At 62.8% G+C, this 57,005-nt stretch carries 55 protein-coding genes (1 of these 55 running past the window's edge); 38 read left to right on the forward strand and 17 right to left on the reverse strand.

The features are described 5' to 3' along the window. Window positions 1–181 precede the first annotated feature (181 nt). The 17 genes from QX051_RS17800 to QX051_RS17880 all read left to right on the forward strand — a co-directional run bounded on the left by QX051_RS17800 (window position 182) and on the right by QX051_RS17880 (window position 14,227). Entirely contained in the window at window positions 182–379 is a 198-nt protein-coding gene (locus tag QX051_RS17800; RefSeq protein ID WP_315777028.1) for a hypothetical protein, read from the forward strand. 891 nt (window positions 380–1,270) lie between these two features. Continuing rightward, window positions 1,271–2,233 (forward strand): DUF5309 domain-containing protein, encoded by a 963-nt coding sequence (locus tag QX051_RS17805; protein ID WP_315777029.1) that lies wholly within the window; start codon window positions 1,271–1,273, stop codon window positions 2,231–2,233. A gap of 67 nt (window positions 2,234–2,300) precedes the next feature. Next, complete coding sequence (locus QX051_RS17810; RefSeq protein ID WP_315777030.1) at window positions 2,301–2,663, forward strand: hypothetical protein; 363 nt, start codon at window positions 2,301–2,303, stop codon at window positions 2,661–2,663. Between the two features lies 1 nt (window position 2,664). After that, a complete protein-coding gene (locus QX051_RS17815) occupies window positions 2,665–2,976 on the forward strand; it encodes a hypothetical protein (protein ID WP_315739068.1) in 312 nt (103 codons plus the stop codon). Then, window positions 2,976–3,308, forward strand: coding sequence for a hypothetical protein (locus QX051_RS17820; protein WP_315777031.1), 333 nt, complete (start codon window positions 2,976–2,978; stop codon window positions 3,306–3,308). Before QX051_RS17815 ends, QX051_RS17820 begins: the two co-directional genes overlap by 1 nt. Next, window positions 3,305–3,958 carry a hypothetical protein gene (locus QX051_RS17825; protein ID WP_315777032.1) on the forward strand — a complete coding sequence of 218 codons (654 nt, stop codon included), beginning with the start codon at window positions 3,305–3,307 and terminating at the stop codon, window positions 3,956–3,958. The genes QX051_RS17820 and QX051_RS17825 overlap by 4 nt, the downstream gene beginning before the upstream one ends. Window positions 3,959–3,983: 25 nt before the next feature. Further along, a complete protein-coding gene (locus QX051_RS17830; RefSeq protein WP_315777033.1) occupies window positions 3,984–4,415 on the forward strand; it encodes a hypothetical protein in 432 nt (143 codons plus the stop codon). A 1-nt stretch (window position 4,416) separates the two neighbouring features. Beyond that, window positions 4,417–5,433, forward strand: a complete 1,017-nt coding sequence (locus QX051_RS17835) for a hypothetical protein (protein WP_315777034.1) — start codon at window positions 4,417–4,419, stop codon at window positions 5,431–5,433. Then, window positions 5,433–6,044 (forward strand): hypothetical protein, encoded by a 612-nt coding sequence (locus QX051_RS17840; RefSeq protein WP_315777035.1) that lies wholly within the window; start codon window positions 5,433–5,435, stop codon window positions 6,042–6,044. The genes QX051_RS17835 and QX051_RS17840 overlap by 1 nt, the downstream gene beginning before the upstream one ends. Before the next feature lie 143 nt (window positions 6,045–6,187). Continuing rightward, complete coding sequence (locus QX051_RS17845; protein ID WP_315777036.1) at window positions 6,188–7,660, forward strand: hypothetical protein; 1,473 nt, start codon at window positions 6,188–6,190, stop codon at window positions 7,658–7,660. Continuing rightward, window positions 7,657–7,971, forward strand: coding sequence for a hypothetical protein (locus QX051_RS17850; protein WP_315777037.1), 315 nt, complete (start codon window positions 7,657–7,659; stop codon window positions 7,969–7,971). The genes QX051_RS17845 and QX051_RS17850 overlap by 4 nt, the downstream gene beginning before the upstream one ends. Continuing rightward, window positions 7,955–8,380: a hypothetical protein gene (locus QX051_RS17855; RefSeq protein WP_315777038.1), complete on the forward strand. Its 426-nt coding sequence runs from the start codon at window positions 7,955–7,957 to the stop codon at window positions 8,378–8,380. The genes QX051_RS17850 and QX051_RS17855 overlap by 17 nt, the downstream gene beginning before the upstream one ends. A 198-nt stretch (window positions 8,381–8,578) precedes the next feature. After that, the gene (locus QX051_RS17860; protein WP_315777039.1) at window positions 8,579–9,448 is read left to right on the forward strand and encodes a hypothetical protein; all 870 of its coding nucleotides are present in this window, start codon (window positions 8,579–8,581) and stop codon (window positions 9,446–9,448) included. Between the two features lie 1,002 nt (window positions 9,449–10,450). Next, a complete protein-coding gene (locus QX051_RS17865) occupies window positions 10,451–11,248 on the forward strand; it encodes a tail fiber domain-containing protein (protein WP_315777040.1) in 798 nt (265 codons plus the stop codon). 101 nt (window positions 11,249–11,349) lie between these two features. Next, a complete protein-coding gene (locus QX051_RS17870) occupies window positions 11,350–12,435 on the forward strand; it encodes a hypothetical protein (RefSeq protein WP_315777041.1) in 1,086 nt (361 codons plus the stop codon). 9 nt (window positions 12,436–12,444) lie between these two features. Further along, window positions 12,445–12,966 (forward strand): hypothetical protein, encoded by a 522-nt coding sequence (locus tag QX051_RS17875; protein WP_315739055.1) that lies wholly within the window; start codon window positions 12,445–12,447, stop codon window positions 12,964–12,966. Window positions 12,967–13,222: 256 nt separating this feature from the next. Further along, entirely contained in the window at window positions 13,223–14,227 is a 1,005-nt protein-coding gene (locus QX051_RS17880) for a phage tail protein (protein ID WP_315739054.1), read from the forward strand. On the opposite strand, the gene QX051_RS17885 is transcribed toward QX051_RS17880, so the two are convergent. After that, on the reverse strand, window positions 14,220–15,002 hold the full coding sequence (locus tag QX051_RS17885; RefSeq protein WP_315777042.1) for an NAD-dependent epimerase/dehydratase family protein: 783 nt from the start codon (window positions 15,000–15,002) through the stop codon (window positions 14,220–14,222). The genes QX051_RS17880 and QX051_RS17885 overlap by 8 nt on opposite strands. Window positions 15,003–15,410: 408 nt before the next feature. On the opposite strand from QX051_RS17885, the gene QX051_RS17890 reads away from it, so the two are divergent. From QX051_RS17890 to QX051_RS17915, 6 genes are all read left to right on the forward strand, one after another. Continuing rightward, entirely contained in the window at window positions 15,411–16,100 is a 690-nt protein-coding gene (locus QX051_RS17890; RefSeq protein WP_315739051.1) for a hypothetical protein, read from the forward strand. Between the two features lie 137 nt (window positions 16,101–16,237). After that, window positions 16,238–16,480, forward strand: coding sequence for a hypothetical protein (locus QX051_RS17895; RefSeq protein ID WP_315777043.1), 243 nt, complete (start codon window positions 16,238–16,240; stop codon window positions 16,478–16,480). Window position 16,481: 1 nt separating this feature from the next. Continuing rightward, window positions 16,482–16,865 carry a hypothetical protein gene (locus QX051_RS17900; protein WP_315739049.1) on the forward strand — a complete coding sequence of 128 codons (384 nt, stop codon included), beginning with the start codon at window positions 16,482–16,484 and terminating at the stop codon, window positions 16,863–16,865. Next, the gene (locus QX051_RS17905; RefSeq protein WP_315739047.1) at window positions 16,862–17,161 is read left to right on the forward strand and encodes a hypothetical protein; all 300 of its coding nucleotides are present in this window, start codon (window positions 16,862–16,864) and stop codon (window positions 17,159–17,161) included. Before QX051_RS17900 ends, QX051_RS17905 begins: the two co-directional genes overlap by 4 nt. Window positions 17,162–17,165: 4 nt before the next feature. Beyond that, a complete protein-coding gene (locus tag QX051_RS17910) occupies window positions 17,166–17,627 on the forward strand; it encodes a GNAT family N-acetyltransferase (RefSeq protein WP_315777044.1) in 462 nt (153 codons plus the stop codon). 193 nt (window positions 17,628–17,820) lie between these two features. Continuing rightward, on the forward strand, window positions 17,821–19,083 hold the full coding sequence (locus tag QX051_RS17915; RefSeq protein ID WP_315777045.1) for a CoA transferase: 1,263 nt from the start codon (window positions 17,821–17,823) through the stop codon (window positions 19,081–19,083). Between the two features lie 58 nt (window positions 19,084–19,141). Here QX051_RS17915 and QX051_RS17920 read toward each other — a convergent pair whose 3' ends face one another. Then, window positions 19,142–19,870, reverse strand: coding sequence for a CBS domain-containing protein (locus QX051_RS17920; protein ID WP_315777046.1), 729 nt, complete (start codon window positions 19,868–19,870; stop codon window positions 19,142–19,144). A gap of 161 nt (window positions 19,871–20,031) precedes the next feature. Between QX051_RS17920 and QX051_RS17925 the strand changes: the two genes are divergently transcribed. Then, window positions 20,032–20,394: a hypothetical protein gene (locus QX051_RS17925; RefSeq protein WP_315739043.1), complete on the forward strand. Its 363-nt coding sequence runs from the start codon at window positions 20,032–20,034 to the stop codon at window positions 20,392–20,394. Between the two features lie 209 nt (window positions 20,395–20,603). Beyond that, window positions 20,604–22,277, forward strand: coding sequence for a PHA/PHB synthase family protein (locus tag QX051_RS17930; protein ID WP_409998113.1), 1,674 nt, complete (start codon window positions 20,604–20,606; stop codon window positions 22,275–22,277). 38 nt (window positions 22,278–22,315) lie between these two features. On the opposite strand, the gene QX051_RS17935 is transcribed toward QX051_RS17930, so the two are convergent. Both QX051_RS17935 and QX051_RS17940 read right to left on the reverse strand, forming a co-directional pair. Next, entirely contained in the window at window positions 22,316–23,860 is a 1,545-nt protein-coding gene (locus QX051_RS17935) for an AAA family ATPase (protein WP_315777047.1), read from the reverse strand. A gap of 22 nt (window positions 23,861–23,882) precedes the next feature. Beyond that, on the reverse strand, window positions 23,883–24,872 hold the full coding sequence (locus QX051_RS17940; protein WP_315777048.1) for a zinc-dependent alcohol dehydrogenase family protein: 990 nt from the start codon (window positions 24,870–24,872) through the stop codon (window positions 23,883–23,885). Between the two features lie 250 nt (window positions 24,873–25,122). Between QX051_RS17940 and QX051_RS17945 the strand changes: the two genes are divergently transcribed. Beyond that, the gene (locus tag QX051_RS17945; protein ID WP_315777049.1) at window positions 25,123–27,816 is read left to right on the forward strand and encodes a bifunctional acetate--CoA ligase family protein/GNAT family N-acetyltransferase; all 2,694 of its coding nucleotides are present in this window, start codon (window positions 25,123–25,125) and stop codon (window positions 27,814–27,816) included. A gap of 43 nt (window positions 27,817–27,859) precedes the next feature. Here QX051_RS17945 and QX051_RS17950 read toward each other — a convergent pair whose 3' ends face one another. Together QX051_RS17950 and QX051_RS17955 are read right to left on the reverse strand one after the other, a co-directional pair. After that, a complete protein-coding gene (locus tag QX051_RS17950) occupies window positions 27,860–28,363 on the reverse strand; it encodes a phage holin family protein (RefSeq protein WP_315777050.1) in 504 nt (167 codons plus the stop codon). Next, a complete protein-coding gene (locus tag QX051_RS17955) occupies window positions 28,364–28,696 on the reverse strand; it encodes a hypothetical protein (protein ID WP_315777051.1) in 333 nt (110 codons plus the stop codon). 98 nt (window positions 28,697–28,794) lie between these two features. On the opposite strand from QX051_RS17955, the gene QX051_RS17960 reads away from it, so the two are divergent. From QX051_RS17960 to QX051_RS17970, 3 genes are read left to right on the forward strand one after another with little or no spacing between them, the layout of a single operon-like run. Beyond that, a complete protein-coding gene (locus QX051_RS17960; RefSeq protein WP_315739036.1) occupies window positions 28,795–29,931 on the forward strand; it encodes an MlaE family lipid ABC transporter permease subunit in 1,137 nt (378 codons plus the stop codon). A gap of 2 nt (window positions 29,932–29,933) precedes the next feature. Beyond that, window positions 29,934–30,713, forward strand: a complete 780-nt coding sequence (locus QX051_RS17965; protein ID WP_315739035.1) for an ABC transporter ATP-binding protein — start codon at window positions 29,934–29,936, stop codon at window positions 30,711–30,713. A gap of 3 nt (window positions 30,714–30,716) precedes the next feature. Continuing rightward, window positions 30,717–31,817, forward strand: a complete 1,101-nt coding sequence (locus tag QX051_RS17970) for an ABC-type transport auxiliary lipoprotein family protein (protein ID WP_315739034.1) — start codon at window positions 30,717–30,719, stop codon at window positions 31,815–31,817. Between the two features lie 10 nt (window positions 31,818–31,827). Here the strand turns inward: QX051_RS17970 and QX051_RS17975 are convergent, their stop codons facing one another. After that, window positions 31,828–32,145, reverse strand: coding sequence for a cytochrome c (locus QX051_RS17975; RefSeq protein WP_315739033.1), 318 nt, complete (start codon window positions 32,143–32,145; stop codon window positions 31,828–31,830). Window positions 32,146–32,286: 141 nt separating this feature from the next. Between QX051_RS17975 and QX051_RS17980 the strand changes: the two genes are divergently transcribed. Together QX051_RS17980 and QX051_RS17985 are read left to right on the forward strand one after the other, a co-directional pair. Further along, a complete protein-coding gene (locus QX051_RS17980) occupies window positions 32,287–33,000 on the forward strand; it encodes a helix-turn-helix domain-containing protein (protein WP_315739032.1) in 714 nt (237 codons plus the stop codon). 571 nt (window positions 33,001–33,571) lie between these two features. Then, complete coding sequence (locus QX051_RS17985; protein WP_315739031.1) at window positions 33,572–34,303, forward strand: Crp/Fnr family transcriptional regulator; 732 nt, start codon at window positions 33,572–33,574, stop codon at window positions 34,301–34,303. Window positions 34,304–34,494: 191 nt separating this feature from the next. Here the strand turns inward: QX051_RS17985 and QX051_RS17990 are convergent, their stop codons facing one another. The 3 genes from QX051_RS17990 to QX051_RS18000 are packed head-to-tail and all read right to left on the reverse strand — an operon-like array spanning window position 34,495 to window position 36,412. Continuing rightward, window positions 34,495–34,635 (reverse strand): hypothetical protein, encoded by a 141-nt coding sequence (locus QX051_RS17990; protein WP_315739030.1) that lies wholly within the window; start codon window positions 34,633–34,635, stop codon window positions 34,495–34,497. A 36-nt stretch (window positions 34,636–34,671) separates the two neighbouring features. Next, window positions 34,672–35,670, reverse strand: coding sequence for a TRAP transporter substrate-binding protein (locus tag QX051_RS17995; RefSeq protein ID WP_315777052.1), 999 nt, complete (start codon window positions 35,668–35,670; stop codon window positions 34,672–34,674). Between the two features lie 55 nt (window positions 35,671–35,725). After that, window positions 35,726–36,412 carry a GntR family transcriptional regulator gene (locus tag QX051_RS18000; RefSeq protein WP_315756124.1) on the reverse strand — a complete coding sequence of 229 codons (687 nt, stop codon included), beginning with the start codon at window positions 36,410–36,412 and terminating at the stop codon, window positions 35,726–35,728. Window positions 36,413–36,789: 377 nt separating this feature from the next. Between QX051_RS18000 and QX051_RS18005 the strand changes: the two genes are divergently transcribed. Further along, entirely contained in the window at window positions 36,790–38,877 is a 2,088-nt protein-coding gene (locus QX051_RS18005) for a molybdopterin oxidoreductase family protein (protein WP_315777053.1), read from the forward strand. Window positions 38,878–38,893: 16 nt separating this feature from the next. Here the strand turns inward: QX051_RS18005 and QX051_RS18010 are convergent, their stop codons facing one another. Continuing rightward, window positions 38,894–39,379, reverse strand: coding sequence for a hypothetical protein (locus QX051_RS18010; protein WP_315777054.1), 486 nt, complete (start codon window positions 39,377–39,379; stop codon window positions 38,894–38,896). Window positions 39,380–39,605: 226 nt separating this feature from the next. Here QX051_RS18010 and QX051_RS18015 point away from each other — a divergent pair, with 226 nt between their 5' ends. From QX051_RS18015 to QX051_RS18025, 3 genes are all read left to right on the forward strand, one after another. Continuing rightward, entirely contained in the window at window positions 39,606–43,031 is a 3,426-nt protein-coding gene (locus QX051_RS18015) for an acyl-[ACP]--phospholipid O-acyltransferase (RefSeq protein ID WP_315777055.1), read from the forward strand. Beyond that, window positions 43,031–43,768: an esterase/lipase family protein gene (locus QX051_RS18020; protein ID WP_315777188.1), complete on the forward strand. Its 738-nt coding sequence runs from the start codon at window positions 43,031–43,033 to the stop codon at window positions 43,766–43,768. Before QX051_RS18015 ends, QX051_RS18020 begins: the two co-directional genes overlap by 1 nt. Before the next feature lie 72 nt (window positions 43,769–43,840). Next, a complete protein-coding gene (locus QX051_RS18025; RefSeq protein ID WP_315777056.1) occupies window positions 43,841–44,620 on the forward strand; it encodes an enoyl-CoA hydratase/isomerase family protein in 780 nt (259 codons plus the stop codon). A gap of 97 nt (window positions 44,621–44,717) precedes the next feature. On the opposite strand, the gene QX051_RS18030 is transcribed toward QX051_RS18025, so the two are convergent. After that, window positions 44,718–45,926, reverse strand: coding sequence for a TIGR03032 family protein (locus QX051_RS18030; RefSeq protein WP_315777057.1), 1,209 nt, complete (start codon window positions 45,924–45,926; stop codon window positions 44,718–44,720). Window positions 45,927–46,111: 185 nt separating this feature from the next. Between QX051_RS18030 and QX051_RS18035 the strand changes: the two genes are divergently transcribed. Next, window positions 46,112–49,438 carry an autotransporter domain-containing protein gene (locus QX051_RS18035; RefSeq protein ID WP_315777058.1) on the forward strand — a complete coding sequence of 1,109 codons (3,327 nt, stop codon included), beginning with the start codon at window positions 46,112–46,114 and terminating at the stop codon, window positions 49,436–49,438. A 258-nt stretch (window positions 49,439–49,696) separates the two neighbouring features. After that, entirely contained in the window at window positions 49,697–50,572 is an 876-nt protein-coding gene (locus QX051_RS18040; RefSeq protein ID WP_315777059.1) for a GNAT family N-acetyltransferase, read from the forward strand. Window position 50,573: 1 nt separating this feature from the next. Here the strand turns inward: QX051_RS18040 and QX051_RS18045 are convergent, their stop codons facing one another. The 5 genes from QX051_RS18045 to QX051_RS18065 form a co-directional block, all read right to left on the reverse strand. After that, window positions 50,574–50,936 (reverse strand): VOC family protein, encoded by a 363-nt coding sequence (locus QX051_RS18045; RefSeq protein WP_315756116.1) that lies wholly within the window; start codon window positions 50,934–50,936, stop codon window positions 50,574–50,576. 86 nt (window positions 50,937–51,022) lie between these two features. Further along, window positions 51,023–52,027, reverse strand: a complete 1,005-nt coding sequence (locus QX051_RS18050) for an SDR family oxidoreductase (RefSeq protein ID WP_315739019.1) — start codon at window positions 52,025–52,027, stop codon at window positions 51,023–51,025. Window positions 52,028–52,235: 208 nt separating this feature from the next. After that, window positions 52,236–52,664 (reverse strand): GlcG/HbpS family heme-binding protein, encoded by a 429-nt coding sequence (locus tag QX051_RS18055; RefSeq protein ID WP_315777060.1) that lies wholly within the window; start codon window positions 52,662–52,664, stop codon window positions 52,236–52,238. 165 nt (window positions 52,665–52,829) lie between these two features. Continuing rightward, complete coding sequence (locus QX051_RS18060; protein ID WP_315777061.1) at window positions 52,830–55,784, reverse strand: FAD-binding and (Fe-S)-binding domain-containing protein; 2,955 nt, start codon at window positions 55,782–55,784, stop codon at window positions 52,830–52,832. 112 nt (window positions 55,785–55,896) lie between these two features. Beyond that, entirely contained in the window at window positions 55,897–56,655 is a 759-nt protein-coding gene (locus QX051_RS18065) for a GntR family transcriptional regulator (protein ID WP_315739015.1), read from the reverse strand. Between the two features lie 128 nt (window positions 56,656–56,783). On the opposite strand from QX051_RS18065, the gene QX051_RS18070 reads away from it, so the two are divergent. Then, window positions 56,784–57,005, forward strand: partial view of an alanine--glyoxylate aminotransferase family protein gene (locus QX051_RS18070; RefSeq protein ID WP_315777062.1) — the start only. Its footprint extends 984 nt past the window's final position; the window shows 222 of its 1,206 coding nt (coding positions 1–222); the start codon lies at window positions 56,784–56,786; its stop codon lies beyond the right edge, outside the window.

The raw sequence follows: 57,005 nt of genomic DNA on the forward strand, positions 1-57,005 counted from the left end.
GCGGCTGCGCTTCATGCTCTGGTCCTCGTTGGGCCAGAACGAACTTCAAACTGGATTAAGCCCCAGGGGCAAGGTCAGGGTGATCCATGATCCGTGATCGGATCAGGCGGCTATCAACTGATCAACAAGAATACGGAAGCGCGGCCTCAAGCCTATCGTTGCTTACTTGTGGAGTCACGAAATGAAGGACCTGTTTGAGATTCCAAAGATGATGCCGTCGGTTCGTGGTTTGACTTCCATCGAAAATGGCCCGGCCATCAATGGGCTCGGAGAGATTCCAGCGATCAATCAATTTACGGACGGTGACAAGTCAGGGCTTCCATCGTGGTTTCCGTTCGCTCCCCTTGGCCCGCTGCCAGCCGGGCGCGATCCGTTTTGACCGATACCGCATGCGCCAAACAACCAGGGGCAGCCGACTAACATTGAGCCGCTGATGGTTCCCGATCAGCCGGGGCTTCCGCAATGGATGCCGTCCGGCCCGATGGCCGCTTCCAGCCGGACCCAAACCCTTCGGGCCGGTCCCCGACAGACCACGCATCGAGCGGCGGCCAATCGATGTAGATCCTCCGTCTCGTCCTCCCGAATGGATGTTCGGTCCACCTGAGCTTGCCGAAGCGCTGACACAGTCAGCTTTGCGTCATGCGGCAAGACATGGTGATGTGTTCAATTATCCTGATCCACGCTCGAAGGCCGTCGAGGCGCTCTCATCAGAACTCGCGGCACGTCGACAAGCCGTCCCTACGAGGCGACTTGTCAGTCGTCTGGCAAAGTAGCGCTGCTTGCGGGCAGGAAACGTGACGCCCAGGGACATCGTGAACGTATCGACGCGGGCAGCGCCGGAGTCCGATTTCGATTGAGCTCGCAACAATCGTCATTGACACGTCGGGCAAATCAACTCCATAAAGGCAACATCGCAAGACTTGCACGAGCCCGCGCCGGACACACCGTCGCGGGTTTTTTCGTGAGCCGTGACTTGGTCCGGCTCACGGCCAATGTGCCGTGCTGTTGGACGTCACCGCGCCAAACAAGGTGCGGTCGTGACAGGCGGTTCTGCCGACCCCGTTCATCACGGGCGCCACGGCATCGACGTCTCGCAGAAGCCGAACCGGGAGTGATCTCTCGCGCCAACGCGCCAGCGGGACCTGAAAGTGTCAGACCATCTCCAGATCTGCGCAGCGTCGATCGGCGCAACGCGCGGTCGTGACCTCCAAGCGGCGGCACGATCGCGGCGAACGCCGCGTGCCGTGCAAGCCAACATCAAGGATCATCGATGACCACACCCACGTCCACTTTCGTCACCTACCAGGCGGTCGGCAACCGCGAAGATCTCAGCGACATGATCTATCGCATCGATCCGGTCGACACGCCGTTCATGAGCGGCGTCGACAAGGAGAAGGCGACGGCCGTCAATCACGAATGGCAGACCCAGGCGCTGGCGCCCGCCGACGGCACCAATGCCCAGCTCGAAGGCGACGACCCCAACACCAACGTGACCACGCCGACCGTTCGTCTCGGCAACCAGTGCCAGATCTCCTACAAGGTCGCCCGCGTCTCCGGCACCCAGCAGGCGGTCGACCATGCCGGCCGCGACAATGAGCTCGCCTATCAGGAAATGCTGAAGGGCCTCGAGCTGAAGCGCGATCTCGAGACCATTCTTTGCGGTACCAACCAGGCCAAGCTGATCGGCAATACGACGACGCCGCGCAAGACGGCTTCGATCCTGTCATGGATCGTCTCCAACACGTCGAAGGGCAGCGCCGGCGGCGCGGCCGATCCGGCCGCGGCCGACGGCTCGGGCACGCGCACCGACGGCACCCAGATCGCCTTCACCGAGGCGCGGCTGAAGACGGTGCTGTCGTCGATCTGGATCAACGGCGGCAAGCCGGGCACGATCCTGACCGGTGCGTTCAACAAGCAGGTGTTCTCGACCTTCACCGGTCGCTCGACCGCGATCGAAGAGGCCAAATCGAAGAAGATCGTCGCCTCGGTCGATGCCTACGAATCCGATTTCGGCAAGCTCAAGGTGGTCGCCAGCCGCTTCCAGCGGCCGCGTGACGTGCTCGTGCTCGAAATGGACAAGTGGGCCGTGGCCTATCTCAACGGCCGCAACATGATCTCCATCCCGCTCGCCAAGACCGGCGATTCCGACCGGCGCCAGATCCTCGCCGAATACGCGCTGGTCGCGCGCAACGAGAAGGCCAGCGGCGGCATCTTCGACAACACCACCGCATAGCCCGATCTTTCATCACCCTGATCTGCAGGCGGCTCTCGGGCCGCCTGTTTCTTTTGGAGGTTCATTCATGCCGCTTCCCGACAATCGCCCACTGAACACGGCCGATCTGACGGCCTACACGCCTTCCTGCGGCGCGAATCCTGTCGCCGCCTATGTCCGCGCGCCGTTCCGCGGTCGGCTGCTCAAGGTGGCCGGTATCCTCGGCGGCGCCATCACCACGGCCGACGGCACCGTCGCCGTCACGGTGAACGCCGCGCCGGTCGCAAGCTTCACTGTGCCGCAATCAGGCTCCGCGGCGGGGCAGCTGTTCTCAGTCGTGCCGGCCTCGCCGGTCTACCTCAACGAGGACGATGTCGTCGCACTGACACCCTCCGGCGCGTCGGGAACCTCAGTGCCGATGCATTTTTCGCTTGCAGTTAGGGGAGCCTGAGATGTCGTTCTTTCCCAAACAGCCATCATCCCGGATCGGCAGCACGCAGACCATCGCCTATGACGGCAGCGTCGGGGCCACCAACAAGTTCGGTCCGGGCACGTTCCAGCTTCGGCTCGCCGCGAGTTCGGCCTGCTGCTACCGGATCGGCGACGGCGCCCAGGCCGCGACCACGGCCGACGTCTTTCTCCCCGCCAACACGGTCGAATACGTCACCGTGACACCCGGACAGAACATCGCGGCCATCAAGGCCGCCAGCAACGGCCTGGTCACGGCGACGGCCGGCACGCTGTGGATCACGGAGCTGTCGTGATGGATGGGCTGACCTTTCGCCCGCATCTCGATCGTGATGGCTCCGGTCTCGTGATCGAGCATCTCCAGGATGTCGCGCCCATCCTGGAGTGGAACAGCGAAGCGCGCCGCGACGAGCAGCACAGCGACTGGGGCCGCCACGTCGCGCGCATTCCGAACGTCATCTACGTCAAATGGCTGAACGAGGAATATGCCAGGGGGAACACCCGGCTTCGCCTGTTCACGCCCGAGTTCGACGCGATCGTGCAAGAGAAGCTCAATGATCCGGATTGGGCCTATCTGCGCACCGACAAGCCGGCTCTGCAGAGCGGATGGAAGGCGGGACCATCATGACCCTGATCTCGAACTATTCATCGCTGCAGGCTGCCGTGTCCGAGTATCTAGCGCGCGACCAGGACACCACGCTGGTGGCTCGGATACCGAGCTTCATCCAGCTCGCGGAAGCCAAGTTCAACCGGCAGCTGTTCGTAAGGCAGATGGAGCAACGGGCGATCGCGGTGGTCGATGTCGGCTCGTCCGAGCCGGAGTTCATCGCGCTGCCGTCCGACTTCCAATCGATGCGGCGGATCCGACTGACGAGCGTGCGCGGCCAGCCTGCGCTGGAGTTCAGGTCCGGAGTGCAACTCGACGAGTATCGCTCTCGTGTCTCGGACGTCGCGGGCCAGCCGCGTTACTTCTCGGTTTTCGGCGACCAGATCGAGCTCGCGCCGCGGCCTGACGCGGCCTACACGATCGAGATGGTCTACCGACGGACCGTTCCGCCGCTAGCATCGAACGATTCAAACTGGCTGCTCACGCTGGCACCCGATCTCTATCTCTACGGCGCTCTGCTCGAGTCGGCTCCGTATCTCAAAGAGGACGGGCGGATTCAGACCTGGGGTCTCGGCTTCACCAGCGCTCTCGCCGATCTCAATGCTCTTGGCCTGACGTCGACCTTCAACGCCGGTCCGATGACGATGCGGCTCTCCGGCCAGGTCGTCTGAGACGCTGTCCAACACAGAGGATCACATGGCTGCCTTCAACAAATTCAATTGTTTCGTTCAGGATGTCGCACATGCCCTGCACGACATGCTCACCGGGACATCGCATGTCTACAAGATCTATCTCACCAGCACGGCGCCGGTCGCAACCAATACGGTCTACAACACGCCGGCCGACCTGGCGACGGGGAATGGCTACACGGCAGGTGGCGTCTCGATCGGCGCGATCACCGGCGGGCAGACCTCCGGCACCTTCCGCTTCATCGGCGGCAGCGATCCGTCGTGGACCGCGGCCGGTGGCTCGATCGGGCCTTTTCAGTACGCCGTGCTCTACAACGCGACATCGGCGACCAAGCCACTGATCGGCTGGTGGGATTACGGCACCTCCGTCACCCTGACCAACGGCAACACGTTCACGGTCGACCTCGACCAGGTGAACGGCATCCTGACGATCACCTGACATGGCAGCTTTTCTCGACATCTGCAGGTTCCTGCCCACAGCCGGCGGCACGACGGACTGGACCTATGCCGCGGCCGTCCAGGGCTATCAGAGCCCGGCCGCGGCCGGCGCGGTCAATGGCCGGCTGTACAAATACAGAGCCGAGAGTGCCGACCTGACGCAATGGGAAGTTGGCGAGGGCGCCTACGCCTCTTCGACCGGCACATTGGCTCGGACGACGATCCTGTTCACCTCGGCCGGCACGACGGCGAAGGTCAATTTTTCCGCTGCGCCGCAAGTCGCGATCGTCGCGCTGAAGGAGGATCTCATTTCGATCGAGGAGGCCAACGCCTTCACCAGCACGCAGCAGGCGCAGGCGCGGAGCAATATCGCCGCGGCTGCAGGCCCCGGCAATTGGACGCGCTCCGTCCTGACTTCAGGATCTGGCACCTACACCCTCAAAGCCGGATGCAAGGCGCTGCTGGTCCGCATGGTCGGCGGCGGAGGCGGTGGGGGTGGCGGCGGCACGACGGGAGCGACATTTGGTGGTGTCGGCGGTGACACAACGTTCGGCTCGTCGTTTCTGACCGCCTCGGGAGGAGCAAACGGCGGCCCGTACGGCAACGCTTACGCGAGTGGTGGTGGTGCGGCGGGCGGTGACCTCAATATCAGAGGTAGTCACAGCACGCCGACCGATGGTGCGGGCGGTTCGACAGGCGCGGTGCTTCAAGGAAGGAATGGCGCTAACTCTGCATTCGGCGGCTGTGGAGCAGGCGGATGGATTGGCTCTGCAGGAAGTGCCGCGGCGCCAAATAGCGGCAGCGGCGGCGGAGGAGGCGGAGGCACTGACGGCGGTTCGGGCGGGCGCGGTGCTGCCGGCGGCGGCGCCGGAGGATACGTGGAGAAGTACATTGCTGCTCCGGCCGCGACATACGCGTATTCGGTCGGCGCAGCGGGCAGCGGCGGTTCCGCGGGGTCGAACGGCACTGCTGGCGGCTCTGGTGGCTCCGGCATCATCATCATCGACGAGTACTACTGATGTCACTGCTCGGATTCGACGCCGTCGGTAGTCTGGCGATCGCGCAACTCCCGCGCGGCTCCGCAACGAATACGATCTTCCTCGCGAGTCCGGCCGCCGTCACGCTTGCAGGTCGTGCAACCAGCTTCCAGTCTGCGCTCACTCAGATCACCGCGTCGCTCGTCTATGCCGGCGGCTCGGCGGCTGCGCGCATCGGTCTTCTCAGTGCGCAGAACGGCTGGCTGACGGCGGGCACCACGGTCCTGTATTCGTTCGGTGCTTTCGCCGCCCCCGGCGATTTCGTCGCGGCGGGGAACTCCATCACGACGGTCGGCAAGATGCAGGCCGCGGGGCGGACTCATATCGTCAGCGGCCAATCATCGGCCTTCGTTGGCGCAATGACCGGTGAGAAGACCTCATATCAGCTCGTCGGATACGACGTCGGCTACGGGCGCGGCTTCGAGGCCTGGTATCCTCTCGGCACGGGGACAATCGGTTGGAGCGGCAGCAACGCTCCTGAGCAGTCCTGGTCGCCGAAGCCAAGTATGGCCGACCATTGGCTGGGTGTCCCGGCATTGTCATTTTCGTGGAATGCGTTGTCTCCTCCGACGCCGCGCTGGACGAGCGATTGATGTCCTCGTCGTGGCCATCATCTGTTCGAGCCTGATGCGCGCGGCCGTTTGAAGGCTCGGGCCCCATCGACGTTGTCGATCTTTTCTGTTTCCTCTTGACCGCGGCGGAAGTCCGCCGGCGGCAATCGATGATTGGAGGTAACATGCCTCTTCTTGCCTTTGGCGAATATCGGCCCGACGTGAGCGACTACGAAGGTCAGGCTACCCGGAACATTCAGAACGTCGTTCCGCGTGGCGATGGCTATGGCCCCTTTCCAGCCTTCTCGGCCTACACATCGGCTCTGCCGGAGCCGTGTCGCGGTGCGTTCTACGCCCTGAAATCGGACGGCACCGTCGTGACCTTCGCCGCGACCGCGACCAAGCTCTACCGCCTCAACAACACGGACTTCACTTGGCTGGATGTCTCGAAGGGCGGCGCCAGCTATTCGCAGCTCTCCGCGGCAGCACAGTGGCAGTTCGCACAGACCGGCAATCTCGTGTTCGCCACGCAGGCCAATGCGCTGCTGCAGGTGTTCGATCTGACGTCGTCGACCGCGTTCGACAATGCCCTGGGCTCGCCGCCGCAGGCCGCCTATATCAGCGTCGTCGGACGCTTCCTGGTGCTCTCCGGCCTGCTGTCGACGCCCTATCGCATCCAATGGTCGGGTCTCAACAACTTCAATTCGGCGACGTCCTGGGATGGCCTGACGGCGGGGTCCGATCATCAGGACTTTCCGGACGGCGGCATCGTCCGCGGCGTTGCCGGCGGGGAAGCCGGGATCATCTTCCAGGATCAGGCGATCCGGCGCATGTCCTACGTCCCGGGATCGCCGATCATCTTCCAGATCGATCGCATCACCCAGGACAAGGGTCTCTACGCGCCATACTCGATCATCCGTGCCGGCGAGCGGATCTTCTTCTATGCCGGTCAGGGCTTTCACAAGATCGAGCCGGGCGGCCTGCCGCAGCCGATCGGCCGCGAGAAGGTCGACCGCACTTTCCTTGCCGATCTCGACAAGGGCAATCTGCAATTGCTGATCGGGGCGGCCGATCCGCGCTCGACGCGGGTGTACTGGTCCTACAGGTCGATCTCCGGCGCGATCGGCACCTACGACAAGCTGCTGGGCTATGATTTCCTGCTCGACCGCTTCTTTTCGATCGCGGCAACCGGCGTGTATCTGCTCGGCATGTCGCAGACGGGCCTCACGCTCGAGAATCTCGACAGCATCTCGTCGTCGATCGACGCAATGACCTTGAGCCTCGACGCCTACGCGACGGCCGTCCAGCCCGAGATCGCGCAGTTCTCCGCAAATCACGTGCTGGGCTTCTTCCGTGGCAACAATCTCGAGGCGACGATGGAGAGCGCAGAGCAGGGCACCGACGACAACCGGATCATGATCCGTGGCTTTCGGCCGGTCACCGACGCGACGACGCTGTTCGGATCGGTCTCCTCACGCGACAGGCCATCGGCCGCCGCTGTCGCGGGGGTAGAGGTGTCGGTCAACACGCGCACGGGCCGCTGCGACCTGCGCAAGGACACGCGCTATGCCCGCTTCAAAGTCCGGATTCCGGCCGACGCGTCATGGAGCTTCTGTGCAGGCGTCGTGCCTGACCTCACCGTGAGCGGCACGCTATGACGGCCTATGTCCCCGGCATCACCGAAACCGATCTCAAGAAGGTCATCCTGGCGCTGCAGCAGCTCGCCGCCGGCCGCTCCAACGCCGTCGGCAGTGTGACGCTGGCGCCGGGAGCGTCGACCACCGTGGTGGCCGACAAGAACTGCTCGGCCGGCTCGACGCCGATCCTGACCGCGACGACACCGAGCGCCTCGGCCGAGCTCGGCAACGGCACGATCTATGTGAGCGCGGTCGCCAACGGCGCGTTCACGCTGACGCATGCCAATAGTACTGCAGCCGCGCGGACGTTCCTCTATGCGCTGCTCGGCTGAGCTCGCCTGCGTCGATCCCCGCCAGGTCGGACAGGTCTGGCCGCACGTCGCGCCGCGCTTGCGGCGGGCGATCCGCCGCACTGGCCTGTCCGCCTTCGCAGATATCGAGCGAGACGTGCTCGCGGGACGGGCGCTGCTATGGCTTGCACTGAGTGGCGCCTCCGGTGCCGCCACGATCGATGCCGTTGCGGCGACCAGGCTGGAGCTGACCGAGACAGGCATGGTGTGCGTCATTACGGCCTGCGAAGGCCAGACCATGGCACGTTGGCTGCCGCTCATCTCGGGCATCGAAACCTACGCCAAGGCAGAGGGCTGCCGCGGCATGCGCATCTACGGCCGCAAAGGCTGGCTTCGCGCGCTCGATGGTTATCGGCAGACGCATGTGATTATCCAGAAGGAGTTGAGGTGACGCTCAGCTCTGATGATGTCGCCAGGGGTCTTTCATATGCTGATCATGCAAAGGGATCTGACAACTGGATAGATTAGCTCTGCCGCCAGTTGCGGCACGCGCAGAGGGGAACGTTGCGCTTGACAGGTATGTTCTTGATATGTTCCAGTCACGCGGGCGGCATTATTTCCCAAATCGCGTGGTTGCCGGGCAAAACGCATGTTCTATCAGACAAGTGCAGATCGCACCGAAACAGCAGGAGTCTCAGCGCGCCGTGTGCCGTGGGGAGCAAAAGCCGCTCTCGTGGCGCTGGCCCTCACGATGAGGATGAACGCTCCTCGTGCCGAGGAGATCGACTTCGGCCCTTATCGCGCTGCTGCACAATACTGCGCTGGCGAATTCCCGCTACGGCTGGCGCTTTCGCCGGATCGGCGGATTCTCTGCTTCGACGGCCTTGTTCATCGCGATCAGGATCTGTCGCTCGTCAACCGGCTGCAACCCGGTGGACTCTTTGTTGTCCGCAGTCAAGGTGGTGACGACGTTGCAATGATGAGGCTTGCCGATCGCTTGAGTGATCTCGATGCAACTGTCGTAGTTCGTGGCTACTGCTTGATCGGGTGCGCCAATTATCTCGTGTTTGCTTCCCGAAAAACCATCGTACTACGAGATGGGTTGGTTGCATGGCGACCTCGAATGGTAGACGGATTTTGCTTAGGTTTTCGGACGGCAAGGGACGGAGGTTTGCCGCGCTTTGACATCGGACACTGTCGCTCCACCTCCCCGGCGGAATCGCTTTCTCAGGAGCTTGACACAATCTATGCAACGAGACGCAAGTTCATGAGCCTGCGGGTCGTCAATCGTCAATTCGAGGAACCGCCGGAGAGCATCTATATCAGGAGAACTCTAAGCAACATCAACCGGTCAAACCCCAACGGATTAGCGGGTTTGATGTGGACATGGCATCCTCGCTATCACCAAAGCTCGGTCGCGACAGAAATCGTTTACGAACGTTATCCCGAGAGCCAGGAGGAAGTTGCGGCTCTTGCCCAGCAATTGCCGTTCGATGTACGGGTTATCTACGATCCATGAGGGCTCCCTTCGTAATGTAAGTTGAGCTGCTCTTGATATCCGAAATTTTGATCGTTGACGGCGCGCCGACTTGGCGCGCCTTTTTTTTGTCTTGGGGGAGTGAAGATATGGTGGGAAATTCAAGGGATGAATCGAGTGATTGGCCAAATATCTTGCGTGAAGGGATCGTGCCAGATTGGAGAAGGTATCTTGATGGCAGAGATTATGCCAAGCCTTTCCCAGACATTCCGCTACCAGGGTCGAGGACACCAGGATTGCCGTCATGGTTCAAAGATCCAGCACAGCCGGGCTTGCCGCGATCGTTAAAATACCCGTCCCCCGGCAACAATAGCCCGAGTTTTCCTCCCATTCCGGCACCTGTCCCTGGACCGTCAACTACTCCCAAAGGCCAGATCCGCAGAGGCATTCCGCGACCAGGGTCGGGGACACCAAGATTGCCGTCATGGTTCGAAGATCCATCACAGCCGGGCTTGCCGCCATCGCTACAATACCCATCGCCCATTCCGGCACCTGCACCCGAACCATCAACTATCCCGCAAAGCCAGATCCGCCAGTGGCTGCTTGACTATCTGCTCGGAGACAATCTCCAGGACCAACGGCAGCTTCAGCAGACGTCGCAGTCGGTCCTGAGAAAACAGGCCGGTCGCGATGTACTTGATCCGGGCATGAGACTCGTTGCCTCACAGCAGGCCGAGCAGGGTTATCCGACCTGGGCATCGCAAACGGGTTCAAACGACGAACCATCGGAGACTCGGATGCGCTTCTTGCGATCGCGCGTTGAGGAACGTTAATCGGAACGGGATGTGATTGAACTCTCCGTGTGCTGCTGCCTCCGAACGGAGCGAAGGCATGCTCACAGGGCTGCCTTTTTCGAGGACTGCGAGCTTGCAGTTGCGCCAACTCTTAACATTGTCAGATCAAGGAACGTGCCCAATGGGCGGACAATCATCCAGCACCCAGACTCAACAATCCCAGACGCAGCCGTGGCAGCCGGCACAGCCGATGCTGCAGGGTATTCTGTCTCAGGTCGGCAATGGGCTGAACAATACCGGGCTGACCAGCGCCGAGGGCGGCGCGCTCGATACGCTCAGGCAGAATGCGGCGCAGGGCAATCCCTACGCCGGCGGCATCGGCTCCTACGCGCAGTCGCTGCTCAACGGCGGCAATGCGCTGGCGCAGGCGCCCAACGTGCAGTCCAACCTGCAGACGCTGCAGGGGCAGCTGTCGCCCTACGCCAATGGCAGCATGATCGGCAACAATCCGGCGCTCGCGGCGCAATTGGCGCAGATCCAGAACGATGTCGGCACGTCGATCAACGGCCAGTTCGCGGCTGCTGGGCGCGACTTCAGCGGCGCCAACCAGATGGCGTATGGCCGCGGCGTGGCGGCGGCGGAAGCGCCTGTGATCGCGGCCCAGTACAATCAGGACGTCCAGAACCAGCTGAGCGCGGCCAATGCGTTGTACGGTGCCGGCAACACGACGGCCAACATGCTGGGCGGCATGCAGCAGCAGTACCTCACCAACCAGGGGCAGGGGCTGACGGCGTCACAGGCCGCGCTCGATGCGCAGAACTATGGAGCCAATGCCACGTTGGCGGAGGAGGCGCAGCGTCGCGGCATTCCGGTGCAGGCGCTTGGACTACTGGCGCAGATCGGGACGCCGATCGCACAGCTCGGTCAGCAGACCAACGGCACCATGACGGGAACACAGGAGCTGTCCGGTGCCGACCAGTTTGCGAAGATCGCCGGCGGCATTGGCAGTCTTCTCCAGCCGTTCAGCGGCGCGTTTGGCAAGAAGTAGTTCGGTGCAGCGTCTCGAGGGAGCGGTCGTGAATGTCAGATGAATCAGAGCATCTCGTAACGGGTGCAGCATTCGAGCTGGAGAATGCCGGCTATCGGCCGATGCCGGATCCGGAGGAGCGGCCGGAGCGCGAGGCGCTCGGCGGCGACGTTGCGTCGCTGCGCGACGCTGCCGAGCAGCGCACCGATCCCCGTCCGCCGGTGATGGTCCGGGAGTATGTCGACGAAGCCGGCAACGCAGTCGATCGCGGCGAGTCGGTCACGCTCGAACGCGCGGCGCGTGATCACGCGCGCGTTCGGGCCGCTGAGGTGGGTGAGGCATCTCGCGGGACGCCGGATTCCGATTCGAGCGACCACTTGGGTTCGCCGGCAAATGGTGAGCCCGACGGTTTCGAGTCGGCTTCGGGCGAAGCCGAGTCCACTGCCGAGACCGGCTCGACGCAGCACGATGCTTCGTCGCGGCTTGCGCCGGAGTTGGAGAAAGCCCTGCAGCATCCGCAGGTGCTGCAGGCGATCGAGGAGAAGATCGGAGAAGCAGAGCAGGCCCGCCAATCCTACCGAGAAGGCCTGGCATCGGCCGTCCAGATTGCCCAGGCGAGCTTCCTCAGCCAGTTTCCTGAATTTGCCGGCATGCCTGCCGGGCAAGTCGCGGCCGCGCTCGAACGGATGTCGCGCGAGGATCCCGGAAGGTTCGGGCGCATCCAGGCGGCTGTCGCGATGTCGGATCAGTTGCTGGCACAGCAGGCCGAGGCGCAGCGCCAGCACGCCGAAGTGGCTCAGCGGAGCTTCCAGTCCTTCGCGCAGGAGCAGGACGACCGGCTCGAGGGCATGCTGAAGAGCGAGCCGCGCGCCGTGCGCCAGGCCGTTGCCGCAGAGATCGTGGCGTCGGCAAAGGAGAGCGGGATCCCGGCGTCCGAGCTCAACCGGCTGTTCCAGACCGAGCCGCTGATGCGCCATGCCACGTTCCAGCGGATGATGTACGACGCCGCGCGATATCGACTGATGATGCGGGCAAAGGATGCCGCGGTGACGAAGGCCGTCCCGCCCGTGGTTCGGCCAGGCGTGTCGGTCTCGTCGGGGGAGCGGGGACGGACGGATCTGCGCGCGCTCAACGCCCGCCTGACATCGTCGGGTGATCTCAAGGACGCGGTCGCCCTCTATCAGGCCCGCATGTCCAGGCGGCCGTGAGGCCGGTCGATGACAAACCCCGTTCTGGCTGCGCTTGCCGAGGCGCGCAGGCAGCGCGCTCCGCTGTTCGCACGCTGGTGTGAGCGGGAGCACGAGACGTTCTGCCCGGCCTCGCCGGCGGCGGTCGCCCGCTTCGCCCGCGAGCACGCCGGCATGGGTGCCGAGCAGGTCTGGGAGGCGATTCTCGACATCTCCAGAACTCACGCCTCGTTGGGGCTGGCTGATCCCACAGCGGCAGAGCCGGTCGCGATCGTCCTCGACGACATCGCGAACCTATCGCCCCCGCAATCCTGGCCGGGTCCCTGGAAGGAGCGCTTCAGGCTTTTGCCGCACGATCTGAAGCGCTTCATCGCGGACCACGAGACGAGGCGCGAGAAGAGCTTGAGACGCACGCAGCACGCCCTCGCGCATGCAAACAAGATACTCGCACGGCTCCGATCCGCGGAGCGTACGATGAAGGAGGATCAGACCGATGAAGCAGAATCGCAGCAATCCGACCATCGAAGACAGGATTCAGGAGCTTCGGGGTGAGATCGAGCGCGTCGTGCAGACTCGTGTCGACGCGATCGCAAGAGAGAGCCCCGGAGTGCCCAAGGGGGTGATCCGCAATCTGCTGATCGCCAGGGCGCCGTCCTGTGCCTGTGAGCAATATCTGACGCTACGGCGAGAGACCTAGTCATGTACGCGTGATCGATCATCGGGCCAGTGCCGCGATGCGTCGGCATCGAGCAGCCAGAAACAGGTCCCCGGCAGCCTGGGTGGCTGCCTTCTTCATGTGAGGAACAGAATGACACTCTATCGATGGTCGCAGACCGCATCGGCCGATGCCACGGCCGATCCAACGATCAACTGGTCCGAAGGACAGGTCCCGTCGAGCATCAACGACTCCGCTCGGGCCATGATGGCCGCGACCGCAAAATATCGCGACGACATCGCGGGGGCGATCGCGACGAGTGGCACGAGCACCGCCTACGCCGTGATCAGCAACCAGCAGTTCGACACGTTCTCGCATCTCAACGGCCAGATCATCGCGTTTACGCCGCACGTCACCAATGGCGCACCGGTGACGCTCAACGTCGATTCTCTGGGCCCGAAGCCATTGCGCAGCGCGCCCAATGCGGACCTACCAGCTGGAACGATGGTCCAGGGCACGCCCTATGTAGCGGTCTATAACAATAACGATGGGGCATTTTATCTGCACGGATTCTACGGCAATCCGTACTGTATTCCGATCGCCGGGGGTATCGACTATTGGGCGCCGACTGCGCCGAACAGTTCGTTCGCATTTCCGTTCGGCCAGGCGATCAGCCGGACAGCCTATGCCCCGCTGTTCGCCTTGGTCGGCACCACCTATGGGGTGGGGGACGGAACGACCACGTTCAATCTGCCTGACCTTCGCGGGCGCGTGACTGCGCGCCCCGACAATATGGGCGGCACGACAGCGAACAGGCTTGTAGCCGGCGCGTTGGCAAGTGTGCGGCATAGCGTCGGTGGAGCGGGTGGCGAGGACGCGCATACCCTAACGGTCAACGAAATGCCATCGCACGCCCATGCTGGTACTACCGGTAACGATACGCCGGACCACACTCACAGCTACAACGTTGCGAATGTCTCTGCCAACCAGCTCGGAGGAGGAAGTTTTCCCGCGGCGACAAGTACCGGCGGGTCCTCGACGGGCGGCGCAAGTAGTCGCCATGTGCATCCGTTCACGACAGATGCATCCGGTGGCGGCGGCGTACACAACAACGTTCAGCCAACCATCCTTTGCAACTACATTATGCGTATCATCTGAACGACGGCGCAAATGACCGCGACTGCCATCCGAAATCTGCGGTTGCCTCGGAGGAATCGAAGGCCAAGTCCTTGACCATGCGCTTGCCCATGGCCGGGGTAACGCCAGGATAAAGCGGCCGCGCGATAGCGAAGGCCGCATTCCACGCCAACGGAGGCAACGACACGAAGCGTCGGCGCATCGCGAGCGCGTCAAAGATGCGGCCTACCATTTCCCGATATGTGATCGTCTCGCCTGTTGTTGAATAGGCGCGGTTCGCTGCTGCGGGGCTGATTGCAGCGGCTATAGCGCCGCGTCCGAGGTCCTCGGCGTGCACCGGTTGGCGCAGGCCGTTCCCGCGCCCATAGAGCGGCATGAAACGCAGTTTGCGGACGATGCGCGCAATCTGCGTCACGTTCTGGTCGCGGCCTTCGCTGTAGATCAGGCTGGGCCGCAGTATGGTCCACTCCACACCGGCCCTCTCGCATGCGCGCATGATGCGGTCTTCCGCAGCTCGAAGACTCGTCATGTCTGCGCGCTCGCGCGCATCCTCGGAGTGCAACTTGGAGAAAACACTCGTTGACGTGATGACAACGATGCGACGCGGTTTACGCCGGAGCACTTCAGGCATAACCGTTGAAAACGCTACGGGGCTTGTGGCGCAAAAAATGACTTCCGCTTCGGGAAGGTTGATCGTTTCCCGGCGCCCAAGGTCAGCAACTACCCATCCTGGTCTCGGTTGCCGCGAAACGCAAATAGCCCCGGGTAAGCCTTGGGCGATGCGGCTTCCGACCATCCCACCCGCCCCGAAAATCAAACTTGCCACAGTTGTCAGTCCGAACGGTCTAAATCTGTAAGTGAATAGGAGACCACACTTAGGCACCGTTTGCAATATCTGGAGACGTCTTGCGATTTATTCCCGTATTCCGGTCATTTCTCAATGCCGCGCTGCGCCTCCGGGAGTCTGCGACCAGCAACGTCCCTGAGGATATTTCATCAGGGCGCGCGATGAAGACGAGGCACAAGCTTGCTATCGGAGCCGCCGCGGTGATTGCGGTGGCCGTGCCTCTCACGGGCCGGCCAGTTTTTGGGGGCGAGCGAGTGACCGACAACGAGGCAATCGAGCGGCAATACAGTCGCGCAAGTTCTGAACTGAGTAAGACGCACGCTGCCAGCCATGGCGGCTTTTTTGTTTGGAGTCATGATGGACCTGAAACGGCTCACGAACGCCAACGGCCGACGCTGGGCGCAGGCGAGGCTCACCCGATCGTTTGATCTGGCCGCCGGGCGCTTGATGGCCGCAAGATCGCGCTATCAGGCCGTGACCAAGCGTACCGGCGTCCCCTGGCCGATCATCGCCGTCATCCACGAGCGCGAATCGTCGCAGAGCTGGGCCCGGTCGCTGGCGCAGGGGGATCCCTGGGACCGAGTGTCCGTCCACGTGCCTGCGGGACGAGGACCGTTCGCCTCGTGGGAGGACGCCGCAGTCGACGCGCTCGTCAATTGCGCGCCGCATGCGGCGCGGTGGCGGGACTGGTCGATTGGCGGCGCGTTGACGCTTCTCGAGCAGTATAATGGGCTGGGCTACGCGCGCCGGGGCGTGCCGTCTCCCTATGTCTGGGCCGGGACCGATCAATATCGTGCCGGCAAGTATGTCCGTGACGGAGTCTACGATCCCCAGGCGGTCGACCGGCAGCCGGGTTGCGCCGGGCTGCTCAAGACCATGATGCAGATCGATGCGACCATCAGCTTCCCGACCGGCCTTGTGGAGACGGAGCGGCCGCCCGACACCTGGCCTCCGGCGCCGACTCCCGCATCCATCAGGCATCCGGCAAAGGGCTCCATTGGGGCCCTTTTTGCTGCCCTGGTGAAACGCCTTCTGGGCAACCGCTGACCGGCGCAGCCTCGTGCTCCTGGCCGGCGTACCGACGGACGGTCGATCTCGGCCAAGACACAACGATCTGCGGGGCACCGAGCGCGGCTCGCGAGAGCCGGCGGCGCGTCTGCGCAATTTTTTGGAAAGGATTCATCATGTGGACGAAAGTCAAGGCTGCGTGTCGTCATTCGCTGACGATCGCCTGGGGTTACGTGCTGGCGGTCGTCGGGTTTCTGCTGTCGATCGTCGACAACGTCAGCGACGCTCTCGGGGACCCGAGCCTGAAGGATCAGATCAGCGCCGCCGTCGGCGATACCCGTGCCGTCGGCCGGATCTTTCTCGCGATCTCGCTGATCACGATTCTCGCACGGCTGCGCTCGCTCAAGAGGGCATCGTGACATGTGGATGAGCATTCTGGGCTTTCTGGGCGGGCCCGTGATCAAGGGGCTGATCGACGCCTACCAGGCGAAGCTGAGGGCGGGCAACGCGGATGCCAAGATCGCGGCAGACCTCGCGGCGACGGAGATCGCCGCGCAGGTCTCCGAAAGCGACGCGCAGCTTCGGCTGCGTGCGGCGGAAATCGGCTGCTGGTACGAGCCGGACAAGCTCATCGGCTACTGCGTCTCGATCTACTTTGCCAAGCTGCTGGTGTGGGACAAAGTGCTCGGGCTCGGCTCGACGGATCCGCTCGCGGGCTTCGCGTCGACGACCGCGAATCTCGTCATCTCCTTCTATTTTGCCAAACGCGGCTTCGAAAATGTAGCGAGGATCATCAGGCGATGAACATCAGCCATGACGAAATCACGGCCGTCGTCGCCGAGACCCTGGCCAAGCAGAGCCAGCTTCAGCGCGACGAGATCGATGCCGTCGTGATGAGAGCGATCGCGACCATTCTCACCTCGTTCGGCATCGAGGAGGAGGATCGGAAGGAGCTGAGAGCCGATTTCCAGCACCTGCGGCGCTGGCGCAAGAGCGTGGAGCAGGCCCAGAGCTATACGTTCAAGGCCGTCATCACGGTCATCGCGACCGGTCTGATCGGTGCGATCTGGCTCGGCATCAAAGTCGTGCTCGGAAGGTGATGCCGTGCCAGCCTGGATCTCGCGGCGAGGCCGCCACTTCCGCATCAGAGAGGTCGACGCTTGCGAGCCTGACGTCCTCGACACCTTGAAGGAGCTCCATGCGCGCACATTCCTCGATTGCGCACCTCTGCCCGATTTCGAGAGCGGACAATGGTGGATATCGACCGAGCTCGGACGGCCCGTCGCCTTTGCCGGAATGATGCCGTCATCCCTCGGCAAGGGCATAGCCTATCTTTCGAGGGTTGGCGTTCTCCAAGAGCGGTGTGGTTACGGCCTGCAGCGACGGCTGATGCGTGTGATCGAGCAGCGCGCGCGTCGCTCGGGCCTGGATTGCATTGTTTCGGATACGACTTGCAACATCGTATCCGCGAACAATTTCATTCGGTGTGGATATGTGCTGTTCCAACCGGTCCGGCCCTGGGCCTGGGTGAACTCGCTCTATTGGCGCAAGATGATCGGGCGGTGAGCTGTCGATCGATGCCTCATGCAGATTGCATTGCGCTGCAGCAGAATTGGGCCGGCTCGACAGCTCCGACCCGGGCTTTTTTTGCGGCTGCCGTTGAGCTAACCATGCATTGTCGGACGTTGGAGACAATGCCACGCCGGGCAGTCAATGGAAGATCGCTTCAGACGATCAAAGCAGCGGGAAGGACTCTGGGATGCCGGCCGAGGTCACCCTGCCAGAGCGTGCGCCACGGCCGCCTGACGCGCCAACCGCGCTGGCTGGTCTGCTGGTGATCGATTTCACGCGGGTCGTCGCAGGGCCGGCGTGCACACAGACGCTGGCCGATTTCGGCGCCGAGGTGATCAAGATCGAACAGCCGCTCACGGGAGACGATACCCGCGCATACGAGCACGCCGAGCTCGGCGGAGAGAGCGCAGCGTTCCTCAGTCTCAATCGGAACAAGCGCGGCATGGTGTTGGATCTCACGATACCGCAGGCCAGAGACGTCGCGCGGGCGCTGATCGCCAAGGCCGACATCGTCGTGGAGAATTTCTCGTCGTCCGTCATGGAGAGGTTCGGGCTGGACTATCAGACACTGTCCAGCACCAATCCCGGGCTGATCTATTGCTCGATCTCGGCCTACGGACGCTCCGGTCCATTCGCGTGGCGATCAGGGTTCGATCCAATCACCCAGGCGGAAAGCGGGTTCATGTCCCTCAACGGTTTCGCCGATGGTCCGCCGGTGCGGACCGGTCCTCCGATCGTTGATCTGGCCACCGGCATGTCCGCCTGCAATGCCATCCTATTGGCACTCGCCGCCCGGCAGCGGCTCGGTCGCGGGCAGCACGTCGAGGTGGCGCTGTTTGACATCGCCTTGGCGATGACCGGCTTCTCCGGAATGGCGTATTTGATGAACGGCGTGAACCCCACGCGGACGGGCAATTCGCCGAACGACTCTCCGACGGTCGGCGTCTTTGAAGCGTCAGATGGTCCGCTCTACATCGCATGTGCCAACGATCGGATCTACCGCCGGCTGGCTACGGAGGTGCTTGGTCGTCCGGATCTCCTGAGCGATCCCCGCTTCGCCACGCGAAGGGCGAGATGGGTCAACCGTGCGCAGCTGCGCGGCCTCATCGCCGACATCCTCGCCACGGAACGGATGGATGTCTGGACCTCTCGGATGAACCAGGCTGGAGTTCCGGTTGGACACGTTCGTACGGTCGAGCAGGCGTTCAACGCGGCCGAGGTCCGGATGCGCGACCGCACCTGTCGTATTCCGCACCCGACGGCAGGCTCGATACCCAACATCGAGCCGGCAATCGCCATGGAGCTCACGCCGACCGTCGAGCCGACGGCGGCGCCGCGGCTCGGTGAGCACACGACCGCGATCCTGCGCCACAGGCTTGGGTACACTGAGCAGGAGATCGAAGCCCTGCGTTGGGCGGGGGCGTTCGGACGCAACAATCCGGGAACCTAAGGCATCGTCACTGGTGCCGGACACGAGGCAGGAAGAGCGGCAGCGTCCTCAGCAGCCATCAGCCGGCTTTGGCCATCTCGTCGTCTTCCGGTGAGTTCAGGTACATGCCCGACATGGTGTCAACCCAGCACAGATGATCATGCACCTTCTTGACACCAGAGATGTTCTCGGTGGCAACGATTGCCGCCTGCCGCGAGCGCTCTTCGGTAATGACGCCGCTCAGATGAACGATGCCGTCCTTGACGATGACGGACAATCCGAACGGGCACCAGTCGTTCTTCTCGAGAGCGTCGATCACACGGTTGCGGATGTGATCGTCATCCGCCGTCGGATCCGGGACCTGCCGCCCGAGCGCGGCGACCGCTTGCAGCAGGTTCGCCCGTGACACGATGCCGATGACCCGGTCTCCCTTGACCACGGGCAACCGCTTCACGTGGTTCTTTTCCATCAGTTCCACGATCTCCGCCAGCGCGGCGTCTTCGGTGATCGTTAGGGGAGACTTGGTCATTACCTCTGACACTTTGCGACCGTGCTCGTGGACGAAGTCGGCGGCCGACTTCCCGGGCCCGAGAATGAAGCGCAGCCAACGGCCGCGCTTACGCCCTGTGCCGATCTCGGATCGGCGGATGAAATCGCCTTCCGAGACGACGCCCACGAGTTTTCCGCCGGAATCGACCACGGGAAGGCCGCTGACGTGCCGTTGAAGCATGATATTTGCCGCATCCACGATGGAAGTGTCAGGGGTGACGGTGATGACGGGACGGGTCATGATCTGGTGGGCGCGCATGGCGAACTCCAATGTCAAAGGCTGAGAAAACGTAATCCGTCGCCACGGTCTTGAATTGACGCAGGTCAAAGGAGGTGCCGCCGCGTCATTGACGCAGCTCAAGGTCCTGGCATTGAATTGCAGCTATAAGGCATTTTGATCTAGCGAGAGGAGAGGTGCCCATGTCCGAGTTCTCCGGGACCAAGGTCCTGGCCGACGAAACGGCCGAACTGTCCGAACGTGTCGCTCTCTCCAACAAGCACGCACTCGAGCTGCTCGTTGGTTCCCAGCAGATCGTCATGGAGGAGGTTCTGTTTGCCAGCAACGAAGTGCTGGATCGCGCGCGTACGGAGACGCATCTGCTGGCTGAGTTTGTGTCGAAGCTGGCTGGCGTGCATTCCGTGAAGGGAATCCAGGCGATGGTCCAGGAATGTGGACGGCATCAGATTGATTTCGTCAGGCGGGATTGCGATCGACTCTTCAAGCACGGGCAGCGCCTGATTGATGCTAGCGTGAATCTCATGGGGCAACGGTGGCGAAACTGAAGAGTGCGGGGGCGTCGCGTCCCGATCGACGGGAACGCGAGGGAACGATCGTTAACGACCGGAGCAGTGCCGTTGTCTCTGCAGAGACCTCTTTGAAGCCGGAGGGTGCGCTCGCCGCACCCGACGCAAAGTTGCTCTCCCGAGAAGCCGACGCGACCTCCGGGGAGCTTCGACGCGAGGATCACGAGCTGGACAGGGCCTTCAGCGCGATGCTGGCTCGGCTCACCGGTGGAATTTCCCCGGCCGCTCTATCAATGGCGTATCTGGATTGGGCTTGTCATCTGGCCGCTGCACCTCAGCGTCAGATCGAAATCGTCCGAGATGCTTGGCACGGCGCTAAGCAGGTCGCTGAACGGTCATTGCAGTTTGCAGACCCGAATCGCAGTCCTTGGGACCTGATCAAACCGCAGGCCAACGATCATCGCTTTTCCAAGCCGCAATGGGCGACGCACCCGTTCAACTTGTTCGCCCAGGCGTTTTTGCTCGGGGAAGATTGGTGGCACAAGGCGACGACCGGCATTCGTGGTGTCGACCCTGCCAACGAAGCCGTCGTCGACTTTTCAATTCGTCAACTGCTCGACATCTTCGCGCCATCGAACTTTGCAGCGACCAACCCGGAAGTGTTGGAGAAGACGTTTCAAAGCGGTGGCGAGAACCTGATCTTCGGCTGGCAGAACTGGCTCGCCGATCTCATGCAGGTGATGCAGCCGGGGAAGATACCGATCAATGGCGAGTTCGTCGTCGGCAAGACCGTCGCGGCCGCGCCGGGCAAGGTTGTGCTTCGCAATCAGTTGATCGAGCTGATTCAATACGCGCCGACGACCGAGAAGGTGAGACCAGAGCCGGTCCTGATCGTACCGGCTTGGATCATGAAATATTACATCCTGGATCTGTCGCCGCACAATTCGCTGGTCCGATACCTGACCGACCAGGGCTTTACGGTTTTCATGATCTCCTGGCGAAACCCCGGAGCGGAAGACCGGGATCTTGCGTTTGACGACTACCGCTCGCTGGGCGTCATGGCTGCCCTGGACATGATCGGAAGGATCATTCCGAATACGCTGGTCCATGCCGCAGGCTATTGTCTCGGGGGAACGCTTCTTTCGATCACGGCGGCGGCCATGGCACGCGATGGCGACCAGCGCCTGAAGACAATCACGCTGTTTGCGGCCCAGACCGATTTCACGGAAGCGGGAGAGCTGACGCTCTTCATCAATGAAAGCCAGGTCGCCTTTCTCGAAGACATGATGTGGGAGCGTGGATATCTCGACACCACCCAGATGGCGGGCGCATTTCAATTGCTGCGCTCCAACGATCTGATCTGGTCTCGTGTCTCGCGCGACTATCTTCTCGGCGAGCGCGCAAACCCGAGCGACTTGATGGCATGGAACGCAGATGCGACGCGGCTACCGTATCGGATGCACTCCGAATATCTGCGCAAGCTGTTCCTGAACAACGATCTCGCCGAGGGGCGGTATCGGGTCGAAGGGAAGCCTGTTTCGCTCTCGGATATCCACACGCCGATGTTCGTCGTCGGGACGCTGCGTGATCACGTTGCGCCTTGGAAGTCGACGTACAAGGTCCACTACGAGGTTGATGCTGACGTCACTTTCGTGCTCGCCAGCGGCGGCCATAATGCCGGCATCGTGGCGCCGCCGGGCGAGCAGGGGCACTCCCATCAGTTGCGAACCAAGGCTGCCGACGCTCCATATCTCGGACCCGACGAGTGGCAGGGCACATCGCCAAAGCTGGAGGGATCGTGGTGGCCGGCCTGGACAGAGTGGCTCGGACAGCAATCGGGAGCGCCGGGCGCACCGCCGCAACTCGGGACAGATCGTTCGAATGATCTCGGAGACGCGCCGGGCGACTACGTGCACACGTGATCGCCGCGCGTTGCGGCCAGGGGGCCATCCCACCGGACTCAGGCGCTGATCCGGAGCAATGAAAGGCTTCGCTCCAATGTCGTCTCAGCCGTGCCTGACGCATCGACCTGGAGCCAATCCAGAGCGCCGATGTCGTAGCGTTCCTGATCCTCGGTAACTCCGATCGTTGCATCGGACGCATCGGCGACTCGATGGTGAATTCGCTCCTGCCGGCTGCGCAAATCTGCGACGAGGAAGAGGCCGGCAAAGGGCGCCTTCAGCCGCTTCGCGAGATCATGGATCTCCTGTCGTTCATCCGGACGTGCAAACACGGCGTCGACGATCACCGTGAAGCCTTGTGAGAGCACGCGGCCGGCCAGCGTCGTCAACTCTCGATAGACCCGAGCACTCGATTCCGGCGTATAGGCCGCAGCTGGGAGGCGTTCGGTTTCCTTCACGCCAGACAGTTGCTTGCGCAGCACGTCGCTGCGCAACACGATTGCTCCCGGTGGAGGCACCAAGAGAGGAGCGAGAGCCCGGGCGAGCGCAGATTTTCCCGTTCCCGACAGGCCTCCGACCGCGATCATCCTCGGCTCTGCCGGCCGGATCAGGCTGCGTGCAAGTTGAAAGTAGCTCTCTGCGGTCTCGATCGTTGCGGAGCGATCAGCGTCCGAGTGTTCGGCATCACCGCGGTCGCGCCTTGCGACAAAGACTTGCGCACGGATGGCGGCCCGGATCGCCATGAACAGAGGCAGAGCAGCCAATCCTCCGGTCTGGTCAGGCGCTGCGGTCGAGAGGTAGCGGTTCAAGAGACGGTTGGCGGCGACCGGCTGCTCGAAGTGCAAGAGGTCCATCAGTGGAAAGGCGAGATCGTAGAGGACGTCGATCGTGGCTATCCGGTCGTCGAACTCGATGGCGTCGAACAGCACCGGCTTGTCGTCAATGAGGACGATGTTGGCCAGATGGAGGTCGCCATGGCAGCGTTTCACGTGCCCCTCATTTGCACGTTGCTCGAGCAGGGGCCGGAGACGCGCGAAGGCCGAGTGGCAAAGGACGCGGAGTTCTTCGACCTCCGTTTCGCCAAATCGCGAGACTGTCCGAAAGCTGGCGACGAATGCGTCGATCCAAATCGGAATGGACTCCGTCCATCCATGGGAGGAGCTCCGAACGGCGACTGCATGCGACGCTGCGATCGTCTCTGCCAGACGCTCGCCCAATCCGGCGTCCAGCTGCTGGCGGCGAGAAAGATGATCAAGCGTCTGGCTGTCATCGAAGCGACGCATCTCGACGGCATATTCGACCGGAGTGCCGGATCCACCGACATCGAATGACCCGTCTGGCGCCTTGGTGATGGCGACGACACGCAGATAGATGTCCGGAGCAAACGGGTGATTGATCTCGATTTCCTTTGCGCACGCGGCCTTGCGCTGATCGAGCGTCGAATAGTCCAAAAATGGCAGCCGAACGGCGCGCTTGATCTTCAGGGCGCGGTCACCGATCAGAAACACGGAAGCCGCGTGCGTGTCGATCCGGCGGACACCTGGATGTCGGGTGGTATTGCCCAAGAAGGAGAAGACCAGTTCCTGATCGGATGGTGATGCCATGGGCGGTGTTGCCACGTTCACTTCAAAAGTCCGGGATAAGCACCGCCGCGCCGACGACGTCACCCCGCCTCAGGCGGGCCAGAACGTCATTTGCGTCGGACAGCGGATAGGGCGTCGTATGGGTCCGTATTTGAGCCTGCTGCGCGACCCGCAGGAAATCGAGACCGTCTTGTCGCGTCAGGTTGGCGACAGACACCACCTGGCGTTCCCCCCAGAGGAGGGAATACGGGAACGTCGGAATGTCGCTCATATGAATACCTGCGCAGACCACCCGGCCACCCTTCCGAACAGCCTGCAGAGCGGCCGGAACAAGCTCGCCAGCCGGCGCGTAGATGATGGCCGCGTCCAGAGCAACATCGGGACGCTGGCCCGCCGCTCCGGCCCATGTGGCGCCAAGTTGGCGCGCGAAATCCTGCGCAGCTTGGTCGTGCTCGCGGGTGAACGCATAGATCTGGCGCCCCTGCCAGCGGGCCACCTGGGCAACGATGTGACCGGCCGCGCCGAATCCGTAGATGCCAAGCCTCTCGGCTTTCCCTGCCATGACCAGAGACCGCCAGCCGATCAGGCCGGCGCACAGCAACGGAGCGATGGCAATGTCATCCTCCAAACCGTCGAGCGGGAATGCGAAATTTGCGTCCACGACGGCGTGGGTTGCATAGCCGCCGTTGCGTGTGTAGCCGGTAAACGTGGGCTGGTCGCAGAGATTTTCCATACCTCGTGCGCAGAACATGCAATGGCCGCACGTATGCCCCAGCCATGGAATTCCGACGCGCGCGCCGAGCTTGTGCGTCGTCACACCAGGACCAATCTGGTCGACATGACCGACGATCTCGTGTCCGGGGACGATCGGATACCGAATGTCGGGAAGCTCACCGTCGTACACATGCAGGTCAGTGCGACACACGCCGCATGCCCTGACCTTGACGCGGATCTCACCGGGACCAGGATCGGGGTCCGCGAGCGTCTCGGGCTGCAGAGGCGCTCCAGGCTTTCGCAGAACCATCGCTCGCATCGGAGAGCCTCCCGGACGAAGTTGCAGGGTAATAAGATAATCAGCCCGGCAATCGTTTGATGCTCATCAAGGACTTGGTACGAATACTGCGGCCTACCGAGCAGAGCCGGCAGGTGCAGTCAGGGAACGGAGCGGTATCGCCTCCGTGACTATGCTGGGATGATAAGTCGCGCTAGACCCGCTGCGGATTGAAACTAAGATCAATCCTCGGGATTCACCCGCCTTTCACCAACTGATGTTGGACGTGCAAATGTCGACCTACCGATTGCGGAACCTGCTTTTGCCACGCTCCATCGCTCTGATCGGAGGGAGTCCGCGACCGAACTCGGTAGGGAAGGCCATTCTCGACAATATCGTCAAGGCGCGGTTCGAGGGCAAGCTTGGCCTGGTCAATTCTCGCTATCGGGAGATATCCAATATCGCAGCCGTTGGCAGTCTCGCCGAACTGGCGTTCGTGCCGGAACTGGTGGTGATCACGACGCCACCCCCTTCGATCCCGGATCTCATCGATCGCGCAGGTGCGTTGGGGACGGCAGGAGCTCTGATCATTACCTCGGGTCTGGGACACGGAGAGGGGTCGCTTGCCGACCAGACCGAGAAGGCAGCGCAGAAATACGGCATGCGCCTCATTGGACCGAACTGTCTCGGCATCATGATGCCGACCATCAAGCTCAATGCGAGCTTTTCGGCGCACATGCCGGTTGTAGGCAGCCTGGCGCTCATTTCACAGTCCGGCGCTATCGCGGCGGGGATGGTAGATTGGGCTGCTCAGCGCGGTGTTGGGTTTTCCGGAATCGTCTCGATCGGCGACCAGTTGGACGTCGATCTCTCAGATCTTCTGGACCATTTCGCGTTGGACGGTGGGACCCGCGCGATCCTGCTCTACATCGAAGCTGTCAAGGACGCTCGAAAGTTCATGTCCGCGGCGCGAGCGGCGGCAAGGGTCAAGCCGGTTGTGGTCGTGAAATCGGGCCGCGGTGCCGTCGGTGCGCGAGCTGCGGCGACACATACGGGCGCGCTGGCGGGAGCGGATGCCGTCTACGATGCGGCTTTTCGCCGGGCCGGCGTTCTGCGGGTCTCCGATCTGCGCGAGCTGTTCGACTGCGCCGAAACGCTGGGGCGGGTGGAGTCGCCCATGGGCAAGAGGCTCGCCATTCTCACGAATGGCGGCGGGATCGGCGTGCTCGCCGTGGATCGACTGGTCGAGCTCGGAGGCGTGCCTGCCGCACTTTCGCCGGTCGTCCACGACAAACTCGATGCCATCCTGCCGCCGACCTGGTCCGGATCCAACCCGGTCGACATCGTCGGCGACGCCGATGCCGCACGCTACACGCTCGCGCTCGAGGCGCTGCTCGCCGATCAAGCCAACGATGCAATTCTCGTCATGAACGTTCAGACCGCGATTGCATCCGCGAGCGCCATTGCCACGGCTGTCACCGAGTTCGTCAGTACCTATCGAAAGCAGCACCAGCGCTGGGCAAAGCCGGTTCTGGCGGCATGGGTCGGTGCGGAGCAGCCGGTCATCGAAACCTTGAGCGGGGCAGGAATTCCGAACTACCCAACCGAGGATGATGCCGTTCGTGGCTTCATGCATCTCGTTCGTCATCGGGAGGTGGTCGAATCGCTTGCCGCTGTCCCGCCGGCGATGCCGAGCTCTTTTGCGCCCGACGTCGAGGCAGCCCGCAAAATTGTAGCGACGGCCCTCGCCGACGGGAGGACTTGGCTCGATCCGGTCGAGATCAGTCGCCTGCTGGAGGCCTACGATATTGCGATGGTGCCGACGTTCGCGGCGTCTTCGGTCGACGAGGCGGTCGGGTATGCGGAGCAGTTGTTCGCTCAGGGCACAACTGTCGTGCTCAAGATTTTGTCGAGAGACATCATTCACAAGTCCGACGTCGGCGGTGTCGTGCTCAATCTGACCACGGCCGAGGCCGTGCGTAACGCGGCGAACGAGATCATGGCCCGCGCGAGGGCCGTTCGGCCCGACGCACGGATTTCCGGCGTGATCGTGCAAGCCATGATCGTCCGCGCCAAGGCGCGGGAGCTGATCATGGGCATTGCCGACGATCCAACCTTCGGAACCGTGATTGTGTTCGGCAGGGGCGGTACCGCCGTCGAGATCATCAACGACAAAGCGCTCGGTCTGCCTCCGCTCGATCTCCATCTGGCGCGCAACCTCATCGAGCGGACGCGCGTCTCACGATTGCTGCACGCCTATCGTGATGTCCCGGCGGTCAAGCCCGATGCAGTCGCACTGGTGCTGGTCAAGCTTGCGCAGCTTGCAGCAGATGTTCCCGACATTCGCGAGCTCGATATCAATCCGCTGCTCGCGGACGAGAGCGGCGTCATGGCCGTCGATGCGCGCGTCGCCGTCGGCAGGGTTCCGCCGAAATTCAAAGGCTCTGGTCCGTCGAATTTCGCCGTTCGGCCGTATCCGAGCCAATGGGAACGGCATCTCCAGGTCAAGGACGGCTGGCGAATCCTTGCGCGACCGATCCGACCCGAGGATGAGCCAACCATTCATGAGTTCCTCAAGCATGTCACCGCGGAAGACCTGCGTCTTCGATTCTTTGCCCCCATGAAGGAGTTCACGCACGAGTTCATCGCGCGCCTGACACAGCTCGACTATGCGCGCGCGATGGCTTTTGTGGCTCTCGATGAAGCGACCAACGAGCTGGTCGGCGTCGTGAGGATTCACTCCGACTCGGTTTACGAGAGCGGGGAGTACGCGATCCTGTTGCGGTCGGATCTCAAGGGACGCGGACTCGGCTGGGCGTTGATGCAGCTGATCATCGAATACGCCAAGGCCGAAGGCCTGAAGATGATTTCCGGCGACGTGCTGCAGGAGAATGTCGTCATGCTGGAGATGTGCAGGAACCTCGGTTTCGAGGTCAAAACCGATCCGACCGAACGCGACCTCTGCAACGTCAAGCTCAGGCTTTGAGCTCAGGCTTCGATTGCCTCTCACCTGATTCAGCAGGATGGGTTCAAGTCGCACGGCGGTCGTTGGGCGGCGGGCTCGCCGCCTCGCCTTCGGAGCCGCCATGCGAGCGGAGAGTTCTGATGATCATCGTCGCAATGGGAACGATGAGCAGCGGAATGAGGCTGTTGAGCGGATGATTGACCACGCTCGAGATCTGGGCCTGCAGAGCTCGTGCTTCCAATTGCAGCGAGTCCATGGACGAGGAGTGAATCTCGTTGGCTAGTTCGAGTTCCCTGCCGGACGGTGCACGGGATGCGATGATCAGCAGGATCACCGCAATCGCGACATTGCAGGCTCCGAGTGCTGCGGCTGCCACGACCGCGGAGGTGATCTGGACCAATGCAAGATAGGCCGCCAGCTCAAACATCAGGAGGCCAAAGACGGCAATCAGCGCCGCAAAGGCCCGGAGGCCGAGCCCGACGAGCAGGTGCCGGAGCCTGATGTCGGCAATGACCCGGTCCGTCCGCCAGAGAAGGCGCAAATGTTTAACGACATTCTCGGTATCCACTTAAGTTCTCCGCAGTAGGAGGCCAACGGCAAGACCGAGGGCGAAGGCCGAAGCTGTCGCCACGATCGGACGGTCCCTGATCATCCGCTCCACCTGAACGTCTGTCTCACTTAGACGCATGTCCAGCGCCTCGATCGCTGCAGCGAGCATTCCGGCGGCTGGTTGCGCGTCCGGGTTGCCAAGCGGCACCCCCGCGCCCCGCAGCAGCTGGCTTAGCTCACGCGTCAGGCTGTCCAACTCGGTCCTGAGCGTCGTCGGGTCGATAGCCATGTTTTGTCCTCGCACCAAAATCACTGTAGAACGCAGTCCGGCGGGATGCTTGATTTCGCTCAACCCGTTGCGCTGACGGCATTGACGCAGATCAAGCGAGGCAGATCGGCCGGATCTAGGAACGGGTGTGCCTCGGCGCGCCGACTGAGGGAGACATCCAATTGCGTGCTCATCCGGGACTGACGGCCGCGACGACGGAGGATGTGCTTGAGCTTCGTCCGAGCGGATCATGGGTGTCCCTCAACGTGGCGGAGCTCGAGAGTTTGACCAGCTCTGCCGGCACCAGGGTCAACAGTGCGAAAGCCGTGAAGCTTGATCTGGGTGCCGTGAGCGAGATCGATACCGTCGGTGCCTGGTTGCTCGAGAAGCTCAGCCGCCGTGCCGCCGCTGGCGGTCGTCGGGTCGAGATGACCGGGGTGGCAGAAAACTACATCGGCCTGGTCGAGGAGGTCCGGCAGGTCAATCGACGAGAGGTCGAGCCGGCACCGAGACTGAATCCGGTCCTCGCCAAACTCACGGACCTCGGTCGTTCGAGTCTGGGGGCAGCCCAGGACGTCAAAGTGTTCCTGGACATGTTGGCCGCGCTGTCCTTTGCTCTGCTGCGGACGCTACGCCGGCCGCAATCTTTGCGCGTGACCTCCCTCGTCTATCAGATGTACCGCATCGGATGGCAGGCTATTCCAATCGTGGCGTTGATCACTTTCCTGATCGGCGCCATCATCGCCCAGCAGGGGATCTTCCATTTTCGACGTTTTGGTGCCGAATCCTACGTGGTCGATATGGTGGGAATTCTGGTCCTGCGCGAGCTTGGCGTTCTGATCGTCGCGATCATGGTGGCAGGGCGATCGGGAAGCGCCTACACGGCGGAACTTGGATCGATGAAGATGCGCGAGGAGATCGATGCGCTGGTGACGATGGGGCTGGATCCCGTCGAGGTGCTGATCCTGCCTCGCATCGTTGCGTTGATCTTGACCTTGCCAATTCTCGCCTTCATCGGCTCGATGGCTGGCCTGTATGGGGGAGGGCTGGTGGCCCAGCTCTATGGTGGCATGGGACCGGCAATCTTCATCGCCCGGCTACACGATGCCATCTCGGTCACCCATTTCGAAGTGGGAATATTGAAGGCCCCGTTCATGGCCTTGGTGATCGGCATTGTTGCCTGCAGTGAAGGACTTCGTGTGAAAGGTAGTGCCGAATCGCTGGGGCAACAAACCACGACATCCGTGGTGAAATCCATTTTCCTGGTCATCGTGCTCGATGGTCTGTTCGCCGTGTTTTTTGCGTCCATTGGAATGTAGCAATGGATGATCTTGGAGTGTCCAGCGCGATCCGCGTGACCGATCTCGTCGTCGGGTTCGGCCGGCAGCTCGTTCTGAACGATCTTTCGCTCGACGTTCGTCGCGGTGAGATTCTCGGTTTGGTTGGCGCGTCAGGCGGCGGGAAATCCGTCCTGATGCGGACGATCATCGGCCTCATTCCTCGGCGCAGCGGGACCATCGAGGTCATGGGGACACCCCTTGGTGGCGCCGAGGAGCGGACGACGCAGGCTGCGGCGAGGCGCTGGGGAATTCTGTTCCAGCAGGGAGCCCTGTTCTCGTCACTGACGGTCAAACAGAACGTTCAATTTCCGCTGCGCGAGAGCCTGCAGATGTCGCAGGGCTTGATGGATGAGATCGCGATAGCCAAGCTCGAAATGGTCGGCCTTCGCGCAGAGGACGGTGATAAATTCCCAGCCGAACTATCCGGCGGCATGACGAAGCGCGCCGCGCTGGCGCGGGCGCTCGCTCTCGATCCGGCGATCGTATTTCTTGACGAGCCGACCTCCGGCCTCGATCCGATTTCCGCCGGCGATTTCGACGCCCTGATCAAGACGCTCCAACTGACGTTGGGATTGACGGTGTTCATGGTGACGCACGATCTCGCCAGTCTGAACACGGTCTGCGACCGGGTCGCTGCTTTGGCCGACGGCAAGATCGTGGCAATTGGCCCTATGAGCGATCTCCTTCGATCAGAACACCCTTGGGTCAGAGCCTATTTTCACGGCAAGCGATCCCAGATGCTGCAACCAAAAGCGAGTTGAAAGATGGAAACCCGTGCGCCTTTCGCTGTCATCGGCGGCTTCGTGCTGGCGGCCATCGTCGCGATCTTTGGCTTCGTTTACTGGCTCAACAACACCGGAGGACTCGGGCCTCGCACGACCTATCACGTGCAGTTCGAGGGCTCAGTGCCCGGCCTGCTGGTCGGAGCTGCCGTTCTGTTCAACGGAATTCGGGTCGGCGAGGTGACTGAGCTGGGCCTGGCGCCGAACGATCCGCGTCGGGTCAACGCAACGATTTCCGTGGCGTCGACGACTCCCGTGCGCGCCGACACCAAGGTGGGTCTGGAATTCCAGGGGCTGACAGGAGTGCCGGTGATCGCGCTGGAGGGCGGCTCGTCGGCAGGAGCGGCGAGTGCCATATCGACACTGATTGCAGAACCGGGCGCCGGACAAAGCATGACGCAGGCCGCCCGGGACGCCCTGCGGCGCGTCGACGCAGTGCTTGCGGAGAATGCCGGGCCGCTCAAAGACACGATCGCCAACCTCAAGACATTCTCGGACGGCCTTGCGCGGAATACCGGCAAGCTCGATGGAATCGTCTCGGGTCTGGAAAAAATGACGGGAGGCGGCGCTCCAGCACAGAAGGTCACCTATGATCTGAGCGCGCCGCGAGAACTGGGGCCGGTCAACAAGACCATCAAGGGTCAGCTCGCGATTCCTGAGCCCACGGCCGTGGCGATGCTGCAGACTCAACGCATGCTGTTCACGCCGACAAAGGACTACCCGGGGTTCGGTGATTTCCTGTGGGCTGACAGCATCCCCAAGTTATTGCAGTCACGTCTGATAGATGCCTTCGAGAATTACGATGTGGCCCACGCTCCGCTGCGGACATCCGATCTCGGCCAGCCGGATTTTCAGCTGCTGATCGATGTCCGCCGTTTCCGGATCAATGGCGACACCGCCGCGGCGGAGATTGGTCTGTCGGCTCGCCTCGTCGACAAGAACGGCAAGGTCATCGCGTCACGGCTGTTTGACGAAAACCAGCCCGTTGCCCGGCTTGATCCTGCTGGCGCCGTGTCCGCCTTCGACGAGGCCTTCGGCCGGGTTGTCAAATCGATTCTGACCTGGACGATACAGGCGCTCTGAATCGACGGGGCTATTCCAAGCTCTTCAAATACGAGAGCAGATCGTGGATCTGCGGCGGCGCAAGCTGGAATTGGGGCATGGCCGGGTGACCAGTCACGATCCCCTCCGCGAGCGCTTCGCCCAGTGATTCGATCGGGTAGCGGAGATGCAGGTTTCGGAACGGGGGTGCCGGTTCGAAGGGACTCTCTCCCGTTCGACCGATGGCATGACATCGTGCGCAGTGGGCCTTCGCGAAGGCCTGCCCACGTTGCTGCGACGTCGACGCCGCGTAGGAGGGGGGCGCCAACGCTATCGCGGCGAGAAGGTGGCACAGAACAAGCCGCTGCATTCACAATGTCCGTTGGCGCTGGCAATGGCGGCCACGATAGGGCCCGGATTGTTGGTTCGTTTGATTTGAATCAATCGGAACTTCGAGCGTCCGTTAGAATGCAATCATTATATCCTTGCGCTTGGCCCAGCGGAGCCCCGTATGAAGACGTCTCTTGTTGCAGTCGATTTCCATGGGCAGGCCTGTGCCGATTGTGCCGTGCGGGGATTCAGTGTCTGTGCGTCGCTCGACCAGTTCGAAATGCGTGAATTCGAGCAGCTCAGCCGCCGGACCCATTTTGCGACCTGCGAGACGGTTTTCGCGCAAGAAGATACGTCGTCCTGCTTCTACAACTTACTGGATGGAGTCATGAGGCTCTACAAGCTTCTCCCCGACGGACGCAGGCAGATCGTCGGATTTGCGCTGCCTGGCGACTTCGTCGGCATGACGACGGAGGAACGGCATGGATTTTCGGCCGACGCAATCGGTCCCGTCACCGTCTGCCAGTTCGCAAAGGGACCGTTCGGACGCTTTGCCGAGGACAAGCCGAACCTGCTGCGGCGGATGAACGAACTGGCCGTGCAGGAGCTGAATCAGGCGCGTGATCACATGGTACTTCTCGGACGCCGATCAGCCGAGGAGAAGGTCGCGACATTCCTCGTTGGCTGGAGGGACCGGCTGGTGGAGCTTCGGGGACCCTCTAACATGGTACCGTTGCCGATGAGTCGGCAGGATATCGCCGACTATCTCGGGCTCACCATCGAGACCGTCAGTCGAACGTTCACGAAGCTCGAACGGGAGGGCATCATCGCGATCCTGCCCGGGGGCGTCTCGCTTCGAGATTCGGCGCGAGCTGAAGCTATGGCTGCTGCCTGACGTCGCTGGCGAAACCCGCATTGCATTGATCTGGATCAAGGACTGTCGCGCAGCCGATAGGGAACTGTGTCTCAAACTCGAACAGGGGAGAGAGACATGCCGCTCGACGCTATGATGGTCAGCTTTGCAGTTGTGGGGGTTTTTGTCGGGTTCGCTGCGGTCCTGCTTTGGGCTGATTCACAGACAAGACATCGGGTGTGAGGTACAGGCTGCCCTTGGGCTGCGGCATCTTGCGCTCAGAAGAGTAGCGCTGCTGGTCCGACGGGCGGCTGGACGACTCTCACGCGCTGCACAATGTATGCCGGGCCGCCTCTCGGGGGCGGAAACGCCTCCGGCGTCGATTGGCAGATGGCTTCGCCTTGAGCGTTCGCCGCATTTTCCTGGACAATCCGCCGATCTGCCGTATTCCGAAGTGCAATGAAATCGAGGATCGGTGGTCGCAAGTCCGAGGGATCGTCTTTGCTGGTGGCTGTAGGCGTGTCCATAGTCCCCTGACATCCGCGGGGGCCTTGGCCACCGGCTTTGGACAGCTCCCTTGGGCGGCGGTATTCGGACGCCTGGGAGATGCGGTGTGACTGAGGAAAAGCGGGCGAGCGTCCGACCTACCAACAACGGCAAACTGTCGGTGCTGCGTCAGCATCCGATTTTTCGTGAACTCGAGGCCGATGCGGTCGATCAGCTCTGCCGCTACGCCAAGCCGACATCGCTCAAGCGCGGTTCAACCATCTTCTCAAAAGGCGATCCTGGCTCAAGCTTGTATGCCGTGATCAGTGGCACCGTCAAAATCAGTGTCTCGTCGCCCGACGGCCGCAATGCCATCCTGAACCTGATCAGCGCGGGTGAGATATTCGGCGAAGTCGCCGTGCTCGACGGCCGAGAACGCACAGCCGACGCAACGGCCAATACGAACTGCGAGATTCTGGTCATCGATCGGCGCGAATTCCTGCCGTTCGTGAAGAGCCAGCCGGTGCTGGCAATGAAATTCATCGAGCTGCTTTGCGATCGGCTGCGCTGGACCAGCGACCAGGTCGAGCAGGTCATCCTTCAGGATCTCCCCCGCCGCCTTGCCAGTGCGCTGCTCGGCCTGACCGACAAGCGCAAGCTGGATACCGCAAGCCGCACCATCGCCATCACTCAGCAGGAGATCAGCGAAATGGTCGGCATGACGCGGGAGAGCATCAACAAGCAGTTGCGTGCATGGGCCGCGCGGGACTGGGTCCGCCTCGAGCACGGGGCGATCGTGCTTCTGAATCCCGAGCCGTTACGCGGATTGGCGGAGGCCGGTCAAGACGAAGACGAGTAGAGGCGGCGAGGCATTTTCCGACGTCCTACCTAGCCGGTGATGGCCGTATCCCGCCGACGGCGAGCTGGATTTCCCCGGGGGGCGGACATGAACAGCGCGCTGATCGAGATCGTCTCGCCGGCCGCGAGCGCGTGAAGGACGGCGTTTATGGTTTGGTGGCACCAGCACAACAGGACGGCCATCGCTTCGGGTCAGGAAGCCGCGCTGTTCAGGACGTAGCGGGTGAAGACCGCCCAAGTGATGACGGCTGAGATCAGCATGAGCGCCGTTACGCCCACGATGACGCAAGCGGGATACAGCGCATCCATCGCCCGGCGATAGAGTCCGGCCATCGTAAGCCTCTTGATCGTCCGAACCGAGCGTGCGGTCTATGCGATGTCCTGAATGCGCTTGATCATTTCTTGGTACTTCGGACCGTATTTGTCCCAGACCGGCTTCACGGCCTTTTGGAACGGCGCCTTGTTGGTGATTTCGACGATCTCGGAGCCACCGGCCTTGGCCTTCTCGATCGCTTCCCGCTCGTAGGCCTTCCAGAGTTCGCGCTCCTCCATCTGCGCTTCGCGCGCGAACTTCTTGATCAAGGTCTGGTCGTCGGTCGACAGGTTTGCCCAGGACCGCTTCGAGAACGCGAGGATTTCCGGAATGACGAGATGCTGGGTGAGCGAATAGTACTTCGCTGCCGTGTAATGATTGCTGAAGACGTAGCTCGGCGGATTGTTTTCGGCCCCGTCGATCACGCCGGTCTGCAGCGCGCTGAAGACCTGATCGTAGCCCATCGCGACGCCGTTGCCGCCAAGCGCGTTCATCATGTCGATGAAGATGGGATTGCCGATCACACGGATCTTCAGCCCCTTGACGTCCTCGACCGTCCTGATGGGCTTCCTGGTGTTGTAGATGCTGCGCGCGCCCGAATTCATCCAGCAGAGTGCGACGAGATTTGCGCTGGCATTGGCGCTGACGCGGTCCAGAAGGTCCTGACCGATCGGACCGTCCATCATCTTTTCAGAATGTTCGATGCTCTTGAACAGGAAGGGCATGTTGACGACGTTGACGTCGTCGACGATCGGGCCGAGTGCGCCGGCGCTGACCCGCAGCATCTGGATCGCCCCGATCTGGGTCTGCTCGATGGTCTCTTTCTCGCCGCCGAGCTGAGCGGAGGGATACATCTGGATCGACAGCCTGCCGTTGGTTGCCGCTGTAAGCTTTTTGCCGAGGTTTTCTGTTGCTGCAACCGTCGGATAACCCGGCGGCTGAACGTCGGATGCCTTGAACACCGCCTTCGATTGCCCAAGGGCGGCCGAGATCGGCGGCAGCGTTGCAACGCCCGCAAAGCCCACGCTCAATCTGATGAAATCGCGTCTTTTCATGGCGTCTCTCCGACGGAATGATCGTGTCGCCGCAAGGTTCGATGCGATCATCTCGTTAGCTTGGTTGATCGAAATACTCTGGATTCTTGGTCTGAATTTCAGAGATGTCGTCGAGCAGGCGTTCCAGATGACTCGCCATGGCAGCCCGGGCACGATCCGGATCGCGCCGCTCGATGGCCTGAAGGATTGGTTCGTGCTCTGCGATCACTTCGGCCATCCGTCCGATCTGCGGCAGGGTCAGTCGACGATAGCGGTCGACGTGAACCTTGACCTGAACGATCAGTTTCCAGATCCCGGGATAGCCCGCGACCTCGGCGATGCCAGCGTGAAACATCTCGTCCGCCTGGTGGAAGGCTTCGCGATCCTTTGCGGCGCAGGCCTCGCGCTGACGCTCGAGGGTCGCATGCAGGTTGAGCAACTGGCTCGATGTCGCATGCTCGGCGGCCATCCGAGCGGTGGTCTCTTCGAGAGACTTTCGGATGATGATGGTCTCGGGGAGTGCTGCGACCGGAATGCGCGAGACGAAGATGCCGGACTGCGGAAAGATCTCGACCAACCCTTCATCGGAGAGTTTCAGAATGGCCTCGCGGACCGGTGTCCTGCTGACACCATAGGTCGTCGCAATCTGCGCTTCCGAGATCGGCTCCCCCGGCAGGCGCACGAGCGACACGAGTTCGGACCTGAGATCGGTGTAGATGCGTGACGCTGCTGTCGCGCCGCGGGGCCGACCATTGCGGCGCATGCGGGCAACCACAGGCCGTGGCGCTGGGGCCATTTTCCTCGGGGCTCGACTGGACATGTGCGTTTCCTCAACTGATATATTAATATATGAAGCTGGCTTTGCAATCGAAATTGCCGGTCAGCTGAGGGCTGGGCATGGTGCGCTGCGACGTAGATCGTTCGCAGGAGAGCGACCCCGAGCGCGCAACAGAAGCCTATCGTCTTTTGATGCAGTCTTCACCTTGCCCCTGGCGGCGGATCGGTTGTTGTCGATGGTGACTTGCCGCGTCCAGAAGCAGGCCCAACGTTTGCGGTGGAGCAGACACGCACGAATCTTGTTCATGCGAATGCCTCGCGAATGCTCTCGGCGGACGCATTCTTTGGTGCTACGAATCGGGCATGAACCAGCAAACTCGGGTCGACATCCGCCATTCCACCTGCCCGCACGATTGTCCGTCGGCCTGCGCGCTCGACGTCGAGGTGCTCGATCGAAAGGCGATCGGCCGCGTTCGCGGCTCGAAACGGCAGACCTATACGGCTGGCGTGGTTTGCGCCAAGGTCGCGAGATATGCTGAGCGGATTCATCATCCTGAGAGGCTGATGCATCCGATGCGTCGCGTCGGCCCGAAAGGCTCAGGGCAATTTGCACGCATCTCCTGGGACGAGGCGTTGGACGTGATCGCCGAGCGGTTTCTCCAGGTGGAGCGCGACTTTGGCGCTCAGTCGGTCTGGCCGTATTATTACGCGGGCACGATGGGTCTCGTGATGCGCGATGGCCTCAACCGTCTCACCCATGTGAAGAAGTACTCGCGGTTCTACTCCACGATCTGCGCCAATGTCGCGCGCATCGGCTTTGCCATCGGCACCGGGAAGATTGCAGGCGTCGATCCGCGGGAGATGGCGCTCTCGGATCTGGTCGTGATCTGGGGCACGAACCCGGTGAACACGCAGGTCAATGTCATGACTCATGCGGCGCGCGCCCGGAAGGAACGAGGCGCGAAGATCGCGGCGATCGATGTCTACGACAATGAGACCATGAAGCAGGCCGACATCAAGGTCATCCTGCGACCTGGGACCGACGGCGCATTTGCCTGCGGCGTGATGCACGTGCTGTTTCGCGATGGCTATGCCGACCGCGCCTATATGGAGAAGTACACGGATTGTCCTGCCGAACTCGAAGCGCATCTGGAGACCCGGACGCCGCAATGGGCATCGCAAATCTCTGGCGTTCCCGTGGCCGAAATCGAGGCGTTCGCCCGTCTGGTCGGAGAGACGAAGCGGACCTTCTTCCGACTGGGTTATGGTTTCACTCGCAGCAGGAACGGCGCGACGCAGATGCATGCGGCATCGTGCATTCCCGCGGTGACCGGCGCCTGGCAGTATGAGGGAGGCGGAGCCTTCTTCAACAACGCGGCGCTGTGGCATTTCGATGAATCGATCATCGAGGGCCGTGATGCCGTCGATCATTCCACCCGCTTTCTCGATCAGTCGCAGATTGGGCGTATCCTCACCGGGGATCGAGCAGCGTTGTGCGGCGGTCCGCCGGTCAAGGCGATGCTGATCCAGAACACCAATCCGATGACGGTGGCGCCCGAGCAGGAGCTGGTTCGCAACGGATTTGCGCGCGAGGATCTTTTCGTCGCGGTCCACGAGCAGTTCATGACCGAGACGGCGCAGATGGCGGATATCGTGCTGCCCGCCACGATGTTCATGGAGCATGACGATCTCTATTACGGCGGCGGCCATCAGCACATTTCGATCGGACCGAAGCTGATCGACCCGCCCGGCGAGTGCCGGTCCAATCATGAGGTGCTGCAGGGCCTGGCGCGCCGGCTGCGGGCGGTGCATCCGGGCTTCGAGATGTCGCCGCGCGAGCTGATCGATGCGACGTTGAAGAAGAGCGGCCATGGCGATATCGCCGGGCTCGAGGCCGATGTCTGGCGCGACCTTCAGCCGGACTTCCGCACCTCGCACTATCTCGACGGCTTCGCGCACAGCGACGGGAAATTTCACTTCAAGGCCGACTGGGCGCATCCACTATTCGGCCGCGTCATGGGCAATCCTGAACGCATGCCGTCGTTGCCCGACCATTGGGCGGTGACCGAAGAGGTCGATCAGCAGCATCCGTTTCGGCTTGCGACCAGCCCCGCGCGCTCGTTCCTCAACACCTCCTTCAACGAGACGCCATCGTCGCAGGCGCGGGAAGGGGGACCCTCCGTCATGATCCATCCGCTCGATGCAGCCCCGCTCGGCATTGTCGACGGCGATATCGTCACGCTCGGCAACGAGCGTGGCCAGACCTCGCTTGCGGCCCGGCTGTTCGACGGAGTCCGGCGCGGGGTGCTGATCGCCGAATCCATCCATCCCAATCGCGCCCATGTCGGGGGGCGGGGCATCAACGTGCTCACCGCTGCCGACACCGTCGCGCCGATCGGGGGCGCGGCCTTTCACGACAACAAGGTCTGGCTGCGCAAATCGGCCGGGTGACGCCGACCTGGACGGGTCATCGAAAATATTTCTTAGAATCAATGGCTTGATGTCCTGCCTTGGTGTACTGGCCGCGGCCGGGAAGACTTCGTTTACCCAATCGCTCCGCCTTATCGAATCTTCTTGAGCGCCGCTCATTTTTGCGATATCTATTTTGAGCGTTGCTCAAAATCAAAGGAGTGATCCCATGCAGGTTCTCAGCTTTCGCGGTCCGCAGCTTTTTCCCGTCGTCGATCTCCAGCCGTTGCTGAACGGTTTGGCTCGGGCTGCGTCTCACCTTGTGGCGGCACGCGTTGAGCGCATCGCCAACGCCTGTGACGTTGCCGGCCTGCTGGCCGCGCGGCGCGCAAGGCGGGTGCCCGGAGACCGGCTTTTTCGCGCAGCTGTTCGCGAGGGACGCCGGCCTCGCCGCGGTGGCCTGTTCGGCTGCTTCCACTACCTGAGTGAGCTGAGCTGACCACGGCTCAAATCCCCGGCTCATACGCAAGGAAGCGGTCACCATGTCCTCTCGTCCCATAACCTCCGTCCAGCTGCCCTCGGTCTGGATAAGCCTTTTGCACACGACCTTCGGGCTACTCTTCGTGCTGGTCGGCGGCCAACAACAGAACGGCAGACCGCATGACCGCGTCTAACAGGGTGCATCACCGGCACCACCTCATTTCATCACCAACCTTCAAGACTCTTGCCATCCTTGCGGCCGAGCCGCCGCAGCACACCAGGAAACGACCATGATCAAGCAGTTGATGTCGTCGCGCCGTTTTGCCCCGCTGTTCTGGGCGCAATTCTCCTCGGCGCTGAACGACAACGTCCTGAAGAATGCGCTCGTCATCATGCTGCTCTATGGCGCCATGGCCGTGCATGGCGATGCGCTGGTGACCGTGGCCGGTGCGGTGTTCATCTTCCCATTCTTCATTCTTTCGGGACTCGGCGGCGAGTTGGCCGACAGGTACGTCAAGGGCATCGTCGCGCGCAGGCTGAAGTTCGCCGAGATATTCGCTGCCGGCTTCGCGGCGCTGGGTTTCTTCATGCATTCGATCCCGCTGCTGTTCGTCGCCCTCGGCATGTTCGGTGTCATCGCCGCGCTGTTCGGCCCGGTGAAATACGCCATGCTGCCGGACCAGCTGACGGTCGGCGAGCTCGCCACCGGCAATGCGCTAGTGGAAGGTGCGACCTTCATGGCCATCCTGATTGGCACCATCGCCGGCGGCCAGCTTGTCTCCGGCTCCTCGCACATGGGCTGGGTCGCTCTCGCGGTGATCGGCCTTGCCGTCATCTCCTGGGCCTCCGCCTCGCGCATTCCGCACACGGTGCCGTCCGCGCCGGATCTGCGGATCACGGCCAACCCCTGGACCTCGACCTTGCACCTTCTGAAGTCGTTACATGCCGCGCCTCGGCTGTGGGACGGCATGGTGATCGTGTCCTGGTTCTGGCTGGTGGGTGCCGTCGTGCTGTCGCTGCTGCCGGCCCTGGTCAAGGACGTCGTCGGCGGTACCGAGGGCGTCGTCACCCTGTGCCTCGCCATCTTTGCGGTCGGCATCGCGATCGGCTCGCTGTTCGCCGCGCATCTCAGCCACGTCAGGCCGAACCTCGCGCTGGTGCCGATCGGCGCCATCATCATGGGCGTGCTCGGCCTCGACTTGTCCTGGGCGATCGGCACGACGGAGATCGCGAAGGGAATCACGCCGCTGGGATTCATCGGCTCCTGGTCAGGCTCGCGCATGCTGTTCGATTTCGCCTTGTTCGCCTTCGGCGGCGGCCTCTTCGTGGTTCCTGCGTTCGCCGCTGTGCAGGCGTGGTCGGAGCCCACCGAGCGCGCCCGGGTCATCGCCGCCGGCAACGTGCTGCAGGCCGCTTTCATGGTGGTCGGCTCGCTGGGCGTGGCTGGCCTGCAGGCTGCAGGCGTCTCGATCGCCTGGATCTTCTTCGGTCTGGCCTTGGCGAGCTTCGGCGCCGTCTGGTTCGTGCTCACCAAATGGGGCAGGGAGGGCGTGCGCGACTTCGGCGCGATGCTGTTCCGCGCGCTGTTCCGCACCGAGGTGCGCGGGCTGGAGAACCTGCCGCCGGCCGGCACCCGCATGCTGATCGCGCCGAACCATGTCAGCCTGATCGACGGCCCGCTGCTCCACGCGGTGCTGCCGATCGATGCGACCTTCGCCGTCGACACCGGGATCTCCAAGGCCTGGTGGGCGAAGGTCTTCCTGAAACTTGTGAGCCACATCACGATCGACCCGACCAAGCCGCTCGGTGCTCGCGATCTGATCAAGCTGGTCGCCAGCCAGGAGCCGGTGGTGATCTTCCCGGAGGGCCGCATCACGGTGTCGGGCTCGCTGATGAAGGTCTATGACGGCACCGCGATGATCGCCGACAAGGCCGACGCCGTCGTGGTGCCGGTCCGCATCGAGGGCGCGCAGCGCTCGCATCTCAGCTATCTCAAGGATGGCCAGATCAAGCGCTCGTGGTTTCCCAAGGTGACGGTGACGATCCTGCCGCCGGTGAAGCTCACCATCGATGCGGCTCTCAAGGGCAAGACCCGCCGCAATGCAGCTGGCGCTGCGCTGCAGGACGTGATGATCGAAGCCATGGTCAAGAACGCCATGCTGGATCGAACGCTGTTCGAGGCGCTCGCCCATGCCCATCGCGACCACGATACCGGCAAGGTGATGATCGAGGATCCGCTCGGCACCAAGCTGACCTATCGCAAGCTGCTGCTTGGCTCGCAGGTGCTCAGCCGCAAGCTCGAGCAGGGCACGATGGTGGGCGAGAACATCGGCCTGTTGCTGCCGAACTCCGCCGGCGTCGCCGTGGTGTTCATGGCGCTGCAGTCGATCGGACGCGTGCCGGCAATGCTGAATTTCTCCGCCGGCCCGGTGAACGTGCTGGCGGCGATGAAGGCGGCGCAGGTCACGACCGTTCTGACGTCGCGGGCCTTCATCGAGAAGGGCAAGCTCGACAAGCTGATCGCGGCGATCGAGGGGCAGGCCCGTCTGGTCTATCTCGAGGACGTCAAGGATTCCGTCAGCTTTGCCGACAAGATCAAGGGCATGATCGACGGCACCAAGCCGCGCGTCGGCCGCAATGCCGACCACCCCGCCGTGATTCTGTTCACGTCCGGCTCCGAAGGCACGCCGAAGGGCGTTGTCCTGTCCCATCGCAACATTCTGGCGAATGCCGCGCAGGCATTGGCGAGGGTCGACGCCAACGCTAACGATCTTGTGTTCAATGTTTTGCCGGTGTTCCACTCCTTCGGCCTCACCGGCGGCATGATGATGCCCATGTTGGCGGGCATCCCCATCTATATGTACCCGTCGCCGCTGCACTACCGGATCGTGCCCGAACTGATCTACCAGACCGGCGCCACCATCTTGTTCGGCACCGACACCTTCCTGACTGGTTACGCGCGCTCCGCCCACGCCTATGATTTCCGTACCCTGCGGCTGGTCATCGCCGGCGCCGAGCCGGTCAAGGACCGGACACGGCAGATCTACATGGAGCGTTATGGCATCCGCGTTCTCGAAGGCTATGGCGTCACGGAGACCGCGCCGGTGCTGGCGATGAACACGCCGATGGCCAACCGTGTCGGCACCGTCGGCCGCCTGTCGCCGCTGATGGAGTACCGGCTCGACAAGGTGCCGGGCATCGAGGAGGGCGGACGCCTCTCGGTCCGTGGCCCCAACGTCATGCTCGGCTATGTCAGAGCCGAAAATCCGGGTGTGCTGGAGGCACTGCCGGAGGGTTGGCACGACACCGGCGACATCGTCACCATCGACGCGCAAGGCTTCATCACGATCAAGGGCCGCGCCAAGCGCTTTGCCAAGATCGCCGGCGAGATGGTGTCGCTGACGGTGGTTGAGCAGATTGCCGCGACGCTATGGCCGCAAGCGGCATCGGTCGCGGTCTCGATTCCCGACCAGCGCAAGGGCGAGCGCATCGTGCTGATCACGACGCAGAAGGATGCCGAGCGCTCCGCGATGCAGCGCCAGGCCAAGGCGCAAGGCGCGCCGGAGCTGGCGGTGCCGGCCGTCGTGATGGTGGTCGACAAGATCCCGCTGCTCGGTTCCGGCAAGACCGACTATGTCGGCGCCAAGGCGCTCGCCGAGGCGAGTGCGGCAACAGCCACGGTCGAGCGTGAGCCGGAAGAGCGGGAAGTCGCGTGATTACATCGCTGCGCCGGCGTTCTCAGCACATTGGCCCCCGCAACGCGGGGGTCGTTCTGCTGCATGGTATCGCCGGCCGATCATTGATGCTGCGTCCGCTGGAAAAGCGGCTGCAGCGAGCTGGTTTTGCGACGTTGAACCTCGACTATGAAAGCCGCAAGAAGCCGCTCGAGTTTCTTGCCGAGGACATCCGCCCGGCCATCGCCGATTTTGCCGCGGGGATCGGCGGGCCGATCCACTTCGTCACCCATTCGATGGGCGGGCTGCTGGCACGGGTCGCGATCGCGAAGCATCGGCCGGCGCGGCTCGGCCGTGTCGTCATGCTGGGAACGCCCAATGGCGGCAGCGAGCTCGCCGACCGGCTGCAGAATGTCGGGCTCTATCGCACCTATTTCGGTCCGGCCGGCCTGCAGCTGGTGACGGCGAAAGACGTCACGCTCGCCTCTCTGCCGCCCGCCGATTACGAGATTGGTGTGATCGCCGGAAACCGTTTCCTCGATCCGATCGCCGGCCTGTTCCTGCTGCCATGGCCGAATGACGGCCGTGTCTCGGTCGAGAGCTGCAAGCTCGCCGAGATGACGGACTACACCGTGATCAAGGCCTCGCATATGGGCCTGCTGGTGCATCCGACGTCGTTCCGGCAGACCATCGCTTTCCTGCACACCGGACAGTTCGATCCAGCGCGTCCGCGGCTGCACGGTGTCATCGCCGAGATCGGCCGCCGCGCGGCCAGCTGACGCAAGTTTTCCTTGCCCGCGGCGGCTATCCCGCGCCAATCTCGCATCCAACATCAAGCAACGGGCAAGGCGATGACCGACGACAGCGTGATTCTCGACAAGCGCGGGCAGGCCCTCTGGATCACCATCAATCGTCCAGAGAAGCGCAACGCGCTGAATGGTGACGTCATCGCCGGGATCTCGCGCGGCTATCGCAAGGCGCATGACGATCCGCAGGTTCGCGTGATCGTGCTGACCGGCGCGGGAGACAAGGCATTCTGTGCGGGCGCCGACCTGCAGAACTCGGGCGCGGCCTTTGCGATGGATTTCTCCCGCCCCAATGTCGACTACGCCGATCTGCTCAGGCTGTCGCAGAATGCCACCAAGCCCGCGATCGCGCGCGTCGGCGGCGTCTGCATGGCCGGTGGCATGGGGCTGTTGTGCATGACCGACATGGCGGTTGCGGCCGATCACGTCATCTTCGGCCTGCCGGAGGTCAAGGTCGGCGTGTTCCCGATGCAGGTGCTGAGCCTGTTGCAGAGCATCGCGCCACCGCGACTCGTCAACGAATGGGCGCTGACGGGCGAGCCGTTCGATGCCAAGGCTGCACAGGCTGCGGGGTTGCTCAACCATGTCGTTCCCGCCGCCGAGCTCGATGCCAAGATCGAGTGGCTGATCGGCCGCATCGTCGACAAGTCGCCGACCGCCATCCGCCGCGGCAAATACGCCATGCGCGCCATCGCGTCGATGTCGTTCGACGAGGCGATCGCCTATCTCGAAAGCCAGATCGCGCTCTTGGCGATGACCGAGGACGCCAAGGAAGGCCTGAAGGCGTTCGCCGAGAAGCGCAAGCCGGTGTGGCCGGGGAAGTAGCGCGCGGCAGGTGGATCGCTTGACGGCGGCTCTGTTGTTCCAGCTGTCATGCTCCGCGAAGGCGGAGCATCGCTCGTTCCTCGGCTAGCGCGCAGCTTTACGCGCGCCTCGGGGACCCAATTCCCGGCGCTCGTTCATGCACAGGCCAAGCGCTCTGAGCGGGATCCATCGGATCGTGGGTGACGAGATCAAGGATCTCATTGTTGGCGAAGCCGATCGCCATTGGTCGTATCACGTCTGGCACAACGCCCAGATCGTAGAATTCGGCTACCGCCCCATCAATCCGAAACCAGTTTTCGCAGGCACCGGTGTCGAGATTGATCAATTGGATTCCGCACCACGGTTCAGAATCGGTTTCGGCCAACCTGCGATCCAGTGCGAGACCCTCGAAACGCTCATAGCGAGGTTTCGACAAGCCAACGAAGGCATAGTTGCCGAAAAACGCGAGCCCGCGCACGAAGCCGGGACAGAATGCCAGAACGTGGAACGTCGCGCCGGCTGCTGAACGCTCGATCCATCCGATCTCCCCCGTGCCCGAGTTGAGCACCCACAATCTCCCGCGATAGAGCCGAGGGGAATGAGGCATCGAGAGACCATCGATCACTATCTCATTGGAGTGCACGTCGATGACGATGCCGCCATCGGAACGACGGTCGCGCCAGCCGTCGACGGTGTCCGATCTGCTGATCGCCGTAACGTAGCGCGGGGCGCCGTCTTCGATGGCAAGTCCGTTCAGATGACATCGGTCCTCCTTGACGATCTTCGAAATGAAGGAAGGCTTCCACAGCGGCGTGAAGCTGTGCCGTTCCGATGTAGAGGCAAGACAATTGTAAAGCGTGTTGACGAAGACGATGCGGCCGTCGCTCAGCATCCCCACGTCATGAACATCGAGCTCGCCAGTGGTGAAGATCTGGCGCGGGACATAACAGGCATCGTGCAGATCGTTGATCTGCTGCCCGGGCGCAAGTACGTTCCTGAATCTCAAGATCTGGAACATCGTGGCGAGCAGGATCGTATCGCTGTCCACGACGCAGATTCCCATGGCCTTGTGAAAGAGGCGCTCGTGGACCAAGAGCCCGCCGTCGGCATTCTGACCCAGGAAATAGAATTTGCCGGATTGATAGGACGAACCCGCGATGGCGATGCGCTGAGAACCAAGAAATCCGGGCAGTCCGGGTGACATGGAATACCGAACCGCTTCACTGCCGGCCTGGCCAACCTGTTCCGCGGGAAGGCGTACGCAAGTTCGATCGGCTGGCAGAATCTCGTTTGATTCGAATGTCGGTACGTCGTCACGACGGCCCATGGATGCTTCTCCAAACGGCGGTGAACCCGACAAGAGGCAGGCCTCTTCAGCGCGGCCTAGGAGAGTGCCTCGAAAGACGGGAACGGCTTAAGACTTTTTGGTCGATGTGCCATCATCTTCTGGTTGTCCAGTAATTCTTGACATATAAAGGTTGAGTTTCCCAGCCCAAAGGAGGAGGGCGGCGCTTGTCCGACAGGTTTCCATGCCGGCAGTTGGTGCTGTCGTCTTCGATGCTGGTGGGCGCAGTTTTCGGCTATAGCCGCCGGGTCTACGCTGCTTGCGCCAATGTGGGCGGTTCCAATTGGGAATGCTCGGCGGCCAGCACCGCCCAGACGATTTCGGGCGCCAACGCTCACGTGACTGCGCTATCGGGATTCCGCATTACGACCGTCTCCTCGAATGCTCTGACGATCACCGGCGCCGGCAACCTTTCATACACCGATACGAACTTCTCTCCGTTTACTGCGACCGCCGGCAACGGACTCAATATGACGACGACAGCCGGCGTTCCGGGCAGCATCACAGTGAATACCAACGGTGATATCACCGCCCTCAACTACGGCATTCGGGGCCGCAACCAGGGCACCGGCGCGCTCAGCATCACGACCAACGGCGATGTCGTAAGCACGGGCACAACCTCGGTATCGCGGGGAATCGTGGCGATCAATTTCGGCACTGATCTGACCGTGACAACCGGCGCAGGCTCCAACGTCCGCGGCGCGCGCTACGGAATTCTGAGCCGCAACTACGGCACTGGATCGACGACCGTGACGGTCAACGGTGACGTCACGGCCGCCGGCACGACCGGCAGCGATTTCGCTCTTCTCGCGAGAGGGAACGCAGATGTCACGGTGACCACAGCCGCCGGAACTACCGTGAGCGGCCAGGAGAGCGGCATCTTCGCGCGGAGCGATGGCAATGGCGCGGTAAAGATCGCCGTCGCTGGCGACGTCACAGGAACCAATACGACGGGCATATATGCGAGAAGCGGAACGAGCGGATCAATTGCGATTACGATCGGCGCCGGAAGCCACGTGACCTCGAATGGTACGGGAGCGGATGGTTTCGCCATTGATACATCGAGCTTCGTCGTCAGCCCTACCACTCTCACTGTGGCCGGTACGCTAGATGGCGGTGCGGGCGGCGCCGTTCGGTTTCATGGTTCGGCGAACCGGCTTGAGCTCTATCCAACCGCTGCGATCAACGGCAACGTTTTCGGCGGCGGCAGCGACACCCTTGCACTGGGCGGCACTGGTACAGCGAGCTTCAACGTCGCAACGATCGGTGCCGGCCTGCAATACCAGGGCTTCGGGACGTTTCTCAAGGAGGGCAGCAGCCACTGGACGCTTACTGGCACCACTCCGCTCATCTCCAGCTTTACCGTGAATGGCGGCCTGCTTGAGGTCGACGGAAACATGCCAAACACCTCAGTCACAGTGAATAGCGGCGCGCTGCAACTCGGGAATGGCGGCAGCGCCGGCTCGATCGGCGGCAACGTCACTGACAACGGCATCTTTGCGATCAATCGTTCCGACAGCTACACGTTCGGCGGCATCATTTCGGGCACCGGGACATTCCAACAGCTTGGCTCCGGCACCACCATCTTCTCCGGTGCGAACACTTATACCGGCGGCACCATCGTCAGCGCGGGCACACTGCAACTCGGCAATGGCGGTACCAGCGGCTCGATCGTCGGCGACGTGATCGACAACGGAATCTTGGCCTTCAATCATTCCGACGGTTACACCTTCGGTGGAACGATCTCAGGCTCTGGTGCCCTCGAGCAAAACGGCAGTGGCACGCTCGTCCTGAGCGGGCACAGTAGCTACACAGGCCCGACGTTCATCAACAGCGGGATACTAGACGTCACAGGGGAGCTCGCATCGACCGTGTTCGTCAACTCCGGGGCCCGGCTCATGGGCAATGGCACGATCGGCGGCCTCGCTGTCGCGAGCAGGGGAGTCGTTTCTCCAGGCAATGCGATCGGGACGCTTAATGTCTCTGGCGACGTATCCTTTGCCTCTGGCTCCACCTACGAAGTCGAGACCAACGCGTCCGGGGCGGCAGACCGGATCGTGGCGACCGGCACGGCAAGACTCAATGGCAATGTCGTCGTCCTGCCGCAGAACGGTGCCTATGCCTTCCGTACCACCTACAATATCCTCAATGCCGCCGATGGCATTAGTGGTGCCTTCTCTGGGGTGAGCAGCAACTCTGCGTTCCTGTTTCCCAGCCTGAGTTATGATGCCAACAACGTGTTCCTCTCGTTGACCCAGTCGACGTTCTTTCCGAGCGTCGCGCGGACGGCAAACCAGCTGGCCGTAGCCACCGCTCTCCAGGAAAGCTCGCCGGATAGCCGGCTCTTCGGCAGCGTGATCTTCCAGACAGCGCCCGGCGCGCAACAGGCGTTCGACGCGCTGTCGGGCGAACTTCATGCCAGCGCACGGACGTCCCTCGTCGAAGACGGTCATTTCGCCCGGGACGCCGTCCTCGGACGCTTGCGTCAAACTTCCTTTGAGGACCGTTTTGGGCCGTTTGCGAGTTTCGGCTCCGGTGGTCCAGCCGTGATCTACGGCGATGTCGATCTATCCTCGCCGAAGCATCTGGCCTACGCCGCCGATACGGACAGGCGCATTCTCCGCACCGGCAGCATTCCGTCGTCGGCCAACGCGTCCACATCGCGGGATATTGGCTGGTGGGCTCAGGGAGTGGGGGCTTGGGGCACGGCTCATGGTGACGGCAGTGCTGCTGGTATGAGCCGACGCCTGAGCGGTTTCTTCAGCGGAGTAGATGGGCGGCTGGGCGACAACTGGCGGGCAGGCGTCGCGGTCGGCTACACCAATTCGAGGACGAGCATCGATGCCCGTGCGAGCTCGGCCGATATCGATAGCGCATATCTAGCCGTCTATACTGGCTTTGACGTGGGTGCCTGGAACGTCCGCTCGGGGGCACTTCTGAGCTTCAGCACCATTGGGAGCGCTCGCTCGATCAGCTATCCGGGTTTTCTCGAACGGGCGACCGGGCGTTATGGCGCGTTCGGCTCACAAATATTTGGTGAGATTGGGTATGATCTGAACCTCGCGGATGCTCTTGTGGAGCCATTTGCAGGTTGGTCCTGGATCCATCTCCATACCAATGGCTTCGATGAGGCCGGTGACGTCGCCGCACTTTCCGGCTCATCGCGCGAGGAGGACGTAGGTTATACGGCGATCGGGGCGCGCGCATCGGCGCTGATTGCACTATCGGACGGAATGGCGCTCAAGCCGTCAGCATCGCTCGCTTGGCAACACGGTTTCGGCCAGCTCAAGCCGGAAGACCACCTGCTTTTCAGAAGCACCGGCGCTGCATTTGACATTGCAGGGCTGCCGCTCGCTCGGGATGCCGCCCTGGTGCAGACCGCCCTGGATCTGCGCACAAGCGCCAATACTGTCATGGGAGTGTCCTATCGCGGCAATCTTTCGAGGAGCAGCCAGGATCACTCGATCGAGGGGCACATCAAAGTTCAATTCTAGCTCTATCTGGGGAAAGATATCCGGACAGCGGATGCGCGAGGCGATCAGCGTCTCATCGAGACCTGCCTATCATTTGGCTGCGAATGCGCAGCGCACATTTGAGTGCCGCCTGGCTTGTCCTTGCAGCAGATGAACAGCGTGCTTGGACGATCATCATTCGAGACTGAAACCTCACAGCAGTATTGGCCGCGTAGGTTGCCCTGAGGTTCGCGCGGCGTCATAATTGACGGATGGTGCGGCATTCGGATCGAGGGGAACATGACACGATCCGCCGGACATCCCGACGCTGATGGCCTGCACATCCGGCCGATGCGGCCGGACGAGATCGGGCTCGCGATCGACTGGGCGGCAGCCGAGGGGTGGAATCCCGGGTTGTCCGATGCGACGTGCTTCGCAGAGGTCGACCCCGACGGCTTCCTCGTCGCCGAGCGCGACGGCGTGCCGGTCGCGACCGTGTCCTGCGTGAACTATGACGACCGGTTCGCCTTTCTCGGATTCTACATGGTGCGTCCCGAGCTGCGCGGGCGCGGCTACGGCTTGCGGCTCTGGCAGGCGGCGATGGCGCATGCGGGATCGCGCATTGTCGGACTCGATGGCGTGGTCGCGCAGCAGGACAACTATCGGAAATCCGGCTTCAGCTACGCGTATGCCAATATCCGCTACGGGGGACGATCCGCCGCCTTGCTGCAATCGGCGGATCGATCAGGTATCGTCGCTCTTGCCGATGTGCCGCTTTCCGACATCGAAGCGTCAGATGCGACCGTATTTCCCGCCCCGCGCCGGGCATTCCTGCGGGCCTGGATCGACACGCCCGGTCATGTCGGCCGGGCGCTGATCCGCGACGGTACGTTAGCCGCCTGGGGTGTGATCCGTCCGTGCCGTGCGGGCTACAAAATCGGTCCGCTGATTGCGGAAAAGCGTGCCGATGCCGAGGCCGTGGTGTCGGCGCTGCTGAGCGCAGCCGGCGACTCCGAGGTGTTCCTCGACGTGCCCGCGATCAATCCGGAGGCGGTGGCGCTCGCCGAGAGCCTCGGCCTGAAGCCGGTGTTCGAGACCGCGCGCATGTACACCGGGCCGATCCCGCCGCTCCGGATCGACCGGGTGTTCGGTGTCACCACCTTCGAACTCGGCTAACTCACCGTCCGAGCGGCCGCGCGAAGCTCAGTTCGTGGCCGTCGGGATCGGTGAGGTGGAAATAGCGCTCGCCCCATTCGGCATTGCAGGGCGTGGTCGAGGGGGCAAAGCCAGCGGCCAGCGCCTTGGCGTAGACGGCGTCGACATCGGCGACGTGGAAGATGATGCGGCCCCACCAGCTCCACTGCTTCTCCCTGGACATGGCGATCAGGTTGAGGAAGCCGGAGCCCACACGGAAGCTCGTGAACGACGTGTGGGCGCCGCCATGGGCGATGTCGTCGAAGCCGAGCGCGCGATAGAACGCGACCGCGCGCGTCATGTCGTGGGTGGCAATCGTAATCGCGCTGATGCTCTCGATGGTCATGGAGGCGCTCCTCGCCGTGTGGAAGCCGCGCCATAGAGAAGCTCAGATCACAGTTGGCACGCAAGGGCGGCCGGGTCGTGACGAATTCAGCGCCAGCGCCGCCGGCTCATCACAGCGCCCAGCGCGAAGAACACCGCCGCGCCGAGCGCAATGGTCGCCGCGCGCGCGACATCCCCCGGCACGAGCATCGCCCGCTGCGCCGCGCCCTGGCTGAAGGAGCCGCGGGTGCGGTGTAGGCGCGTCACGGGACGGTCGAGATTGTCGGTGCGATCGGGCACCAGTGGTACGTCGGTCTGTTGCCCGGCGATCGCCTTGGCAGCGAGGTAGCGGTCGAGCAAAGCGGGCGCGACGGCGTTACCGAGGATCGTGAGCAGTGTCGGCCAGCCGATCCAATATTCGCGGAAGCCGCCGTCGGCGACGCGATAGACGGCGTCCGCGATCACCTCGGGCTCCACCGGCCGGCCCATTGGTCGTGGCGTATGCGCAAGGTGCGCGCGAGCCCAGTCGAATTGCGGTGTGTTCACCGCGGGCAGGTCGACGATGCTGAGCGTGATGCCTGAGCGCTCGTGCATCAGCTCGGCCCGCAGCGAGTCGGTGAAGCCCCGGATCGCATGTTTGGCGCCGCAATAGGCCGCCTGCAGCGGAATGCCACGATAGGCGAGCGCCGAGCCGATCTGAATGATGCGGCCTTCGCCGTGCCGGCGCATCGAGCGCAGCGCCGCCATCGTGCCGTGCACGAAGCCGAGATAGGTGACCTCGGTGACGCGGCGGAACTCCTCCGGCGTGATGTCGGCCACGGTCGAGAACACCGTCTCCATGGCGTCATTGATCCAGATGTCGACCGGACCCAGGCGCTGCTCGAGCCGTTCGGCGGCCTCGAACAGCGCCTGCGCGTCGGCGACATCGACCGCCTCGTATTCGGCATGGGCAAACCGCGCCTGCAGCTCGCGCTGGACGTCGCGCAGCGCATCCTCGTCACGCGCGATCAGGCCGACGCGGTCGCCGGCCTCGCCGAAGCGTTTTGCGATGGCGCGGCCGACGCCGGCGGAGGCGCCCGTGATGATGATGGTGCGAGCTGGTCTGCGAGGCATGTCCGGTTCTCCACGCGCCCCGTCGTACAAACGTGCTGCGGCCGGCAATGTTTCGGGCCGGTCAAGCCGGCCGAATGAATTCTCCGTCAGCCGTTATCGGAGCCGTGGACTTCGACGCGCGATCCATCAGGCTCCGAGAGGGCAGGCCAGCCCCCCCGGAGATTGTGGGACAGAAAAGCTCGCTGAGCCTTGCCGGTGCGACCGGAGCTCAGCCCGGATTGGCCTTGAGGCCGGCGGCTTCGATGCCGGCGACGGCGCAGATCTCGTCATTGTCCGAAGTGTCGCCGGAGACGCCGACGGCGCCGACGAGCGTCGTGCCGTCCATGATCAGCACGCCGCCGGGCACCGGGACCATGCGGCCCTGGGCCAGCGTGTTCACGGCGTCGATGAAATAGGCCTGCTCCTGGGCGCGCTGGAACAGGGCGCGGGAGCCGAGGCCGAGGGCGAGTGCGCCGTAGGCCTTGCCGTGCGCGACCTCGGCCCGCATCAGGCTGGTGCCGTCCTGCGCGGCGGCGGCCTTCAGGCAGCCGCGCGCGTCGAGCACCATCACAGCGAGCGGCTTGAACTTCTTCTCGATGCCCTTCGCGAGCGTGGCGTCGAGGATCTTGCGGGCGGTGTCGAGCGAGAGATCGGCCATGTCGGTGTCCTTGTGCTTTGTGATGCCAAGTTGGCTAGGTCATCCGTCATTGCGAGCGAAGCGAAGCAATCCAGGGTGAAAGAAAAGGTCTGTATTGCTTCGTCGCTTCGCTCCTCGCAATGACGAACATTGAGATCATGCTCCGCGGCGTTCCGACCTCGTGAATCAAGAACGCATCTGCGTCCGCTCCAGGCTCATCGCCAGGAGCTGCGCAGCGTGCACGGCGCCGCGACCGGCGCCGTCTTGGATCTGGTGGCGGCAGGAGGTGCCGTTGGCGACGATGAAGGTCGAAGCTTCTGCCTTGCGTACCGCAGGCAGCAGCGACGCCTCCGCCATCTGCAGCGAGACCTCGTAGGTCTCCGCGCCATAGCCGAACGCGCCGGCCATACCGCAGCAGGAGGATTCGATGGTCTCGACCGTGAGCTCCGGAATGAGTCGCAGCACCTGCTCGACAGGCTTGAAGGCGGCGAAGGATTTCTGATGGCAATGGCCGTGCAGCAGCGCCTTGCCGGGCAGGGGGGCGAGCGGCAGCGCGAGCCGTCCGGCCTCTGCCTCGCGCGCCAGAAACTCTTCCAGCAGCAGCGCGTGCGCGCTGATCGTCTTCGCGGCGGTATCGTCGCGTAGCGACAGCAGTTCGTCGCGCAGCGTCAGCAGGCAGCTCGGCTCGAGGCCAATGATCGGCACGCCGCGCAAGGCGAACGGCGCGTAGGTCTCGACCAGGCGCTGCAGCTCGGACTTGGCTTCGTCGACCAGACCGGCGGACAGGAACGTCCGGCCGCAGCACAGCGCCCGGCCGCCATCGGCGGGCTTGGGAACGTAGACGCGGTAGCCGCCCGCGATCAGCACGCGCAGCGCGGCGTCGAGATTTTCGCGCTCATAGACGCGGTTGAAGGTGTCGCCGAACAGCACGACCTCACGGCCATCAGCCGGACCGAACGCGTCGGCCTCGACGCGGAAGGTGTCGGTGCGGAAGGCCGGCAGCTTGCGCTTGGCGCTGATGCCCGCAACGCGCTCCATCAGCACGCGCAGGGGCGCAACATGATTGCGCAGGTTCACGAGCGGCGCGACGCGGGCGACGAGATCGGCGTAGCGCGGCAGGTAGGCGACGAGCCGGTCACGCAGCGTAAGACCATGCGTCGTTGCCCGCGCTGCCAGCACCTCGATCTTCATCTTGGCCATGTCGACGCCGGTCGGACACTCGCGGCGACAGGCCTTGCAGGACACGCACAGCTTCAGCGTTTCCATCATCTCGTCAGACGACAGCGCGCCGGGACCGAGCTGGCCGGAGATCGCGAGCCGCAGCGTATTGGCGCGGCCGCGCGTGACATCCTTCTCGTCGCGGGTGGCGCGATAGGACGGGCACATCACGCCGCCGTCGAGCTTGCGGCAGGCGCCGTTGTTGTTGCACATCTCGACCGCGCCCTGGAAACCGCCGGCGGCGCCGGGATAGGCCGACCAGTCGAGCACGGTCTTGAGATCATCGATGCGATAGTCCGGCGGATAGCGGAACAGCGAGCGGTCGTCCATCTTGGGCGGATCGACGATGCGGCCGGGATTGAGCACATTGCCGGGGTCGAAGCGCTGCTTGACCTCCTTGAAGTCGGCGACGATGCGGCTGCCGAACATCTGTTCGTGGAATTCCGAGCGCACGATGCCGTCGCCGTGCTCGCCGGAATGCGATCCCTTGTACTCGCGCACCATGGCGAAGGCTTCCTCGGCGATGGCCCGCATCGCCTTGACGTCCTTCTCCAGCTTCAGGTTCAGCACCGGGCGAACGTGCAGACAGCCTTCGGAGGCGTGCGCATACATGGTGCCGCGCGTGCCGTGCTTCGCGAACACATCGTTGAGCCGTGCGGTGTAGTCGGCGAGATGCGGCAGCGGCACGGCGCAGTCCTCGACGAACGACACCGGCTTGCCGGCCTCCTTCATCGACATCATCACGTTGAGGCCGGCGGCGCGGAAGTCGGCGACCGCGGTCTGCAGGGCAGGGTCTGATATCTCGACCACGCCGCCCCATTTGCGCGGCTCGTTGCTCCAGGCGAAGCCGAGGTCGCCCATCAACTCGGAGAGCTGCTTCAGCTTGGCGAGGTTCTCGTCCGTTGTCTCTTCGGCGAACTCTACCACCAGGATGGCGTCGGGGTCGCCGCGCACGGCGGCGGCGATCACTGGCTGGAACATCGCGATGTCGCGTCCAAGCCCGATCATGGTGCGGTCCACCAGTTCGACCGCGATCGGCTTCAGCTTCACAAGGTGCTGAGCCGCGTCCATGGCCGCGTAGAAGCTGCCGAAATGGCAGACGCCGAGCACCTTGGTGCGGATCAGGGGCCACAGCTTGAGCTCGATGCGGGTGGAGAAGGCGAGGGTGCCTTCGGAGCCGACGAGCAGATGGGCCAGGTTGTTGGCGGCGTTGCGCGGCGTCAGCGCATCCAGATTGTAGCCGCCGACGCGGCGCTGCACCTTGGGAAACTTGTCGGCGATCTCCGCGGCCTCGCGCTCGCCCAGCGCAAGCATGTCGCGAAACAGCACGTGAGCGCTGTCCGGCGCGCTGACGTCACGAAGGTCTCGCGGCACCTCGCCAAAATGCGCCAGCGTGCCGTCGGCGAGCGCCGCGTCGATCGCGATGGTGTTGTCGCGCATCGTGCCGTAGCGCAGCGAGCGGCCGCCGCAGGAATTGTTGCCGGCCATGCCGCCGATCGTGGCACGCGACGCCGTCGAGACGTCGACGGGAAACCACAGGCCGTGCTGCTTGAGCTGGCGATTGAGGTCGTCGAGCACGATGCCCGGCTCGACCACGCAGGTCCGAGCCTCGACGTCGAGAGAGACGATGCGGTTCAGGTGCTTGGAGAAGTCGACGACGATCCCCTCGTTGACGGTCTGGCCGCATTGCGAGGTGCCGCCGCCGCGCGGGGTGACGATGCGGCCGTCGTCGCGGGCGAGGGCGAGCGTACGCAGTGCCTCGTCCATCGTGCGCGGCACGACCACGCCGGCCGGGATGATCTGGTAGAACGAGGCGTCGGTGGCGTAGCGGCCACGGCTGAAGCGGTCGAAGAAGACGCCGCCTGCAATCTCGGCGCGGAGCTTCTGTTCGAGCCTGGACGGACCGGCTTTGGCGTTCGGCATGGTGATCCCTGGTCGGGCCCGGCTGTCGTCTGGCGGGCGCTCTTGAGCCCCGGTCATTCATTTCCGCAAATGCGTTAATCTGATTGCATGCAAATTTGCGCAATCCTGGGCGTCATTCGACCTTGTCCGGCTTACTTCCCGCCGTTGGCGGTTGACTCTCGCCGAAGTAGGCGATCGCGGCCGCGCCCTTGTTGCGCAGATGTTGAAACAGAATGTCGGACAGCTCGCTTCCGGCGCGCCGGCGCAGGGCGTCGAGGATCATCTCATGCTCGCGCATGGCCTCGCTCCAGCGTTCGCGCTTGCGGGCGAAATTGGCCGAGAAGCGCACCCGCCGGATGCGGCCCGCCAGGCTCTCATAGGTCGCATGAAGGGTGGCGTTGGCGGCGGCATCCACGATCGCGCGGTGGATGAGCTGGTTCATGCGGAAATAGCCCTGCATGTCCTGCCGCATGTAAAACCCGTACATATCATGATGAAACTGCTCGATTTTTTCGATCGCTTCATCCGAAATCTTCTCGCAGGCGAGGCGGCCGGCGAGCCCTTCCAGGCCTCCCATCAGGTCGAATAATTCGTGGATGTCGGCGGCGCTGAGCGGGCGCACCCGAGCGCCGCGATTGGGCAGCAGCTCGACCAGGCCTTCGGCCGCGAGCACCTTGAGCGCTTCGCGCAAGGGAGTGCGGGACACCCCCAGCATTTCGCAAAGCTGGCGCTCGGACAGGCGGCCGCCGTCGGCGACGTGGCCCTCGACGATGTAGTCGCGCAGCCGTGCCAGGATCTCGTCATGCAGCGAGGTCTCGTCCCGCGCAGGCGCAGGTCGACCACTTGGATCTGCCAATGGTGGCGTCTCGATATCGGGAATCGTGGAATTCATTTCACCCCATTGTAGCGATAGTTACAGATGTGGTCGACCTTGTGTGTGAATACGTTTAATCTCTTGCATGCTGAATAATTGAATGCAATCATTGGTGCCAGAATGCCGTCGTCGCCCGGAGCTCTGTCGTGACCCGTCCCCAAGGCCGTCATTTCTTGCATATTCCGGGCCCAAGTCCGGTGCCCGAGCGGGTGCTGCGGGCGATGGACATGCCGGTGATCGATCACCGCAGCGCCGAGTTCGCCGAACTCGGCAAGGCGGTGCTCGGTGGCTCGCAGGCGATCTTCAAGGCCACGAGCCCGGTAGTCATCTATCCGTCCTCGGGCACCGGCGCCTGGGAGGCCGCCATC

Origin of the sequence: Bradyrhizobium sp. SZCCHNR1053 (genome assembly GCF_032381235.1) — a bacterium.
GTDB lineage: Bacteria > Pseudomonadota > Alphaproteobacteria > Rhizobiales > Xanthobacteraceae > Bradyrhizobium.

What these genes read in the sequence shown, in the direction of transcription:
- QX051_RS18010 (WP_315777054.1), bottom strand. Translation starts at nt 39,379, where the DNA reads ATGGTGACCGCTTCCTTGCGTATGAGCCGGGGATTTGAGCCGTGGTCA.
- QX051_RS17940 (WP_315777048.1), bottom strand. Translation starts at nt 24,872, where the DNA reads ATGCGAGCGATGGTTCTGCGAAAGCCTGGAGCGCCTCTGCAGCCCGAG.
- QX051_RS18065 (WP_315739015.1), bottom strand. Translation starts at nt 56,655, where the DNA reads ATGAATTCCACGATTCCCGATATCGAGACGCCACCATTGGCAGATCCA.
- QX051_RS18025 (WP_315777056.1), top strand. Translation starts at nt 43,841, where the DNA reads ATGACCGACGACAGCGTGATTCTCGACAAGCGCGGGCAGGCCCTCTGG.
- QX051_RS17815 (WP_315739068.1), top strand. Translation starts at nt 2,665, where the DNA reads ATGTCGTTCTTTCCCAAACAGCCATCATCCCGGATCGGCAGCACGCAG.
- QX051_RS17890 (WP_315739051.1), top strand. Translation starts at nt 15,411, where the DNA reads ATGGACCTGAAACGGCTCACGAACGCCAACGGCCGACGCTGGGCGCAG.
- QX051_RS17835 (WP_315777034.1), top strand. Translation starts at nt 4,417, where the DNA reads ATGGCAGCTTTTCTCGACATCTGCAGGTTCCTGCCCACAGCCGGCGGC.
- QX051_RS17980 (WP_315739032.1), top strand. Translation starts at nt 32,287, where the DNA reads ATGAAGACGTCTCTTGTTGCAGTCGATTTCCATGGGCAGGCCTGTGCC.
- QX051_RS17915 (WP_315777045.1), top strand. Translation starts at nt 17,821, where the DNA reads ATGCCGGCCGAGGTCACCCTGCCAGAGCGTGCGCCACGGCCGCCTGAC.
- QX051_RS18055 (WP_315777060.1), bottom strand. Translation starts at nt 52,664, where the DNA reads ATGGCCGATCTCTCGCTCGACACCGCCCGCAAGATCCTCGACGCCACG.
- QX051_RS17935 (WP_315777047.1), bottom strand. Translation starts at nt 23,860, where the DNA reads ATGGCATCACCATCCGATCAGGAACTGGTCTTCTCCTTCTTGGGCAAT.
- QX051_RS18045 (WP_315756116.1), bottom strand. Translation starts at nt 50,936, where the DNA reads ATGACCATCGAGAGCATCAGCGCGATTACGATTGCCACCCACGACATG.
- QX051_RS17830 (WP_315777033.1), top strand. Translation starts at nt 3,984, where the DNA reads ATGGCTGCCTTCAACAAATTCAATTGTTTCGTTCAGGATGTCGCACAT.
- QX051_RS17885 (WP_315777042.1), bottom strand. Translation starts at nt 15,002, where the DNA reads ATGGTCGGAAGCCGCATCGCCCAAGGCTTACCCGGGGCTATTTGCGTT.
- QX051_RS17860 (WP_315777039.1), top strand. Translation starts at nt 8,579, where the DNA reads ATGTTCTATCAGACAAGTGCAGATCGCACCGAAACAGCAGGAGTCTCA.
- QX051_RS18030 (WP_315777057.1), bottom strand. Translation starts at nt 45,926, where the DNA reads ATGGGCCGTCGTGACGACGTACCGACATTCGAATCAAACGAGATTCTG.
- QX051_RS17990 (WP_315739030.1), bottom strand. Translation starts at nt 34,635, where the DNA reads ATGGCCGGACTCTATCGCCGGGCGATGGATGCGCTGTATCCCGCTTGC.
- QX051_RS17865 (WP_315777040.1), top strand. Translation starts at nt 10,451, where the DNA reads ATGCTGCAGGGTATTCTGTCTCAGGTCGGCAATGGGCTGAACAATACC.
- QX051_RS18000 (WP_315756124.1), bottom strand. Translation starts at nt 36,412, where the DNA reads ATGCGCCGCAATGGTCGGCCCCGCGGCGCGACAGCAGCGTCACGCATC.
- QX051_RS17880 (WP_315739054.1), top strand. Translation starts at nt 13,223, where the DNA reads ATGACACTCTATCGATGGTCGCAGACCGCATCGGCCGATGCCACGGCC.
- QX051_RS17930 (WP_409998113.1), top strand. Translation starts at nt 20,604, where the DNA reads ATGCTGGCTCGGCTCACCGGTGGAATTTCCCCGGCCGCTCTATCAATG.
- QX051_RS17905 (WP_315739047.1), top strand. Translation starts at nt 16,862, where the DNA reads ATGAACATCAGCCATGACGAAATCACGGCCGTCGTCGCCGAGACCCTG.
- QX051_RS17920 (WP_315777046.1), bottom strand. Translation starts at nt 19,870, where the DNA reads ATGCGCGCCCACCAGATCATGACCCGTCCCGTCATCACCGTCACCCCT.
- QX051_RS17850 (WP_315777037.1), top strand. Translation starts at nt 7,657, where the DNA reads ATGACGGCCTATGTCCCCGGCATCACCGAAACCGATCTCAAGAAGGTC.
- QX051_RS17895 (WP_315777043.1), top strand. Translation starts at nt 16,238, where the DNA reads ATGTGGACGAAAGTCAAGGCTGCGTGTCGTCATTCGCTGACGATCGCC.
- QX051_RS17845 (WP_315777036.1), top strand. Translation starts at nt 6,188, where the DNA reads ATGCCTCTTCTTGCCTTTGGCGAATATCGGCCCGACGTGAGCGACTAC.
- QX051_RS17805 (WP_315777029.1), top strand. Translation starts at nt 1,271, where the DNA reads ATGACCACACCCACGTCCACTTTCGTCACCTACCAGGCGGTCGGCAAC.
- QX051_RS18015 (WP_315777055.1), top strand. Translation starts at nt 39,606, where the DNA reads ATGATCAAGCAGTTGATGTCGTCGCGCCGTTTTGCCCCGCTGTTCTGG.
- QX051_RS17840 (WP_315777035.1), top strand. Translation starts at nt 5,433, where the DNA reads ATGTCACTGCTCGGATTCGACGCCGTCGGTAGTCTGGCGATCGCGCAA.
- QX051_RS18060 (WP_315777061.1), bottom strand. Translation starts at nt 55,784, where the DNA reads ATGCCGAACGCCAAAGCCGGTCCGTCCAGGCTCGAACAGAAGCTCCGC.
- QX051_RS17995 (WP_315777052.1), bottom strand. Translation starts at nt 35,670, where the DNA reads ATGAAAAGACGCGATTTCATCAGATTGAGCGTGGGCTTTGCGGGCGTT.
- QX051_RS17925 (WP_315739043.1), top strand. Translation starts at nt 20,032, where the DNA reads ATGTCCGAGTTCTCCGGGACCAAGGTCCTGGCCGACGAAACGGCCGAA.
- QX051_RS17975 (WP_315739033.1), bottom strand. Translation starts at nt 32,145, where the DNA reads ATGCAGCGGCTTGTTCTGTGCCACCTTCTCGCCGCGATAGCGTTGGCG.
- QX051_RS17945 (WP_315777049.1), top strand. Translation starts at nt 25,123, where the DNA reads ATGTCGACCTACCGATTGCGGAACCTGCTTTTGCCACGCTCCATCGCT.
- QX051_RS17870 (WP_315777041.1), top strand. Translation starts at nt 11,350, where the DNA reads ATGCCGGATCCGGAGGAGCGGCCGGAGCGCGAGGCGCTCGGCGGCGAC.
- QX051_RS17965 (WP_315739035.1), top strand. Translation starts at nt 29,934, where the DNA reads ATGGATGATCTTGGAGTGTCCAGCGCGATCCGCGTGACCGATCTCGTC.
- QX051_RS18050 (WP_315739019.1), bottom strand. Translation starts at nt 52,027, where the DNA reads ATGCCTCGCAGACCAGCTCGCACCATCATCATCACGGGCGCCTCCGCC.
- QX051_RS18040 (WP_315777059.1), top strand. Translation starts at nt 49,697, where the DNA reads ATGACACGATCCGCCGGACATCCCGACGCTGATGGCCTGCACATCCGG.
- QX051_RS17825 (WP_315777032.1), top strand. Translation starts at nt 3,305, where the DNA reads ATGACCCTGATCTCGAACTATTCATCGCTGCAGGCTGCCGTGTCCGAG.
- QX051_RS18005 (WP_315777053.1), top strand. Translation starts at nt 36,790, where the DNA reads ATGAACCAGCAAACTCGGGTCGACATCCGCCATTCCACCTGCCCGCAC.
- QX051_RS17875 (WP_315739055.1), top strand. Translation starts at nt 12,445, where the DNA reads ATGACAAACCCCGTTCTGGCTGCGCTTGCCGAGGCGCGCAGGCAGCGC.
- QX051_RS17820 (WP_315777031.1), top strand. Translation starts at nt 2,976, where the DNA reads ATGGATGGGCTGACCTTTCGCCCGCATCTCGATCGTGATGGCTCCGGT.
- QX051_RS17970 (WP_315739034.1), top strand. Translation starts at nt 30,717, where the DNA reads ATGGAAACCCGTGCGCCTTTCGCTGTCATCGGCGGCTTCGTGCTGGCG.
- QX051_RS17855 (WP_315777038.1), top strand. Translation starts at nt 7,955, where the DNA reads ATGCGCTGCTCGGCTGAGCTCGCCTGCGTCGATCCCCGCCAGGTCGGA.
- QX051_RS17800 (WP_315777028.1), top strand. Translation starts at nt 182, where the DNA reads ATGAAGGACCTGTTTGAGATTCCAAAGATGATGCCGTCGGTTCGTGGT.
- QX051_RS17810 (WP_315777030.1), top strand. Translation starts at nt 2,301, where the DNA reads ATGCCGCTTCCCGACAATCGCCCACTGAACACGGCCGATCTGACGGCC.
- QX051_RS17900 (WP_315739049.1), top strand. Translation starts at nt 16,482, where the DNA reads ATGTGGATGAGCATTCTGGGCTTTCTGGGCGGGCCCGTGATCAAGGGG.